Below are 57,671 nucleotides of genomic sequence, written 5' to 3'. Positions count from 1 at the left end.
GCACCTCGGTAACGCTCGCGCCGTTGGATGCGCAAAACGGCGGCACGGTGTCGGTGGAGTACACGCCGATGTACACCACAGACAGCATTCAAGTCACGATGGTAGGGGCTGCCAATGCGGGGTCGCCCGCGATTCCGGCCAAGAATGGGGTAACGGCGGGCGAGATCACGTTCGATATTCCCAAGGCCTCGATTGCCGCCAACGTCGGTAATGCCAACAAGGCGTTCACCCTTAAGTACGACGTAACCCGTAGCGGCAAGGTTGTATCGTCCCAGGTGTTGACGGTGACAGTGACGCCGATTCCGACAACTGAGTTGGCAAAGACAGTGATCCGGATAAATGAAGCGGATGCTGTTAACAAAGTCCTGGATTTGAGTGGATCGGTTACTAATAAGACCCTGCGCGTTGGGTCATGGCCGTTTATCGCGAGCTTCCAACGGGTAGCCATGTTATTGAGTGGCTTCAAGGCCGATGGATCGGTACATGACCTGCAGGTATGGACTCTGATACAGAATGGCGTGACTAATGGGTGGTTCAGTAATGGTTTCTATGATCAAAGCGTCGCCGCCTCGTACTTCCGTGAGCTGGGTCATGATACGAAACTGAAACTCCAGTTCAGGGCGACGCTTTCAAAAACTAGTGCAGTCGAGGCTGACGCCATCATCTTCCCGATAGTGGAATACACCGTTAACACCCTGCCGGCAGAATTCCCTGTTCCCAAGTTGACCCAGGCCACGGGGACGGGTACCTCGGTAACGCTCGCGCCGTTGGATGCGCAAAACGGCGCCACGGTGTCCGTGGAGTACACACCGATGTACACCACAGACAGCATCAAGGTGACGATGGTGGGGACAGCCGGAGCGGGTTCTCCGGTGATCCCGGCCAAGAATGGGGTAGCGACGGGCAAAGCCACGTTCGATATTACCAAGGCCGCGATTGCCGCCAACGTCGGTAATGCCGACAAAACGTTCACGCTTAAGTACGACGTAACCCGTAGCGGCAAGGTGGTTGCGTCCAAGGTGTTGACGGTGACGGTGACGCCGATACCCCAGGCTGAGTTGGCCAAAACGGTGCTCAAGATCAATCAGGCTAACGAGGCGACTCAAGTACTGAACTTGACTACGTTTACCGGCGATGCCACAGGGCAAATTGGTGTCTGGCCGTTTATCACTGCGCCTAACCCCGTCTGGTTGAGGCTGCTGGGGAAAACGAACAAGGGCGTTGATCATTCGCTGACGGTGTACAACGGGGCGGGTAGCGCAGCTGTGAACCCGACCTGGATCGCTAACGGAAAAATCGAACCAGGGATCGCTCGTACTTATCTGGAGGGGTTGGGACATGGCACCAAGCTGCAGGTGGAGTTAAAAGCGGCGTTCAGTGTGAGCAAGGTTGAGGCCGAGGCCATCAGCTTTCCGGTGGTGGAATACACCATTTACAAACCCGCTTTAAGTGCGGGTGGGAATAAAACTCTTGCAGTCCCTGGCTACCATGTTATTCAAGGAGCCCCGCCCGCAAATCCACCTGCGGCTGCTGTCTATACTCAAAGTGCAACAGGTGGCGTTCGTCCTTATCGCTACAGTTCAGCTGATAAAAATGTAGCAACGGTTGATGAGTTGACAGGGCGAGTGGTAGCGGCGGGCAAAGGAACTACGAAAATCACAGTGACAGATAATGTTGGAACTACCGCCTCTTATACCTTGACGATAAGTGGTTTAACGATGTGGCGGAGAGTTCATACAGGCCAGCCGCCAATGCAAAATGCATGGCCCAGAGCTGTCAATGCTATCGCCAGTTCAGGTACACGTTTTCCAACGCAGGCTGAGTGCAGGGTACTTGCTGACTTATACAGAGTGGGTGGACTTCCTATCGTTGGATCGCTGTGGTTGGGTAATCAAACTACGCTTAGGTTTGGTAGGTATACGGAAACTGATCCTTATGAATTACTGATTTCTCCTGATGACGGGGGTTGGAATTCTGTTGCTATATGGGGGATTAGTTAAATCAACATAGGGCTAATCTGGGGCATATTTCCCTCAAGGAAGACTGCCCCGTGCGCCACTCCCGGCGAACGTGCGCACGGGCAAAAAACTCAGGCAGCTCGACATCGTCCTTTTGGGGCAGGGTTTCCACGCCTCCACAAGGACAGACCGTCAAGTGACTGCAATGCCCTCACACAACCTCCAGGTAAGAGCTCTGCACCGCCCCCGCCAACTCCCGCACGCCCTCAATAAACTCCGTCAACCGCCTATGCAACCCATCCTCCAGAATCTCATCAATCCCCGTATACCGCAGCCGCGCTTCAAATTCCGCCGCCAAGCGCTGCGCCGTGCGTCCATAGCTGCCAGGAAGGTCCGCGAGGATATGGCTCAACTCCCCGATACACGCATGCAGCGAGCGCGGCACGTCGCTGCGCAACAGCAGCAGTTCCGACACCGAGCGGGCATTCAAGGCATTGGGATACAGCTCGGTGTACGCCTCGAATGATGACAAATCGTGGAGCACGGACTGATTCAAAAGCGGGTCTGCCTCATACTTGATGCTAGATAACAAGACCCGGCACTGAACTGGAATTGAGCGACGGTCAAATGTGGGAGCTGGCTTGCCTGCGATGGCATCAACTCGGTGTTTCAGTTGCACCGAGTCGTCAGTATCGCAGGCAAGCCAGCTCCCACACTTGAGTGTATCGGCCTCAGGGCTTTGCCATCACGGCGGTAAACAGTGGGGACTCAAGGAACCGCTGTAACCAAATCTGCAAACGCTGATACGGCGTCCCCGCAAACCACTCCCGATCCACATGAGCAAACTGCCGCACAAACGGCGCCAGTGCCGCATCCGCCAGGCTCAGGTGTTCGGCGAGCAAGTACTCACGCTCCGCCAGCAATCCTTCCAGCTTTTGCAAGAACACCTCACCCTCGGCCCGATAATGTTCCATCGGCTGTTCCGGGTAGCGCTCGGCATACTTGTATCGATTCAAATGATGCTTGAACACTTGATCATTCTCGGCAATCAACGCCAACACCGCAGGGTCACCTTGTAGCAGCCAATCATCCGGATCGTGCTGCGCCAGCGCCCATTGCATGATCTCCAGGCTCTCCTCGATCACTCGACCTTCGACACTCAACACCGGCACCGTACCCTTGGGCGACAGCGCCAGCATCTCGGCCGGCTTGGCCTTGAGGCTCACCTCGACAATTCGCACAGGAACGCCTGAGTAACGCAAGGCCAGCCGCGCCCGCATCGCATACGGGCAGCGTCGGAACGAGTACAGCAGCGCTTCGTTCACTTGACCTCCAGGGTACTCAGGCCGTTGCCCTGGCGCTGGACCTGGATCTGTACCGGGATGCGCTCGTGCATTTCCTGTACGTGGGAGATCACCGCCACCTTGCGGCCCTGGGCCTGCAGGCCGTCCAGGGCGTCCATCGCCAATTGCAACGACTCCGGATCAAGGCTGCCAAAGCCTTCGTCGATAAACAGCGACTCGATCTTCAAGGTGCTCGACGCCATCGAGGCCAGCCCCAACGCCAGTGCCAACGACACCAGGAAGGTTTCGCCACCGGACAATGAATGCACCGAACGCAGTTCATCGCCCATCTCTGTGTCCATCACCAGCAGCCCGAGCATGCTGCCGCCGCGTTTGAGCCGGTAGCGGCGCACCAGTTGGCGCAGTTGCACGTTGGCATGGTGCACCAGCAAGTCGAGGTTGTAGGCCTGGGCGATCTTGCGGAAGGTGTCGCCGGTGGCCGAGCCGATCAGCGCATTCAGGCGTGCCCAGCGCTGCCACTGCTCGTAAGCCTTGGCAATCTGTTCGGCCAGGGCCAGGTTGGCATTCTGGCGGCGCTGGTCTTCGGACTGGCGTGCGCGCAGTTCGGCGCAGTGTTTCTCACCCTCGAGCAGTTGCTGCTCAAGCGTTGCCAGGGTGGCGTCCAACTGCTCGGCCTCCAGGTTGCCGTTGTGCAGGGCCTGGTGTTCGGCCAGGCGCTGTTCGCGCTCGTGCAGCAGAACCTTGGCTTGCTCGACGGCCTTTTCGCTGCTGTGCAGGTGCTGACGCAACTGCGCGACCTGGGCTTCATCAAGGGCCAACAGGCGCGCCAGGCCCTGATCATCCAGTTCTGGGTGCAAGGCGCGCCATTCGCCGATGCGTGTCGCAAGGGCGTGCTGCTCCGCCTCCAATGCCTGCTGGCGTTGCTGCTGGGCCTTGAGGTCGGCGGCCAGCTGTACTTGCGCCGTGTGCACGGCGTGCAGTTCCTGGTTGGCGTCGGTCTCGCTTTGGCGCGACTGCGTGACGGCTTGCTCCAGCTGCTGTTGCCAGTGTTCGGCGCTGGGGTAATCCCCTAGCAAGGCGCGGAGTTTTTCCTGGACGGCGTGTTGCTGGTCGGCCAGCTCGGCGACTTGCAGATTCACAGTTTCAAGTTGCTGCTGACGATGCTGTTGGTGGGTGTGTTGTTTCTCGATGGCCTGTTGGCGCTCTTGCTGCTCGGCCTGCTCGTCGCGTTGATGGCCCAACTGCTCAAGGCGCTGGCTGACCTGTTGGTCGAGCTGCATGAAGGTCGCCGCAGGCGTGCTGCGCAAGCCTTCCAGCGTCTGGGCGGGCAACAGGCTGGCGAAGGCGCTGAGTTCAGCCTCCAGGCGTTCGCGGTCGCCGGCCAGTTGCCGCTGTTGGTCCACCAGCAATTGCCGGGCTTGCTGGCTGGCATCCTGGGCCGCTTGTAATTGTTGCTGCAAGCGCCCGGCGTTCTGTTGCAGGTTGAGCAGGGCGCTTTGGCGTTGTTCGTCCTGGCTGATGCTTTGGGTCAATTGGGCCAGTTGCTGGGCCAGCCAAGGGCTGCGCTTGGCGGCGTCCTGATTGAACAGCGAGGCAGACAGTGGGTGGGCTTGCAGGCTCGGTGCCAAACCCTGCTGCTGCGTGGCCAACTGTTCCTGCTGTTGCAGGAACTCTTTTTGCTGAGCGATCAGGCCGCCCACTTCACCGCGCAATTCAGTGAGTTTTTCCTTGAGGCTGTCGACGGCTTTCTGCGCAGCCGCCTCTTCACTTTCATCATGGCGGCCCAGGCTTTGCAGCAGGGCTTCAGGCTGGTGATAGGGGTGTTCGTGGCTGCCGCACACCGGGCAGGGTTGGTCATCCTGCAACTGCTCGCGTAATTCCTCGACGCTGGCACTGCGGGCCAGGCGTTGGCGCTCAAGCAGTTGCTTGGTCACCGCCAGGGTTTGTTCGGCAACGGTGAGTTCGGCCTTGGTTTGCAGGCCGGTCTGGTTCAGTTGTTCGCGTTTGTGCGCGGCCTCGGCGAGCCTTTGCGTGAGCGCAGCGGCCTGTTGATCCAACTGTTGCTGGCTGTCCCACAAACGGGCCAGGTCTTCGAAGGCGCGCTGCTGCTTGCGATTGTCTTGCAGCAGGCTGGCCAGCAATTGGATTTGTTCGGCCACCGCGTGCGGTTCGGCACCGGCCTCGTGGTAGAGCAAATCCAGGGCTTCGCGCTGTTGGGTGAACTGTTCGGCGGCGGCGCTGGCGCGCTGTTCGAGTTGCCCCAGCTCGGCCTGGCCTTGGTTGAGGCGATTGCCGATCAACACCAACTGTTGCAGGCGGTCACGGTAGGCGTTCCAGGCATCGCTCAGCGGCGCGAGGGCGGCGCTGTGCTCAAGCTCGGTGGCCAGGCGTTGCAGGCGCTCGGTGCCTTGGGCTTGCGTGTGTTGCAAACCGTCGAGCAGGGCCTGGCCTTCGGTGCAGGCGCTTTCGTGCTGGTGTTTTTCCTCGTTGCGCTTTGCCAGTTCGCGGCTCACATGGGCGAGGGTGTTTTGCTCTTCGATGGCCTGGCGCAGCAGGGGCGCGGCGTCGGCCTGGTGTTTCAGGGCCTCGGCCAGTGCAGCCTGGGCGGCCACTTGCTGGTGTTGCGCCTGTTCCTGGCGGGCGTGCAGGGTGGCTTGTTGCTCGAGGTGCTGCGCAATCTGTGCCGCCAGGGGCGTCAGCAGGGTGCCGAGTTCTGCCTGGCGCAGGAAGTGATGGCGTTGCGGTGCCAACTGCTCCAGCAGGCTCAGGTCCTGGCGTTGCTGACCTTGGCTGGCCCAGGTTGCTTCGTCGCGTTGCAGTTGCTCCACTGCGTGTTGATGGCGCTCCTGCCATTCACGCAGTTCCTTGAGCCAGGTGTGTTGCAACTCCAGCTGCTTGAGCTGGGCTTGTTGGGTCTTGAGCTGCTGCTGGGCGTGGGCCAACTGTTGATCCAGCTCGGCGCGGGCTTCGGGTGCCAGGGGTACCACGCCGGTGGCTTGGTCCTGCAGCTGTTTGTGGGCGTCCTTGGCCTCTTTGGCCTTATCGAACGCACGGCGGCCGAGCTGGGTGTAGAGCGCGGTATCGGTGAGCTTTTCCAGCAGTTCGCTGCGCTCATTGTCATTGGCCTTGAGGAAGGCGCTGAACTCGCTTTGCGCCAGCAGCACCGCGCGGGTGAACTGTTCGAAGTTCAGGCCCAGGGCCAATTCGAGCTGGGTCTTGTATTCGGTTTTCTGGCTGGCCAACAGTTGGTCGCTGTCCAGGTCGATCAGGCTTTGCCGGCTGTTCTGCAACTTGCCGCTGGCCTTGTCACGGGCGCGGTTGGCTTCCCAGCGCGCACGGTAGCGACGGCCACTGACACCGACAAAATCCACCTCGGCATAGCCGCCACCGGTGCCGCGTCGAATCAGGGTGCGCGGGTCGCCGATGGAAATATCCGTGTCGGCGTCCGGCATCTTGGCCTGGCCGGTGTCACCCAGGCGCGGCACCGCGCCAAACAGCGCCAGGCACAGCGCATCGAGCAGGGTACTTTTACCCGCGCCGGTCGGCCCGGTGATGGCGAACAGACCCGCACTGGCCAGGGGCTCGGCGGTAAAGTCGATTTCGAACGGGCCCGCCAGGGAGGCGAGGTTTTTCAGGCGGATGGCGAGGATCTTCATGGCTGTTCGCCCTCCTGTTGCACTTCCTGGAGCAGCACGGCGAAGTCCTTCAAGGTCTGTTCATCCACTTCACTGCCGTAGCTGTCCTGCCAGGCGCGGCTGAACAGTTCCTGGGGCGTGAGCTGGTCGAGTTCGATCAGTTGCGCATCGTCTACCTCTGCGCTGCCGCGTGTGCCGGCATACTCGGCGGCGATACGCACCAGGCGCACGGCCTTGCCTTGCAGTGCAGTTTCGATCTGTTGGCGCAGGTCCGGTTGCGGCTCGTCGAGGCGTACGCGCACTTCCAGCCAGGGGTGGCGCTGGGTTTCGGCGAGCAGGTCGATGTCGGGCAGCTCACCGAGTTGCTTGAGGATATCGGCCAGGGGCGCGGCATCCAGGCGTTGCAGGTTGACGGAGCGGGGAATCAGGATCGGTTCGCAGCCCACCAGCCTTTCGCCCTGGAACGTCACGTCGAGAATCTGGTGCTTGTAGCCGATTTCGGAGAACGACAGGGGGATTGGCGAGCCGCTGTAGCGAATGCGCTCCTCGCCATTGACCTTTTGCGGTTTGTGCAAATGGCCGAGGGCCACATACGCCACGCTTCGGTCGAACAGTGTGGCAGGCAGCGCCTCGGCATTGCCGATGATCAGGCTGCGTTCGGAGTCTTCGGATACCGACCCACCGGCCATATGCGCATGGCTGATGGCTATCAGCGCCTGGCCTTTGTTGCGCTTGGCATTGGCGGCCGCGATCAGCCATTCATGCACTTGGCCGATGCCGCGCAGGTAATCATCGCCCAGCTGTGCGCCGGTGACTTCCGCCGGGCGCAGGAAGGGCAGCGCCAGGCACCAGGCGGCGATCTTGCCTTTGGCATTGGGCAGCGGGATCAGCAGCCGGTCGGCATCCAGTTGCCCGTCATCCAGCCACAGCACCCGGCCCAGGGCATGGGTGCGCAGGCGGCGCATCAGAGGCGCAGGCAGCTCAATGCGCGAACCGGAGTCATGGTTGCCGGCAATCATCACAATGGTCAGCGTCGGCTGTTGTTCGTGGGCGCTGATGATGAAGTCATACAAGCGCTCCTGGGCCTTGAGCGGCGGGTTGACCGTGTCGAAGATATCGCCGGCGATCAACAGCACGTCCGGGCGCTGGGCCTTGAGTTGGCCCAGCAGCCACTCAAGGAAACAAGCGTGTTCGAAGTCGCGTTCCTGGCCGTGGAGGTTTTGGCCCAAGTGCCAGTCGGAGGTATGAAACAGACGCAAGGCGAACTCCGTGGAGAAGATGAAAAGGAGGGGAGTTTACCTGTAAAAGTGCACGCGGACTCATGGCCGACGCGATCAACGGAGTGTGGGCCAGCCCTGATGGCTGATTGTAGGAGCGAGCTTGCTCGCGAAAAACGTCAACGATGACGCGTGTTTCCTGGATAAACGCGGCGCCTGTGAGTTCTTCGCGAGCAAGCTCGCTCCTAGGGGGTTATGGCGTGTTAGTGGGGTTGGGTTGCAGGCAATCGAGCGCACGGTCGGCGAGGGTGCGGGCCATGTCGATCAGGCGACGCAGATCCACTGTGGGAGCTGGCTTGCCTGCGATGGATGAGTATCAGCCAGCACGTCTGCCGACTGTTACACCGCCATCGCGGGCAAGCCCGCTCCCACAGGGTTTTGTGGTGTTGGTCGAGGCTGGGTTACTTGGGGTAGAGCGGCGGCAAACTGGTGGTGTCGGTGGCCGGGTCTTGTTCGCGTTCGGCCACGGGGATCGCCTTGATGGCACGCCATTGATTGTTCCCACGCTCTGCGTGGTAATGCATCCCGTGACGCTCTGCGTCACCGTTGCACAGGGGGTGAAACCTGGACGCGGAGCGTCCGGGGCGGCATTCCCACGCAGAGCGTGGGAACGAGCAGGCTCGAGGGGTACTTGGGGTAGAGCGGCGGCAAACTGGTGGTGTTGGTGGCCGGGTCTTGTTCGCGTTCGGCCACGGGGATCGCCTTGATGGCACGCCATTGATCGTTCCCACGCTCTGCGTGGTAATGCATCCCGTGACGCTCTGCGTCACCGTTGCACAGGGCGTGAAGCCTGGACGCGGAGCGTCCGGGGCGGCATTCCCACGCAGAGCGTGGGAACGAGCAGGCTCGGGGGTTACTTGGGGTAGCGCGGCGGCAAGCTGGTGGTGTCGGTGGCCGGGTCTTGCTCGCGTTCGGCCACGGGGATCGCCTTGATGGCACGCCATTGATCGTTCCCACGCTCTGCGTGGTAATGCATCCCGTGACGCTCTGCGTCACCATTGCACAGGGCGTGAAGCCTGGACGCGGAGCGTCCGGGGCGGCATTCCCACGCAGAGCGTGGGAACGATCAGGCTCGGGGGTTACTTGGGGTAGAGCGGCGGCAAGCTGGTGGTGTCGGTGACCGGGTCTTGCTCGCGTTCGGCCACGGGGATCGCCTTGATCGCGCGCCACAGGTTGATCGTTCCCACGCTCTGCGTGGTAATGCATCCCGTGACGCTCTGCGTCACCATTGCACAGGGCGTGAAACCTGGACGCGGAGCGTCCGGGGCGGCATTCCCACGCAGAGCGTGGGAACGAGCAGGCTCGGGGGTTACTTGGGGTAGAGCGGCGGCAAGCTGGTGGTGTCGGTGGCCGGGTCTTGCTCGCGTTCGGCCACGGGGATCGCTTTGATGGCACGCCACAGGTCGTCACCCAACCAGTATTGGCCGCTTTCGCTATACAACGCGCCATTCAACCCATCCAGGGCATCGGACAGCGGCACAAACCGCGCGGCCATGTCGGCCAGCGTTTCCGGCTGTTGCCGTGCCCAGGCGTCGAGGGCCTGGCGGGTAGCATGAGGGTCGTTGGCCTGGGTGGCGCGCTTGAGGTCGTCGAGCAGCGTGCGTGGGCTGGGACCGGTTTGCGCGGCGCGTTGTACCGCCGGTTGCCGGCGTGCGCGCCACCACAGGCCAAAGCCCAGCAGGGTGGTGCAGGCCAGTATCAGTGTGCTCAGTTGCCACAGCCACAGGCGGTCATCATCGGGGGCGGTGATGATGGTCGGTGTCGCCGGAGTGTCCACCACCAGGCTGGGGTTCACCGCCACGTGCACGGTGCGCGCCGGCAGGCTGGTGCGTTCCAGATGATCTTCGTGGGTGTTCCACCACACCACTTCCACGGCGGGCAGTTCCAGCTCGCCGGCGCGGGTCGGCACCAGGGCTTCGCGGTCTTCACGGCTGCCGGTCAGGCCGCGGTCGCTGGTACGGTTAGTCATCACTGGTTGGTCGGGGTAGCGGCGCAGGCCGTTGACCTCGGTGCCGGGCAGCGCCGGCAGCTGTGCGCTGGACAGGCCTTCGGCCTCCACGGTAAGGCTGCGGGTCAGGGAATCGCCGACTTGCACGTGGTCCGGCGTGGGGTTCCAGCCTTCGCTCAAGGTCAGGCTGCGCGCGGGCAGCCAGGGGGCGTCGGCGGGGTAGGCGTCCGGTTTGGGTTTGACCGTCAAGGGCAGGGGCGCAGAGCTGACATGAATCATCTTGCCCGGCTTGGTGCCCTGCAGGGTGTTTTCCTGGGGCGGTCGCGATTCCACCAGGGTAGCGCTGAAGGTCTGCGCCGGAATCACCACGGCGCCGCTGTGTTGCGGGTAGAGGGCGTAGCGGGTTTCGATCACGCCATGGCGGATGCTGTTGATGACCTTTTCATAGGTGCGTGATTCGCCCAGTTGTTCGACACGTGCATCCGGTATCTGCAAGGGCGTGAGGCTGCTGTCGTCATACAGCGATACCGAGTGGTACACGCGCACGGTCAACAGGGCCTGGGCCTGCACGTACACGCTGGTCTGGTCGAGGCTGGCTTCGATGAACACCGGGGCCAGTTCGGCGCTGGTGTTCTGGCTGGCACTTTCCACGACTTGCAGGGTGATCGGCTGGGTCTTGAGCGCGCCCACCTGCAGCGGCGGGATCACCACGTTGCCGTTCACCTTGGGCAGCAGGGTGATGATCCAACGGGTGGTGGCGTGGTTGTCGCCGTCCAGCGTGGTGAGTTGGTTGATCTGGCGGGTGCCGCTGACTTCGAACTGCGCGTCCAGGGGCGACAGGTCCGGTTTGCCAAACTGGGTCACATCACTGGATTGCACCGTCAGCTCCACCGTTTCCCCGGAGTTGAGGCGGCTGCGGTCTACGCTGGCGACCAGGTCCGCCGCCGGGGCGTGGCCTGCCGACAACGCGAGCAGGAGCAAAAGGGTGGTGCGGCGGCTCATCGAGTGGTGTCCTGATGTTGTTGCTGTTCGTACCAGAATTTGCGGCGCAACAGCTCGCCGGGGTTGTCCGGGATCTCCTGCAACCATTGCTCCAGTGCTTGGCGGCGCTCGCCTTCCAGGCGTGTGTCGGCGGGGCGCAGTGGCGGCGTGGTGGTCTGCTCGTCACCCAGTTCGCTGCCTGGCACTTCATTACCGCCTGGCTGTGGCGCGGCGCCTGTCTGAGTCTCAGCGGTACCGGCTTCGCCCTGGCCGTGGGACGATTGCTCGCCACCCTGGGCCGTTTGTGCGTTGGTGCCCGGTTGCGCAGTTTGGCCGGGTTGGGCGGTTTCGTCATCTGCGTTTTTTGCAGGCGGGTCCGGCTCGGGCTGCGTTTGCTCCTGCATCAGCGCTTCAACCAGGGCTTTGTTTTTCAGCGCCGGCTGCAAATCGGGCTGGGCTTCCAGGGCTTGTTCATACGCATCAATGGCCGCTTCAAGTTCACCGGCCTTGGCCAGGGCATTGCCGCGGTTGTAGTGGGAATAGGCGTCGCTGCCTTGGGCAAACCGCTTGATGGCCTCGGCGTAATTGCCGGCTTCATACAGCGCCACGCCTTGCCATTGCGGGTCCTGGAAGTGTTCTGCGGCTTCGGCCGGGCGTTTGTGCTTGAGCAGGTACTGGCCTTGTTGGTCGGGGCGCAGCCACAGGTCCTGCAGCCCAAAGGCATAGCTGGGTTGCGGCGCGCCCATCAACAGCAAGGGCAGGCAGAACAGCCAGCCGCGACGCCCGGCGCACGCGGCCAGCAGCAACAACGGCAAGAGCAGCCAGTAACCCTGATCGGCCCAGCTGTCCAGGCGCAGCCGTTGGCCGTCGTCGCGCAGGGCTTGGGCGCTGTCGAGCATGCCGAGTTGGCGCAGGTCCTTGTCATCCAGGCGCGCCGCACGGTAGCGGCCACCCATTTCGCTGGCGAACGCCTTGAGGGTCGGGCTGTCGAGGCGCGGCACCAGGATCGCGCCCTGGTCGTCCTTGAGGAACTCGCCGCTCTCCTGAGTCACCGGCGTACCTTCGCGACTGCCGATGCCGAGGATCGACAACGTTGGAGCCTGGGCACTTTGCAGTTGCAGGCGGATGCCTTGGCGCTCTTGTTTGGACAATGAGGAACCGATCAGCAGCAGGCGCCCCTGGCCGAGACCGCCTTGCTTGAGCAGGCCCAGGGCTTTTTCCACGGCAAGATCGGCACGATGGCCGGGCTCGGGCATGATCGACGGGCGCAGGGCTTCCAACAGGTTGCGGCTGGTGGCCAGGTCATCGGACAGCGGCACCAGGGTATGGGCGCTGCCGGCATACACGATGATGGCTGTTTGCGCATCGGTGCGCGCTTGCAGTAAGTCATACAGCTTGCGCCGTGCCTGTTCCAGGCGGTTGGGCGGGCTGTCGGTGGCGAGCATTTCCGGGGTCAGTTCCAGCAGCACCACCAAGGGGTCGGAAGGTTTCTGGCTGGCCTGTTCAACCCGTTGCCAACTGGGGCCCAATAACGCGAGCACGGCCAACAGCCAGGCGATGCCGAGCACCACCCACGGCGATTTACTCTCGCGGCCATTGCCACCGCTGAGCAACTCGGCATGGAACGCCGGCGGCAGGATCATCTGCCAGCGCCCGGCGCGCTTTTGCCGATGCCACAACTGCCACAGCAACCAGCCAAGCAGGGGCAGCAACAACAGCCACCAGGGGTGCAACCAGTGCGGCCACAGCGCGATCATCGACGCCTCCGCAAACGCAGGCGCTGCAGACGCTGGCGCCATTCAGGGTGTTGCTGCAAAAAAATGCTCCTGCTCGATAGCCTATTGAAGCCGCGTTGCAAAGCGTTGTTCGGCCAGCGTTCCTGGATCACCAGCAACAGGCTCAACACCAACGCCAAGGCCAATGGGCCGCTGTACAGCGCCTGGGCCGGGCGGGCCTGGGTGGGTTGTTGTTCCACGGGCTCGAGGGTGTCGAGGGTGTCCTTGATCTTCAGCAGTTCCTCGCCGTCTCGGGCGCGGAAATACTGGCCGCCGGTGGTCTCGGCCAGTGCCTTGAGCGCCGGTTCGTCGAGGTCCAGGCTCGGGTTTACGCCTAGGATGCCCAGGGAGCCGGTTTGCTCGGGGTCGGCGCCGATGCCGATGGGGTAGATTTTCACGCCTTCCTCGGCCGCCAGGCGCGCGGCGGTCAACGGGTCGATCTGCCCGGCGTTGTTGGCGCCGTCGGTGACCAGGATCAGCACACGGCTTTGCGCCGGGCGCTGGCGCAGGCGTTTTATGGCCAGGCCGATGGCGTCGCCGATGGCGGTGTTCTTGCCAGCAATGCCGATGCGCGCTTCATCCAGCCAGGTCCGCACGGTGCGGCGGTCAAAGGTCAGGGGCGCTTGCAGGTAGGCTTGGCTGCCGAACAGGATCAGGCCCACGCGGTCACCTTCACGCTCCTCCAGAAAGTCTCCCAGCAGGTGCTTGACCAAGGCCAGGCGGCTGACGTCCTCGTCCTGCCAATGCATATCGGGAAAATCCATGGAGCCGGACACATCCACCGCCACCAGCAAATCCCGACCGCTGGCAGCAATCGGCAAGGGTTCGCCCAGCCATTGCGGGCGGGCGGCGGCGGTCAACAGCAGCAACCACAGCACCACGAATGGGGCTTGCTGGCGCCAGCCGGGCAGGTTGACGCGGGCACGGCGGCGGGCCAGGCCTTCGAGGTCGCTGAGGTAGCTGACTTTCAGCGCCGGTTCGCCGCTGTCGGCCACGGGCAGCACCAAGCGCATGACCCAGGGCAGTGGCAACAGGGCGAAGATCCACGGCCAGGCGAACTCAAACATGTTTGCGAATCCAGGTGTCGACGGCTTGGGTGAGGCCGGCGATGGCTTTGTCGTCGAGCTTGCATTCGGGTTTGTAGGCGCCTTCCACCAACACCATCCAGCGCGTCAGGCCGGCGGCGGGGCAGCGGTTGTCCAGGAAGGCCAGCCATTTGCGCCCGTTGAGGGTATGGCTCTGGCTATAAGGGTAGTCGTTACGGCACAGGCGCTTGAGCAGGCCGTTGAGTTGCTGCAGCCAGGCGCCCGCAGGCGCACCGTCGTAGGGCTTGGGCATCAAAGCCAGCTCGGCCAGGGCGGCGATACGCAACGGGTCCAGCGGTTGTTCGGCGCGGGCCACAGGGCGGCGGGCCGGCAGGAAACGGCGCAGCCACCACAAGCCCCAACCGAGCAGTGGGATCACCAGCAGCAACAGCCACCAGCCCGGTGCCGGTGGCCAGAAGCCAATGGCGGGCGGGGCGATCAGCGGTTGCAGTTGGTCCAGGCTGCTCATGGTTTTTTAACCGGGCGTTGCGGGTTGAGATATTCGCGCAGTTGCTCGACCATTTCACTCTGGGTGCTCAAGGGCATCAACAACAGCCGCAGCTTCTGCGCGAGCAGTTCCCAGCGGGCGATACGCGCTTCGGCCTGAGCCTTGTAGGCCTGGCGCAGGTCGATGTTCAGTGTGTCCAGTTCCAGTTGCGCACCTCTTTGTGCGAAACGCAGCAGCCCGGCGGCGGGCAGGGCGTGGTCCAGCGGGTCGGAGATTGGTAATAACAGCAGGTCGCAATGGCGCGCCAATAGGCTCAGCTGTTGCTCGGCGCCTTCGGTGAGGGCGCGCTCATCACAGATCACCACCACCAGGCTGCCGGGGCGCAGCACCTCGCGGCCACGGCGCAAGGCCATGCCCAGGGCATCCGCTTCCGGTTGACGCTCGGTGTTCAGGCTCTGGTTGACCCGCACCAGCCGGTTGAGCAGTTGCAACAGGCTCTGCTTGCTGCGCCGTGGCTTGATCTCGTAGTGCTCGCTGTCGCCGAACACCAGCCCGCCCACTCGGTCGTTATGGCCCAGGGCGGCCCAACCGATCAGGCTGGCGGCCTGGGCGGCAAGCACCGACTTGAACATTTGCCCCGAGCCGAAAAACAGCCGGCAACTTTGCTCGACCATGATGAAAATCGGTCGCTCGCGCTCTTCGTGGAACAGCTTGGTGTGCGGCTCCTGGGTACGCGCCGTCACGCGCCAGTCGATGGTGCGCACATCGTCGCCGGCCTGGTACACGCGCACCTGGTCGAAATCGACGCCACGCCCGCGCAGCTTGGAGTGATGCAGGCCCACCAGCGGGCTACGCTGGCCAGGCGTGGAGAACAACTGCACCTCACGCACGCGGTGGCGCATCTCAATCAATTCACTGAGGGTTACGCGGATGCCATCGCTTGCGTTCATCGACTTCAAGCGACGGCAACGACGTCGAGAATGCGTTGCACCACGCGGTCCTGGTCGACACCGGCGGCCTCGGCCTCGAACGACAGGATGATGCGGTGACGCAGCACGTCGAACAAGACCGCCTGGATATCTTCCGGGCTGACAAAATCGCGACCGGCCAGCCAGGCATGGGCGCGGGCGCAGCGGTCCAGGGCGATGGAACCACGGGGGCTGGCGCCATAGGCGATCCACTCGGCCATTTCCGGGTCGAACTTCGCAGGGGTGCGCGTGGCCATCACCAGTTGCACCAGGTATTCCTCCACGGCATCGGCCATGTACAAGCCGAGGATTTCCTTGCGGGCGGCAAAGATCGCCTGTTGGCTGACGCGCCGCTCGGGCTTGGTTTCGCCATTCAATGCTTCGCCACGAGCTTGCTGCAGGATGCGGCGCTCGACGGCGGCGTCCGGGAAGCCGATCTTGACGTGCATCAGGAACCGGTCGAGCTGGGCTTCGGGCAGCGGGTAGGTGCCTTCCTGCTCGATGGGGTTTTGCGTGGCCATCACCAGGAACAGCGGCGACAGCTCGTAGGTGCTGCGGCCCACGCTGACCTGGCGCTCGGCCATGGCTTCGAGCAAGGCCGACTGCACCTTGGCCGGGGCACGGTTGATTTCGTCTGCGAGCACCAGGTTATGGAAGATCGGCCCCTGCTGGAATACGAAGCTGCCGGTTTCCGGACGATAGATCTCGGTGCCGGTGATATCGGCGGGCAACAGGTCGGGGGTGAACTGGATACGATGGAACTGCGCTTCGATCCCTTCGGCCAACTCCTTGATCGCCTTGGTCTTGGCCAGCCCCGGTGCGCCTTCGACCAGCATATGGCCGTCAGCGAGCAGGGCGATCAACAGGCGATCGATGAGTTTTTCCTGGCCGAGAATCTGCGTAGAAAGAAAGGTTCGCAGCGCAAGCAGCGCTTCACGATGTTCCATCGATGACGGTTCCTGGAAAGATGAGCCTGGGTGTCGTGACAGAACACCGGGCCTGGGGCGTTTACTTTAATGCATCGCGGGGTGCGGCGACTAACGGCTTGATGGGTATTTTTAGCAAAACCCATGGGATAGTAAGCGTCTGGGCAGGTAAAGCACGGTCACTGTGGGAGCTGGCTTGCCTGCGATGGCCTCAACTCGGTCTGGCTGAAAGACCCCACCGCCTGCATCGCAGGCAAGCCAGCTCCCACATGGGGTCTTCGGTGCATTCAAAAGACCGGTTTCAAGTCCGAATGAACGTGCCGGTGCCTGTGAGGATGTTCTGCAGGGTTTCCTGCACTTCGGCCATGTCTGACGCGGCGGTGCCGTGGGTGATCTCCAGCTGGTCCTTGCCGCCCAGGGCATCGGCATCGCCGGCCGCCAGTTCGATCAATAAGGTGGTCTCGCCCAACGTCACTTTCAGCCCATCCAGGGTCGAAGGTTCGTAGTCCCAGGTCAGCTCCACTTCGTCTTCATCCGGGTAACGGGTGAGCATGAACATTTCGCCGTTCTTGCCGTGACAGCAAAGCATGGCCATGTTGTCTTCTTCGTCGTCGCACGGGGTGGCCATCAGGGCGTCGGTTTTCAGCTGCAGCATGGGGCAATCCTGTGTAGGGGAGGGCAATTGTGCCACTGCGGCGAATTTTGTGCTTCATCCTGTGTCGGAAGTCAGGCATGACCTGACGGGCCGGATCGGTCATTTCTGGTACTGATGGTGTGCAAAGTAGCAAGATTTTCTATCGAAAATCCTGGGTTGCCCAAGTTGCAACCGACACCCTGCTTACCGATGACCGAATATGTCGCAGCGTTGCAAGCAGCGTTCTTCCTACACTCGTTAAGCTGCGCAACGGATGTGCCCTGTGCCAGGCGCCTGACCTGCCCGTCGTATCGTCATCTGGCCAACGGCATGCCGTATGGAAGTTGTATGTGACCTGACTGTCCTGTCCAGCTTCACCCACCTGTCACCCTGATTCGTTTATGGTGCTTGTCAGCACACCAGCGAACAGAGCTGACGGTCTCCCCGCAAGGGGATAACACGCGACGCTTTCATCAATAACAAGCCCAAGCGGAGTACCACAGATGGCGTTCTTCACCGCAGCCAGCAAGGCCGACTTCCAGCATCAACTGCAAGCGGCACTGGCGCAGCACCTCAGTGAACAGGCACTGCCACAAGTGGCGCTGTTCGCTGAACAATTCTTCGGCATCATTTCCCTGGACGAACTGACCCAGCGTCGCCTTTCCGACCTGGCCGGTTGCACCCTGTCTGCCTGGCGCCTGCTTGAGCGCTTTGATCACACCCAACCGCAAGTGCGGGTCTACAACCCCGATTACGAACGTCATGGCTGGCAATCGACCCACACTGCGGTCGAAGTGCTGCACCATGACCTGCCGTTTCTGGTCGACTCGGTACGCACCGAGCTGAATCGCCGCGGCTACAGCATCCATACCCTGCAAACCACCGTGCTCAGCGTGCGTCGTGGCAACAAGGGCGAGCTGCTGGAAATCCTGCCCAAGGGCACCCAGGGCGAAGGCATCCTGCAAGAATCGCTGATGTACCTGGAGATCGACCGCTGCGCCAACGCCGCCGAACTGAACGTGCTGAGCAAAGAGCTTGAGCAGGTGCTGGGTGAAGTACGCGTGGCTGTGGCCGATTTCGAACCGATGAAAGCCAAGGTCCAGGACCTGCTGGCCGGTATCGACGCCAGCGCGTTCGCCATCGACGGCGAAGAAAAAGCCGAAATCAAGAACTTCCTCGAATGGCTGGTGGGCAACCATTTCACCTTCCTGGGCTACGAAGAGTTCGTGGTACGTGACGAGGCGGACGGCGGTCATATCGAATATGACGCAAGCTCTTTCCTCGGTCTGACCAAGTTGCTGCGCGCCGGCCTCACCGCCGAAGACCTGCGCATCGAAGACTACGCCGTGGCCTACCTGCGCGAGCCGACCGTGCTGTCGTTCGCCAAGGCCGCCCACCCAAGCCGCGTGCACCGTCCGGCTTACCCGGACTACGTGTCGATCCGCGAGATCAGCGCCGACGGCAAGGTCATCAAGGAACACCGTTTCATGGGCCTGTACACCTCCTCGGTGTACGGCGAAAGCGTGCGGGTGATCCCTTACATCCGCCGCAAGGTCGCGGAAATCGAACGTCGTTCGGGTTTCCAGGCCAAGGCGCACCTGGGTAAAGAGCTTGCCCAGGTGGTGGAAGTACTGCCCCGTGACGACCTGTTCCAGACTCCGGTTGACGAGCTGTTCAGCACCGTGATGTCGATTGTGCAGATCCAGGAGCGCAACAAGATCCGCGTGTTCCTGCGCAAAGACCCCTATGGTCGTTTCTGCTACTGCCTGGCGTATGTACCTCGCGACATCTACTCCACCGAAGTGCGCCAGAAGATCCAGCAAGTGCTGATGGACCGTCTGAAGGCCTCGGACTGCGAGTTCTGGACCTTCTTCTCCGAGTCCGTCCTTGCCCGTGTACAACTGATTCTGCGGGTAGACCCGAAGAACCGCCTGGACATCGACCCGCTGCAACTGGAAAAAGAAGTGGTGCAGGCCTGCCGCAGCTGGCAGGACGACTACGCCAGCCTGGTAGTGGAAAGCTTCGGCGAAGCCCAGGGCACCAACGTGCTGGCGGATTTCCCCAAAGGCTTCCCGGCCGGCTATCGCGAGCGTTTCGCCGCGCATTCGGCTGTGGTCGACATGCAACACCTCAACAGCCTGACCGAAGCCAACCCGCTGGTAATGAGCTTCTATCAGCCGCTGGGCCAGGTCTCCGGCCAGCGCGAGCTGCATTGCAAGCTCTACCACGCTGATACACCGCTGGCGCTGTCCGACGTGCTGCCGATTCTGGAAAACCTCGGCCTGCGTGTGCTGGGCGAGTTCCCTTATCGCCTGCGCCATGCCAATGGCCGCGAGTTCTGGATCCATGACTTTGCGTTCATCGCCGCCGAAGGCGTGAACCTGGATATCCAGCAACTCAACGACACCCTGCAGGATGCATTTGTGCACATCGTGCATGGCGATGCCGAGAACGATGCGTTCAACCGCCTGGTCCTCACTGCCGGCCTGCCATGGCGCGACGTGGCGCTGCTGCGTGCCTATGCCCGTTACCTGAAGCAGATTCGCCTGGGCTTCGACCTGGGTTACATCGCCAGCACCCTGAACAACCACACCGACATCGCCCGCGAGTTGACCCGGTTGTTCAAGACCCGCTTCTACCTGGCGCGCAAGCTCACTGCCGACGACCTGGAAGACAAGCAGCAACGCCTGGAGCAAGCGATCCTCAGCGCCCTGGACGACGTTCAGGTGCTCAACGAAGACCGCATTCTGCGTCGCTACCTGGACCTGATCAAGGCCACCCTGCGTACCAACTTCTACCAGACCGATGCCAACGGCCAGAACAAGTCGTACTTCAGCTTCAAGTTCGACCCGCGTGCTATCCCCGAGCTGCCCAAGCCAGTGCCGAAGTTTGAAATCTTCGTGTACTCGCCACGGGTCGAAGGCGTGCACCTGCGCTTTGGCAACGTGGCTCGTGGCGGCCTGCGCTGGTCGGACCGTGAAGAAGACTTCCGCACCGAAGTGCTTGGCCTGGTAAAAGCCCAGCAAGTGAAGAACTCGGTGATCGTGCCGGTGGGCGCCAAGGGCGGCTTCCTGCCGCGTCGCCTGCCATTGGGCGGCAGCCGGGACGAGATCGCGGCCGAAGGCATCGCCTGCTACCGCATCTTCATTTCCGGCCTGTTGGACATCACCGACAACCTGAAAGACGGCGCGCTGGTGCCGCCGGCCAACGTCGTGCGTCATGACGACGATGACCCGTACCTGGTGGTGGCGGCGGACAAGGGCACTGCGACCTTCTCCGACATCGCCAATGGCATTGCCATCGACTACGGCTTCTGGCTGGGCGATGCGTTCGCTTCCGGTGGTTCGGCCGGTTACGACCACAAGAAAATGGGCATCACCGCCAAGGGCGCATGGGTCGGTGTACAGCGTCACTTCCGTGAGCGCGGCATCAACGTGCAGGAAGACAGCATCACTGTGGTAGGTGTCGGCGATATGGCCGGTGACGTGTTCGGTAACGGCTTGTTGATGTCGGACAAACTGCAACTGGTCGCAGCGTTCAACCACCTGCATATCTTCGTTGACCCGAACCCGAACCCGGCCACCAGCTTCGTCGAGCGCAAGCGTTTGTTCGAACTGCCGCGTTCGGCCTGGACCGACTACGACACCAGCATCATGTCTGAAGGTGGCGGTATCTTCTCGCGCAGCGCGAAAAGCATTGCCATCTCGCCACAGATGAAAGAACGCTTCGACATCCAGGCCGACAAGCTGACCCCGACCGAACTGCTCAACGCCTTGCTCAAGGCGCCGGTGGACCTGTTGTGGAACGGCGGTATCGGTACCTACGTCAAGGCCAGCACCGAGAGCCATGCCGATGTGGGCGACAAGGCCAACGACGCACTGCGCGTCAACGGCAACGAGCTGCGCTGCAAGGTAGTGGGCGAGGGCGGTAACCTCGGCATGACCCAGCTGGGCCGGGTGGAGTTCGGCCTCAATGGCGGCGGTTCCAACACCGACTTCATCGACAACGCCGGTGGCGTGGATTGCTCCGACCACGAAGTGAACATCAAGATCCTGCTCAACGAAGTGGTGCAGGCCGGTGACATGACCGACAAGCAGCGCAACCAGCTGCTGGCGAGCATGACCGACGAAGTCGGCAACCTGGTGTTGGGCAACAACTACAAGCAGACCCAGGCCCTGTCCCTGGCTGCGCGCAAGGCTTACGAGCGCGCTGCCGAGTACAAGCGCCTGATGAGCGACCTGGAAGGCCGTGGCAAGCTGGACCGCGCCATCGAGTACCTGCCGACCGAGGAGCAGCTCACCGAGCGCGCCTCCAGCGGCAAGGGCCTGACCCGTCCGGAGCTGTCGGTGCTGATCTCGTACAGCAAGATCGACCTCAAGGAAGCACTGCTCAAGTCGCTGGTACCGGATGACGAGTACCTGACCCGTGACATGGAGACCGCGTTCCCACCGAGCCTGGTGGCCAAGTTCGGCGAAGCCATGCGTCGCCATCGTCTGAAGCGCGAGATCGTCAGCACCCAGATCGCCAACGATCTGGTCAACCACATGGGCATCACCTTCGTGCAGCGACTCAAAGAGTCGACCGGCATGAGCCCGGCGAACGTGGCGGGCGCTTATGTGATCGTGCGGGACATCTTCCATCTCCCGCACTGGTTCCGTCAGATTGAAGCCCTGGACCACCAGGTTTCCGCTGACGTGCAACTGGAGCTGATGGACGAGTTGATGCGCCTGGGCCGTCGCGCTACGCGCTGGTTCCTGCGCAGCCGTCGCAACGAGCAAGACGCCGGGCGCGACACCGCGCACTTCGGTCCGCACCTGGCGGCGCTGGGCCTCAAGCTCGACGAACTGCTGGAAGGCCCGACCCGCGAAGGCTGGCAGAACCGCTACCAGGCCTACACCCAGGCCGGCGTACCGGAGTTGTTGGCGCGCATGGTTGCGGGTACTACCCACCTGTACACCTTGCTGCCGATCATCGAAGCCGCCGACGTGACCGGGCATGACGCCGCCGAAGTGGCCAAGGCCTACTTCGCCGTCGGCAGCGCCCTGGACCTGCCGTGGTACCTGCAGCAGATCAGTGATCTGCCAGTGGCCAACAACTGGCAGGCCCAGGCCCGCGAAGCCTTCCGCGATGACGTGGACTGGCAGCAACGGGCGATCACCATCTCGGTCCTGCAAATGGCCGATGCACCACAAGACATGGAAGCCCGCGTGGCCCTGTGGCTTGAGCAGCATCAGGACATGGCGGATCGCTGGCGCGCCATGATGGTGGAAATTCGTGCCGCAGTGGGCACGGACTACGCCATGTACGCGGTGGCCAACCGTGAGTTGCTGGACCTGGCGTTGAGTGGCCAGTCGGTGTTGCAACCGGCTTGATGCCTCGCTGAACAAAAAGCCCCCGCATCGTGAGATGCGGGGGCTTTTTGTTTGATCTGGAATGCGATCAATGTGGGAGCTGGCTTGCCACCTTACTGTAGGAGCGAGCTTGCTCGCGAAAAACGTCAACGATAACGCGTGCTTGCTGAATGAATGCGGCGCCTGTGAGTTTTTCGCGAGCAAGCTCGCTCCTACAATGGCATTAAGGCAAGCCAGCTCCCACAGGTTGATCTTCATTCACTGGGGATCAGTGATGTTTCAGTAGTCGGGTTTCCAGGTGATCCAGGTGCTGGGTCATCAGGGCGACAGCCGTGTGGGCGTCGCGCTGTTCCACGGCATCCACAATCGCCACATGCTCCTGCCATGCGCAATAGGTGCAGGCCTTTGTTTCAAATTGCGCAATGATCAGCGACGTCAACGGCACCAGGCTGTTGAGAAACTGTGCCAGCGGCGCATTGCCTGCCATGTGCGCCAGTTGCAGATGAAACTCTCCCGAAAACCGGATCGCCGGCCCCCGCTGGTCCCGCTCAATGGCGTTGCGCTCCTGTGCAATCAGCTCGCGCAGTTGGCGAATTTGCATCGCTGTGGCCTGGGCGCAGGCCAATTGCACCACGGTCATTTCGGTGAGGCGCCGTGCTTCCAGAATCTGCCGTGTGTGCTGGGCATCCGGCGCGGCGACCTGGGCGCGCTGGTTGGGGCGCAAGATGACCACTTGCTGATGGGACAGCTTGGCGAGCACCCGGCGAATCACGCTGCGGCTCACGCCAAAGAGTTCGCCCAGGCCTTCTTCGGTGAAGCGGCTGGCGGGCGCAATGCGTTGCTCAAGAATGGCGTCGAACAAGCGTGGGTAGATATCGTCCACCGAGGGCTTTTTTTCGGGCGTCCAGCGTAGGGACGTGAGGGTGGAGTCGCGTTGCAGGGCGTGAGCGTTCATGGCCGGTCTCCGAAAATCAACTGCCCAGATGGTCGTCCGGGATATTCAAGCGAATGCCCATGCGCAGGCCTTCCTGCAGGATGTGCCGGCGCATTTCGGCACTGGCCAGGGCGCTGTTCTTGTTGCGGATGGCGCGTACCACGGCTTCGTTCTCTTGCAAGCGTTCGGCCAGGTGTTCAGGGGAGTTGCGCAATACCTGGGCGCTTTGTTTGAGCGCGGTGCTGGTTTGCTGCACCACGTTCTGGAAGATCGGGTTGGAGGTCAGGGCGAAGAGTTCTTCATGGAAGTCGATATAGGCGTTCATGCCGGCTTCGGCATCGCCGGCATCCAGGGCTTCGCGCATGTCCATCAGGGTCAGGCGCAGTTGGCCGATTTCCTTGCTGCTGATCGACTGGGCCACCAGGCCGACGATGAAAGGTTCGAGGGTGTAGCGCAGTTGTAGGATGTCCTCGAGGCTGGCGTCGGCCACGGCGTCGCTCGATTGCGGCTCGCTGACGCTGGTTTCCAGCACGACCACGCCTTTGCCCGGCATGGAGCGCACCAGGCCGAGGGTCTCCAGCACGATCACAGCCTCACGCAGGCTCGGGCGGCTGATGCCCAGCTGTTCGGCCAGTTCGCGTTGACCGGGCAGCATTTCACCGCGGCGCCACTGGCCTCGCGCCAAGGCGGCGCGCAGTTTTTCTACCACTGAATTGACGACGGTTGAGGTGCTGATCACGTCGAAGGCTCCTTGATGTTGCTCATACAGTATTCAGTCTGGCGAAGGTCCAATGTGGGAGCTGGCTTGCCTGCGATAGCGGTGGGTCAGCACCCAATGTATCGCCTGACACTCAGTCATCGCAGGCAAGCCAGCTCCCACATTGGGTGGGTGTTGTCCTAGAACTCCTGATGTGCCGGTAATACCGGCTTCTTGGCCTGAAAGGCATAACCTTGCTGGCCGTCGAGCACTTTGTTGGCGCGCTGGATATCAATGTCTTTTTCCCAACGGGCAATCGCCACCGTGGCGACGCAGTTGCCGATCAGGTTGGTCAGCGCACGGCCGATGCCCATGAACCAGTCCACCGCCAGCACCAACACCAGGCCGACCACCGGAATCGCCGGAATCGCTGTGAGCGTTGCCGCCAGGATCACCAGCGCCGAGCCTGGAATGCCATGGGCGCCCTTGGAGGTGATCAACGATACCAAGAGGATGGTCAGCAAGTCGGTCATCGACAGCGGCGTGCCGGTGGCGTTGGCGATAAACACGATAGCCAGGGTCAGGTAGATCGAGAAACCGTCGAGGTTGAACGAGTATCCGGTGGGGATTACCAAACCCACGGTGGAGCTGCCAATGCCCAAATGTTCCAGCTTGCGCATGATCTGCGGCAGCACAGCGTCGGACGAAGCGGTGCCCATCACGATCAGCAGTTCTTCGCGCAGGTACTTGAGCAGCGGCAACATGCGCAGGCCCGACAGGCGCATCACCAGCCCGAGGATCACCGCCACGAAGGCAAAGCAGGTCAGGTAGAAAAGCCCCACCAGGCTGCCCAGGTGTTGCAGTGAGTCCAGGCCATAGGTGCTGGTGGTGAAGGCGATGGCACCGAATACGCCAATCGGCGCCAGGCGCACGATCATGCCCATGATGCGGAAGATCACATGGCTCAATTCGTTGATCAGTCGCGAAATCCCGCTGGCCGCTTCGCCCACCAGGTTCAGCGCGCTGCCGAACAGCACCGAAAACAACAGCACTTGCAGCACGTTATTATCGGCAAAGGCGCCGACTACCGAGTTGGGGATCAACTCCATCAGAAACTGGCTGGTGCCGCGGATGTGCTGGCCCTTGTCGGCCAGTTCATTCAAACCGGCGGAAGAGAGTTGCTCCAGATGAATATTGGCGCCGCTGCCGATGCCGGTGCTGAAGGCCATGATCAGGCCGAGCACCAGGGCGACGGTGGTCAGCATCTCAAAATAGATCACCGACTTGAGGCCGATGCGTCCGACCTTCTTCAAGTCGCCCGCGCCGGAAATACCGCTGACCACCACGCAGAACACGATCAGGCCGATCAGCATTTTGATCAGCTTGATAAAGCCGTCACCCAAGGGTTTGAGTTGCGAGGAGAATTCGGGAAGGGCCAGGCCGCAGGCGATGCCGAGCATCAGGCCAATCACGACTTGCAGGAAAATCGAACGCGAGCACCATCTGAGCATGGGAGGGATCTCTATTCGGTGCCCTGGTGGTTCCAGGGCTTAATTGTTGTGGTCTTACCGGTAAGTCCAGTGCGGGGCCAGTCTACGCTCGGTTTTTTTCAAATCACAAGTAAATATTTGGCGGTTGGCAGGTCCCGGTCTGACCAGTTGGTCGGTAAGTACGATGCTTGAGCGGTTGGCGGAGATTAATTTTTTTTGCGTATCATCGTCCTCGGCATACGAGGTGATGGATGGACCAATCAGGGCTGACAACCGACGAAGCAGGGCGCATGTACTGCGCCTGGCGCACTGCAGCGCCTGCTTACCTGCATTACCACGACCACGAATGGGGCGTGCCGGTGGCGGATGACATCGCGTTGTACGAGAAGATCTGCCTGGAGGGCTTTCAGGCGGGGATGGCGTGGATCACCATCCTGCGCAAGCGCGAAAACTTTCGGCAGGCGTTCGAGGGTTTTGATTTTCGCCGGGTGGCGCAGTACGGCGAGGCGGACATCGAGCGGTTGACGAGCGACCCGGGCATCGTGCGCAATCGCGCGAAGATCGTCTCGGCCATCAACAACGCGCGCCGGGCCTGTGAACTGGTGGCGGAGACCGGTTCGCTGGCGCGCTGGCTGTGGGCGTTCGAACCCGGCGCGCAAGAGCGGCCGGCAGTGGTGGACATGGCTTACTGGACGGCCAATCCGACCTCAGCGGCTTCGGTGCGCTTGTCCAAGGCCCTGAAGAAACGCGGCTGGACCTTTGTCGGCCCGACCACGATGTATGCGTTGATGCAGGCGATGGGGATGGTCAATGATCATCTGGAGGGTTGTGAGTGCCGCCCGCGCATTGAACACCAGCGCAACCTGTTCAAACGTCCCTGACCAGATACGGTTAAAACTGTGGGAGCTGGCTTGCCTGCGATAACGGTGGGCCAGTAAAAGATGAGCTGGCTGGTCCACCGCTATTGCAGGCAAGCCAGCTCCCACATGGGTTTTGTGGTGTTGCTGATTACTTGGGAAGTGGGGTAAGTACCTCAGCCTTGTCATCCAGCACCATCACCACCAGCAGCTTGGCCGGTTGGGTCTGGCTGGCATTGCTTGACTCAAAATGCCGCGAGCCGGCCGGTTCGTAGAACGATTGCCCGGCTTTGTAGGTGATCGCCTTTTCATCATTGACCCGCGAGGTGATCTCGCCTTCGAGCACATAAGCCACGGCGGTGCCGGTGTGGCTGTGGGGCACGGTGGCCTGGCCGGGGGCGTAGTCCACGGTGAGCATGATGGTTTTCTTGCCCGGCACGTTGGTCAAGGCGTGTTCTTGCAGCACCTTGAGCGTTTCCTTGTTGTAGACCGGGTCGTGGGCAAATGCACTGAGGGAGGCGAGCATCAGGGTAGCAGCGAACAAGCGTTTCATGATGAGGGTTCCATCGGGTGAAAGACCGCTTCACCCTACGCCGCTGAGGGCTTGCCACCAATGACCAATGCGGCGGAAAACCGCCTAGCCAATCTGCAGGAGGATATCCCGCACCTTGTCCAGCGCCGGGTCGATATCCAGAGTCTCGATGGCGCCGAACCCCAGAATCAGCCCCGAGCGCACCGGGCGGTCGTGAAAAAACACGTCCAAGGGATATAAACCCACCTCGACCTGACGCGCCCGTTCCATCAGCAATGGAATATTCACCGGCACCTTGCACAGGGCCGCCAGGTGAAAGCCCGCCACCGTCGGTACTGCCTCGAACCACGGCGACAGATCGCCCGCCAGACGCTGCAGGATGCGTTCGCGACGCCCCGCGTAGACGCCGTGACAGCGGCGAATATGTTTGAGCAGGTAGCCTTCGCTGATGAACTTGGCCAGTGCCCACTGCGGCAAGGTAGCGCTGTGCTGGTCGGTCAATTGCTTGGCCTTGAGCACCGCACCATAAATGGCCGGCGGCAGCACCGCATAGCCCAGGCGTAACTCCGGCGACAGGGTTTTGGAAAAGGTGCCGACGTAGGTGACCACGCCTCGGGTATCCATGCTTTGCAGGGAGTCGGTGGGGCGGCCTTCGTAGCGGAATTCGCTGTCGTAATCGTCTTCGATGATGATCGCGCCGAGCGCAATGGCGCGGTCCAGCAGGGCTTCGCGCCGCGCCTGGCTCATGGGCATGCCGAGGGGGAATTGGTGGGACGGCGTCACATAGATCAGGCGCGTGCCATCCGGGATCTGGTCGACCTGCAGGCCCTGTTCGTCGACGGCAACACTGGCGACGCGGGCGCCCATCGCGACGAACAATTGGCGTGCGGGGCTGTAGCCGGGGTCTTCCATCGCGACCAGGCTGCCGGGTTCAAGCACCACGCGGGCAAGCAGGTCCAGCGCCTGCTGTGCCCCGTTGGTGACTACGATATCGCGGGCGCCGCATTTGACCCCACGGGAAAACGAGATATGCCCGGCGATGGCTTCGCGCAGGGCGGGCACGCCTTCTGGCTGGCTGTAAAAGCCACTGTTCTGGGCGATGCGACGCAACGCATCCTGGGTGCAACGCCGCCATTCATCCTGGGGGAATTGGTGGCGTGTCGTCGCGCCGCCGATAAATTCGTAGCGCAGGATCTCCTCGCGGGCGGGGTGGCCCATGGGTGAGGGCAGTGCGGCCCATTTGCCCAGGTTGGCGGCACACGCCAGGTCGGTGGCGGTTTGCACGCGGTCGGGCTGTGGCGCCCACGCATTGACGAAAGTGCCGCGGCCGATCTTGCCAACCAGCAGGCCCTCGTAGGTCAAGGTGGCGTAGGTGTCCGACACCGTCTTGCGCGAGATGCCCAGTTGTTCGGCGAGCAGTCGGCTGGGGGGCAGTTGTGCGCCTGCCGACAGCCGCCCGGTGGCGATGGCTTCGCGCAACTGCTGGTAGAGCTGTTCGGCCAGGTCCTTGCGGCCATTGATTACCACGTGCAGTTCCATGTTTCATCCCAAGGCTTCACTCCGCGCCAAGATTACTCGCTTGCGGTGCGGGCTCAAAATATCTATGAGTCAGTCGCCCCTGCGTATAAGCATCTACCGTCGCCTGGCTATTACCGGCCGCCATGATTTCCCCTATTGCAGGCACCGATTGCCTGCCGCCCGCGTTATTCAACGTGATGGCATAGGGAGCCGGACTTATGACGACATCGAACACACATACTAAAAAGAGGCTTGAGACCTTGCTCGCCCTGGACCAGAGCCTGGGACCGCTGGTGGTTGGCGAGTTGACTGTCTCGCGTATAGACCTGGCCGCCATGGGTGCCCAGGTGGCGGGAAAACCGGTCAAGACCCATCGTCTGGCGGTACGCGAGGCAGATCAGACGCTGCTGGATTCAATCCGGTTCTCGGCATCCAGACTGCAGCGTTATCTTCGTGGGAGTAGTTCTGTCAGCGACAGCAGCGCCGCTGTGCTATTTGAGTTCGCGGCGTTGCGCTCTACACAAGCTGCGCCTTTACTGGTGGTCAAGCCGGGAGACGAAAATCCCGGTGCAGTGGGCAAGCTCGATAGGCTGTTACGTTCAGTGCAGAAAACCAATCTCAACCAAGCGGCGCAGTTGGAGGGAATGCCTGGTTGGGTCGAGCCGAAGAAAAGCCGAAGCTTGGCGGTAATGGGCGCGGGGCTGGAGGTTTACGGGTACTACAGTGCGATCAACGCGTTGGCCGAAGCGATCAAGACCGGCGATATCAATGAGGCGGTAGTCACAGGCGCAGAGTTGTTTGCCAACCTCACGGGCACGGCACTGGAGTTGGCGCTGGAGCACTTGGGCAGACGACTGCTGGAAAACGGGCATAAGGTGTTAGCAGGTTTCAGCGCCAGTTCTCTTGGCCAGGCCCTGCGACGGGGCGCCGGCCTGTTCGCTCTGGTGCTGACGTTGCCGTTTGACTATCACAATGCCAAGCAATCGCTGCATAAGGCGGCGAACAGCACTGGCAAGGAAGCGCTTGATCATTACGTCAACGCCGGCTTCAGTATCGTGAGCGCCAGCGTCAGTGTGGCCCTGGGGGTTGCAGCGTTGGCTGGATTCGGCGTGGCCGGCCCGCTGGGTATTGCCGCCGCCGCCGTATTGATGTTTGGCGCGCAACTCTATGCGGCGGTTCGTCAGGTGGATGAAATTGATGACTATATCGAGCTGAGTGTTTTCGAGCGGCTGCACACGGGCTGGTTGGCATTTCAGGGCAAGGAACCGGAGAAAGAAATACGTGAGCGGTTCGCCCTGGCCAGGATGGAAAATTGGTATGCGCAGCACCTGACCAATCAGGCCCAGACCTGGCTCAGGGGGGCGCTCAGAGGCACCGTACAGGCGGTAGTCAATGGTGGGTTTGAGGTGCGGCTGAGCCCGGTCCGGCATTGGAAGCATCGATGGAACGAAGCCGAGGGTGAGGATCCCTACATCGACACCACCGAGCCGATGCTCGTCGACCAGAATGATCAAATAGATGCTTCCAGCGCCTCGGTTGGCCGTCTGCCTGGTGTGGTGCTTGGTCAGGGTGATGCGAATTCCGCGGTGCTTTGGCGGCTGGGGGGCGGCAATGACGATGTCAAAGGCTTCGCTGAGATCCCCAATATTTTTCAGTTCGGTGAAGGCCAGAAGCAGCTGACCGGTGGCGCCAGGGACGACGTATTCAGCTATGACATGCCGACGGGCACACTGGACGAGGCCGACGCACATCGCCCGGCCAGTCAGCTGCGTGGCGAGGCAGGCAGCGATACGCTCTACCTGTCCAACTCGGCAATCTATGAGCACAACACGCAGGGCTATGCCATCGACCTGCAGGCGGGCACCGTCGTGCGGCGCAAAGATATCGACAAACCGTTGCCTCATCACTCGATCAGCCTCGACTCGATAGAAAATATCGCCACGCCAGCCGGGGTTGCCAGCCAAGTCAAGGGTTCGGAACAGGCCAATACGATAATCGCAAACGGCGATGGCGATCGGATCGAGGCCGCGCAGGGCAATGATACGGTGATCGTGCTGGGTTCCAACGCCTGGGTGGACGGCGGAGCGGGCAAGGACCGTTATGTTCTGGCCACCAACCGCGGCACGGTCTCGCTATACGAGCAGGACTGGGCCGAGGGTGCCGTGATCGAGATGCGCTGGCCTCTCTCGGCTATCGCCCATTGGGGCGTCCAGGGGGGTGCGTTGGTCATTGTGGTCTGGCGGGGCGTTAATGGCGAACTGCCGCAGCACGTGATCAAGCTTGAGCAGCTCTATACGCAAGGTGATGACCGGCGCTGGTTGAACAAGCACAGCCTGCTGTTTCTCACGGAGGACGGCTACATGCTTGAGCCGATTCTCGAACCGACATTGGTTGGCAACGAGGACGCCGACGTGACCGTCGCCGTGAGAGCAGGTGGCCAGGACGTCAGCCTGGACAGGGTGTTGAACGCCGGAACGTTCGTGGTGCCCCATGGGCGTTCGACCCGCTGTTTCATCGAACGTGGGCCACACAGAAAGGTGGTCGAAGTTCGTCTTAAAAGCGACGCGACTGCTTGCGTGTTGTACGTGGATTATTCGTCGCAGGAGATTCTCCAGGTATTGGCCGGTTACCGTGTGACCCTACGCAGGTTGGTTCACTTCGATTCGCTGACCTATAGCGACGTGAAATTAACCATCAGTTTCACCGACGGCAGTCAGTTGGTGCTCTGCGAATATGCCAGTGATCGATCCTCGATACGCACCAACGTGACGTCAAACATCATCGCGGTCAGCCTCAAACTGGACTGCCAGTTTGTACTGGTCATGAATGATGGCGTCTCATACCGGATACAGGCGGCCCAGCAAACCTATAGCCAGGACCGCGCCTCACCAGGTTTCAACACCTTCGATGGCAGCTCGGCATTGGTAAAAAGGCCAGGGATACACGGTTTTTTTCGACCGCACAGTGCCAAGGGGGTCTGGTTGCAATCGTCGCCGCAGAAAGTCGTTATTCCTGCCCCACCGCATTATCAAAAGTCTTACTCGTTGATGGGGCGGGCGTCGACCTATGAAGTGGTGCCCAGTACCGGCTCAACGATCTACCTGTCCACGCCGGGCGCGCTGGCCAAAAAGTCGGACGCATCGTTCTGGCGGATCAACACGGCCAAGCTTGGTGAGCTGATTGAGCGGGCGCACATCGTCTTGAACGAAAACACGCTGACCCTCGGCAGCGTGAAGGTGCTGCTGCCACCCGTGACAGACCCTTCGGTGCCGCTGGAACAAGTCAGCGTACTCACCAAGCAGGGCGAGCAATACGACATCCGCCAGGACCTGGGGGGCATCTATCTCGCGCAACTGGATGCCTCCCCTTATCAGACTGTAGCCGAGGTCTGGGAAGCGTTGCGGCGTTCTCGCCAGTGGTCAACCTTGATGGCGCGTCAGCTGCGCGTTATCGGCTTGGAGCTGAGCGACGGCACGGTGTCAGGCGTTCATTACGATTCAGGCCGCGATTGCTGGGGGGCGGATGTTGATCCGCTGCGTACCGTAACGTCTGCGGACTTGCGGTTCAGCGGTGTTGACTCAGTCTGATTGATCATTAAAAGGGATTTTTTATTTATGCAGCAAAAACCGCAATCGCCCAGAACTGCCGGCCGACCCTCTGGGCGTGCCGGTGACGGTGCCGACACTGTCATGGTCAGGGACTATGGCCGCCCGACCAGTACCACTCAACCGGCGTATCAAGGCGCGCAGCGCACGCGATACCGCAATGGTGGTTTGCTTGGGGTCCCGCAAATAAGTGCTTTGGATCTGCCTGGGCCGCCACCGCCAACGGCTGTATGGGTGACAGGCGATACGCTTGGAGCCGTCAATGCCGAGGGTATGCATGATGTGAACGGCCGCAGTTACGTCAATCTGGATACCGGGCAAACGGTGCAAGTGGTCCATCAGCCGGCCAGTGGTACTTATCACCCGCGCTTGGCGCATCAACTGGCTGCCGGCTCCGCTGTGGTACAGAGGGTTGGGAATACTTCAACCTGGACAAACGTGACGACCGCAGCGCATTCCAGTGCTCCGATAGCCACGCCAGTGACGATGCCAGCACCCGGGCCGCGAGATCCGCAGTGGGATCTGCAGCTCTACGATGCGCGAGGTGCTGGTGCAGCGACGGGGACTCCTATCCCGGGGAAAAAACAGTACGTCATTGGCGGGCAAAACTACTACGGTGATGAACTGTTTTCGTTGGACCACTACAAGGCAGGCGATAACAGGCTCTACATGCAGAATGCGAATGGTGTGTTGCAGCCTCGCGGCTCCATCACCGAAGACGGGATGATTCAGCTCTCTGGTGACACGGCCGTCGCCTATTTGGAGGTGGGGAGCGTGCTGGTTCGCGTCGAGCTTGATAGCACGAGAAATAAATACCAACTGATCCCGAATGGTTCCAACAGCGCGCCGGGTATTTACCTGGATACTGGCGGCAGCCGGGCATCGTGGGTGCCCGAAATGCGCTTGGACAGCATCGGCGCAATCATTAACGCCGCCCGCAAATCGCTGGGCTACACCGGTGTTACCAGTGATATGAGCCAGGGCTTGATGTCGACCGTGGACAAGCAGACGTACTGCTATATGCGCCAATATGCGCGGCAGATGATTGCATTCGATAACCCGCGTATCCGCAACGCGCCCGTGCAGCTGCGAGATCGCATGATTGATGCACACATCTGGACCCATGGCTACCCGTATGACCGCCTGTTGCTCGGGATGCACGCCAGGGCTGAGGGCGTCGCACTACCACCGGGTGTTGTGCAGTTTGATGCGTTTCAAGGCATGGCCACCGTGGCGGCCCGTCGTGAGGGAACGTTCAATCTAGAGGCCGTTGCCGTCAATGATCAGCTTCATTATCCCTATCGCGGCAGGCGCGGGGATGAACAGGATTTTTTTAATCAATGGAGGGCGTTGGACATTAAGCAGACCAGGCAGCGTGGGGCGGCCAATGAGCAAATGTACCGTGAGTTACTTAAAAATGATGGCTATCGAATCATTCCCGGTGGGACCTACGGCGGCAGCCAGAATGGCTTCGACCTGGTATTCATGGGGCCGGCGGGCGATGTCTATGTGCTTGAAGTCAAACATGCCAAATCCGGCCACGTCAGCATGGCTAGGGTCAATCAGCACTTCCAGATGGAGGATGGCTGGGTCACACGGGTCCTGAGCAAACTGGACAGTCACGATCCAGGTGCCGGGCAGCAGGTTGCGGATGCACTGGCACGTCAACGGCTTTTCAAGGTCATTGGTGCGACCCTGCCAGATGGCAAACTGGTGCTATTTAAGATCGACATGAGCGCTGTACGTGCGCGGTGACAAACAGGCGAGCCCGTTCGCCACCGACAGTGCCGGCGGCTTCAGGACAAGAAGCCACCGTCCACGTTGAGCGAAACGCCCGTGGTGTAGCTCGATGCGTCACTGGCCAGGTACAACACCGCGCCAGCCATTTCGCTGGGGTCGGCCACGCGCTTGAGCGGGATCTGCGCCAGGGCAACTTTCAGGATCGAATCGTTCTTGACCAGTGCCGAGGCGAACTTGGTATCGGTCAGGCCCGGCAGCAGCGCGTTGCAACGGATACCGAACGCCGCGCACTCCTTGGCGAATACCTTGGTCATGTTGATCACGGCGGCCTTGGTCACCGAGTAGATGCCCTGGAACACGCCCGGCGAGATGCCGTTGATCGAGGCTACGTTGATGATGCTGCCGCCGCCGTTCTCGCGCATCAGCTTGCCGGCTTCCACCGACATGAAGAAGTAACCACGGATATTCACGTCAACGGTCTTCTGGAATGCGCCCAGGTCGGTGTCCAGCACGTTGCAGAACTGCGGGTTGGTAGCGGCGTTGTTGACCAGGATATCCAGGCGGCCGAACTGTTCACGAATGCCGGCGAACACCTGGGTGATCTGCTCCATTTCACCAATATGGCAGGCAATGGCCGTGGCTTTGCCGCCCTCGGCGATGATCGCATCGGCCACGTGCTGACAACCCTCCAGCTTGCGGCTGGAGACAATCACATGGGCGCCTTGCTGGGCCAGCAACTTGGCGATGGCTTCACCGATGCCACGGCTGGCGCCGGAAACAAACGCAATCTTGCCATCGAGGTCGAACAGGTTGGTCTTGGACATGAGGGTTCCTTGTAGTTGCACTCAGAGCGCTGATTTGCCGATGACATTCAGGCTCATCTGCTCCAGCAGTTTGTTCATGTGGATGAACTGCGCGAAGCGTTTGTCCTGGGTCTGGCCATGGAAGAAGCGGTAGTAGATCTGCTGCACAATCCCGGCCAGGCGGAACAGGCCATAGGTGTAGTAGAAATCGAAATTGTCGATCTGGATGCCGGAGCGCTCGGCGTAGTAGTCGACAAACTGGCGGCGGGTGAGCATGCCGGGGGCGTTGCTCGGCTGGCGGCGCATCAATTGCACCGGCGCCGGGTCTGCGGCCTCGATCCAGTAGGCGAGGGTGTTGCCCAGGTCCATCAGCGGGTCGCCCAGGGTGGTCAGTTCCCAGTCCAGCACGCCGATGATCTGCATCGGGTTGTGCGGGTCGAGGATCACGTTGTCGAAGCGGTAGTCGTTGTGCACGATGCTGGAGGTGGGGTGGTCGGCAGGCATCTTGTCGTTGAGCCAGGCGCGTACCGCCTCCCATTTTGGCGCGTCGGGCGTCAGGGCTTTTTCATAGCGCTCGCCCCAGCCGCGAATCTGCCGCGCCACGTAGCCTTCAGGCTTGCCCAAGTCGGCCAGGCCGCAGGCGTGGTAGTCGACCTGGTGCAGTTCGACGAACTTGTCGATAAAGCTCTTGCACAAGGCTTCGGTGCGGGTGGCGTCCAGGCCCAGCTCAGCCGGCAGGTCGGAACGCAGGATGATGCCGTTGACGCGCTCCATCACATAGAACTCGGCGCCGATCACCGATTCATCGGTGCAGTGCACATAAGCCTTGGGGCAGTACGGGAAGCCATCTTTGAGCTGGTTGAGAATGCGGTATTCGCGGCCCATGTCGTGGGCAGACTTGGCCTTGTGCCCAAATGGCGGGCGACGCAGCACGAATTCCTGGTCGGGGTATTCCAGCAGGTAAGTCAGGTTCGACGCGCCACCAGGGAACTGGCTGATTTTGACGGTACCGCTCAGGCCCGGAATATGAGCTTTGAGGTAGGGATCGATCAGGCTGGCATCAAGTTCTTCGCCTGGGCGAATCTGGGTCGATTGGTCGTTCAGCGCCATGCTTATCCCTTCTGCTTATTCTAAAGGCCTTGGACTATTTCCTAATCTAATGCGCATAGCCGCCCAGCGACAAGGTCGGGGCGGTTTAATAGGTTAGCGTGTTGAAGGGTGATCAGCGTGCCTGATTGGTCATTTTGCGGGCGCTGGCAAGGCCACCGGTGTAAGCACGGGGCGGCCGGCAAAGTATTCCACCAGGTTATCAGCGACGCGCTGCACCGTGTCATGGGCCGCTTCCGGGGACAGGCCGGCCACGTGGGACGTCAGCACGGTATTGCTCAGGCGCTTGAGGGCATCGGGCACTGCAGGCTCATCGTCAAACACGTCCAGCGCGGCGCCGCCGATGCGGCGCTGCTCCAGCGCGGCGACCAGGTCGGCGGTCACCACTACGCTGCCGCGCCCGATGTTGACCAGAAAGCCGTGCGGCCCCAGAGCGTCCAGGGCGTGACGGTCGATCAGGTGACGGGTGCTGGCACCGCCGGGCGTAGCCAGCACCAGGAAATCCGAGGTACGCGCCAGCTCGACAGCCGTCGCACAGTAGGTGTAATCCACGTCATCGCGGGGTTGGCGGTTGTGATAACTCACCTCCATGCCGAACCCCAGGGCGGCGCGCCGGGCAATCTCCATCCCCACCGCACCCAGCCCGAGAATCCCCAGGTGTTTACCGCTCAGGGAAGGGCGCATCACTTTCGGCCATTCGCCACGCCGCACCGCTGCATCCGTCTGGGGAACGCCACGCACCAGCGACAGCAGCAGCGCCATGGCATGGTCGGCCACCGACGGCGCATTTACCCCTGCACCGTTGGTCACCACGATCCCACGATTGCTCGCGGCCTGCAGGTCCACGTGTTCGTAGCCGGCACCGATCACGCAGATGATTTCCAACAACGGCAGTGCCGCGATTTCATCGGCGTACAACCCCAGCGGGCCACGGGTCAGCACGGCCTTGATCTGCCCACCGTGCAACTTGATCGCCTGAGCGCGTTCGACGGGCGTCGGCGCCAGAATCACATGAAAGTCATTGCTCTCGATGATTTGCAGGTACTCGTTGATGGTTTCAACCAGGACCAGAACGGTGGTGGGCATGGGGCAGCTCTCCGGTGAGTTCGATGCTCGGAGTATGCTGCATTTTTGTTGCGCGAAATGCCGAGGGCCCGAGAAAGCGCGACTGATTTTGCGAAAGGTGCCAGCGTCTCGGCGAGCGGGAGACGCTGTTTGCACGCGGGCGAATTATTTAGCGGGTGCAGCCTTGCGCACCTTGCTCTGTTCGGCCGCTACGATGTCCATGTAATCGTAGGTAGGAAAGAACTCTGTCCTGAAGGGCCCCCATGCAGAGCGTTCGATGGCGAGATTGACCTCCCGCAGGCGCGAGGCGGGGAAGCGTAGAACGATGACGTGGCCGATCCCCATGGCGATGGTCCAACTGACGATCTCTACCCCTTCAGGAGGGAATACTTTAAAGAGTTCCTGTTCGGTGAGTTTTGTTCTTATTTCGTTCAAGTTGCGAGATTGGTCATGTTTGAGGAAAACGGTCAGCAGCACCGCATTGTCAGCGCTGATGGCGACAGGTTTTCCTGATGTGGAAGCCTGCGCATGAAGGCCGCCTGAAACAAGGGTAGAGAACAATAAAACAGACGCCAATAAAGGCTTTAATAGCGTTTTCATTGAGTGAGGCCTTTTATGAGTATTGTCGCTACTCGTGGGGTGAGTGTTGAGGGTTAGTGGGTGGGGGTGGTTTTTACTGATCCGGTATAGGGCGCATGAACCACATGTATTCGAACAAGAGGGTTGGCGTCGATCATGTCGCGCGGCACTTCACGAGAGTAAGTGAATTCCTGATTGTTCAACGTCTCAAGTTTTCTGACGATGGTTCTCGTTGCACCTTTATCGGGTATCAGGATATGGTTTTTCCTGTCCCCTGTTACCATGAAGTAACCGCCGCCGCCGTTGTCATATTTTGATAGCCCGGTATCGGTGTAGAAAAATTCGTAGCGATTACGCTCAGGGTCCCACGCTGATATTCCAACGACACCTGGGTACTTGTCCTTTACATCGATCTCTGGGGCGCCCTCTATATAAACTTTTGTCGTCAGCCAGCGGGGGGATGTGCCCAGGGCACTTGCGTCGGAGTTTTCTACTGCCGGTTGTGCTTGGCTTGCCAATGGGCTGAGCATTCCGGTGGCAAGTATCAGGGAGAAAATAAGGTTGTGTTTTTTCATCAAGTCGCTCCTGGCGAGTGAGGTTTTTAATTCTGCTGTCGTGGGTTTAGAGGACTTTGTTTTTTTGAGCTGAGCTGGAATATAGACGTGATGGGAGGGGCTCTCAATGCTTGGGAAAACCCTTGCAACAAAACCCGCAATAATTAGAGTTTCAGTCCAGATGCGCTGATTAACTGTCTGTAAGAACTTTCTTATATGTGAGGGTGCGTAACTTTAATTGATGTTGGGTTTCTGTCAGCGGCTTGCCACTGGAGAACTTTGAATGACTGGATTTGTTTAAACACAGCTTCGCCGGCCTTGCGTGATCGACCCTCCCAATGCCACGCCGGCAGGGGGGCTCGTGAGGTGGGTAAAGGCGGTGCGCATCTGGCGTTGACTCAACTGAGCTGCCCATGGACCGCCTTCCAGGCTTTGCACTGCAGTGCCGTTCCTCAGCTAAGTCTTTGCTTATTCACAAGAATCCCGGACAATCGCGCCCCTGTTAAGGTCAGGGCGCTGCCTGTCAGGTTTTTCTGACTCGTCCTGGCCGTGTGAATGCGGAGATCCGACCGGATGAATGATCAGGCCAATAGCGTCGACGAACGCTATGCAACGACACCTGCAACGCTCACAAGCTGGAGCCGCCAGGACACCACCTGGATGCTCGGGCTGTTCGGTACCGCTATTGGCGCCGGTACTTTGTTCTTGCCGATCAACGCGGGCCTGGGGGGCTTCTGGCCGCTGGTGATCCTGGCGTTGCTGGCCTTCCCGATGACGTTCTTTGCCCACCGTGGGCTGACCCGTTTCGTGCTGTCCGGCCGTGAAGGTTCCGACATCACCGACGTGGTGGAAGAGCATTTCGGTATCAAGGCCGGTGCACTGATCACCTTGCTGTACTTCTTCGCGATCTTCCCGATCCTGCTGATCTACAGCGTGGCGCTGACCAATACCGTCAGCAGCTTCATGGAGCACCAACTGCACATCCTGCCGCCGCCCCGGGCGATCCTGGCGTTTGTATTGATCCTCGGCCTGCTCGCCGTTGTGCGCTGCGGTGAACAGGTGATCGTCAAGGCCATGAGCCTGATGGTGTACCCGTTTATTGTGGCCTTGCTGTTCCTGGCGGTGTACCTGGTGCCGCACTGGACCGGCGGCATTCTCAGTACCGCCAGCGAAGTCCCCGCGCCTTCAGCCTTGCTCAACACGCTGTGGCTGGCGATTCCGGTGATGGTGTTTTCGTTCAACCATTCGCCGATCATCTCGGCTTTTGCGGTGGACCAGAAGCGCCAGTATGGCGCTCACGCCGAGGAGCGCAGTTCGCAGATCCTGTCCCGTGCGCACTTGCTGATGGTGGCGATGGTGCTGTTCTTCGTGTTCAGTTGCGTGCTGACCCTGTCGCCCGCGCAGTTGGCGGAAGCGAAAGCGCAAAACCTGTCGATCCTGTCGTACCTGGCCAACCACTTCGATAACCCGACGATTGCCTTTGCCGCACCGTTGATTGCGTTCGTGGCGATTGCCAAGTCGTTCCTGGGCCACTACATCGGCGCCAGCGAGGGCCTCAAGGGCCTGGTGGTCAAGACTGGCCGCCGTCCGGCACCCAAGACCCTGGACCGCATGACCGCCGCTTTCATGTTGGTGGTGTGCTGGATCGTCGCCACGCTTAACCCGAGCATCCTTGGCATGATCGAGACCCTGGGTGGGCCGGTGATTGCGTCGATTCTGTTCCTGATGCCGATGTACGCCATCCGCAAGGTGCCGGCCATGGCCAAGTACCGTGGGCAGGCGTCGAATGTGTTTGTGACTGCAGTCGGCTTGGTTGCCATTACGGCGTTGGTGTATTCGCTGGTTGCGTAGGAGCGAGCTTGCTCGCGAAGAACGTCAACGATAACGCGTGCTTCCTGGATGAACGCGGCGCCGGTGAGTTTTTCGCGAGCAAGCTCGCTCCTACACTGGATTAGGGCAGCCAGCTCCCACATTTGTTTTGTGTTGGCAGTAAAGGTTAATTCCAGGCATAAAAAAACGCCGCGTACCTTGCGATACGCGGCGTTCTTCACATCAACACACCGTTAAGCTTGAATCACGGGGATGTTGGCGCTTGCTGCGATCTTGCGGAACTCAGCGATCTGGTCGAAGTTCAGGTAGCGGTAGACGTCACTGGCCATGGTGTCCAGTTTTGCCGCGTAGCCCATGTACTCTTCGACGGTCGGCAGGCGACCCAGGGTCGAGGCCACGGCCGCCAGCTCGGCCGACGCCAGGTAGACGTTTGCACCATCACCCAGGCGGTTCGGGAAGTTACGGGTCGAGGTAGACACGACGGTGGAGTTCGGCTCAACGCGTGCCTGGTTACCCATGCACAGCGAGCAGCCTGGCATTTCCATGCGTGCGCCAGCCTTGCCGTAGATGCCGTAGTAGCCTTCTTCGGTCAGTTGGTGAGCGTCCATCTTGGTCGGCGGCGACAGCCACAGACGGGTTGGCAGCTGGCCCTTGACCTGCTCCAGCAGCTTGCCGGCAGCGCGGAAGTGACCGATGTTGGTCATGCACGAACCGATGAACACTTCGTCGATCTTCTCGCCAGCGACGCTGGACAGCAGACGGGCGTCGTCCGGGTCGTTTGGCGCGCAGAGGATCGGCTCGTTGATTTCCGACAGGTCGATCTCGATGATTTCGGCGTATTCGGCGTCGGCATCGGCTTCCATCAGCTCCGGGTTGGCAACCCAGGCTTCCATCGCTTGGGCGCGACGTTCCAGGGTGCGTGCATCGCCGTAGCCTTCGCCGATCATCCAGCGCAGCAGGGTGATGTTGGAGTTCAGGTACTCGGTGACGGACTCTTTGGACAGCTTGATGGTGCAACCGGCAGCCGAACGTTCAGCCGAGGCGTCGGACAGCTCGAAAGCCTGTTCCAGCGTCAGATCGTTCAGGCCTTCGATTTCCAGGATGCGGCCAGAGAAGGCGTTCTTCTTGCCTTTCTTTTCTACGGTCAGCAGGCCAGCCTGGATCGCGTAGTAAGGAATGGCATGAACCAGGTCACGCAGGGTGATGCCAGGCTTCATCTTGCCTTTGAAGCGCACCAGAATCGATTCCGGCATGTCCAGTGGCATTACGCCAGTGGCTGCGGCGAACGCGACCAGGCCAGAACCGGCCGGGAACGAGATGCCCATCGGGAAACGGGTGTGGGAGTCGCCACCGGTACCGACGGTGTCCGGCAGCAGCATGCGGTTCAGCCAGCTGTGGATGATGCCGTCGCCTGGACGCAGCGATACACCGCCACGGGTCATGATGAAGTCAGGCAGGGTGTGGTGGGTGGTCACGTCGATCGGCTTCGGGTAAGCCGCGGTGTGGCAGAAGGACTGCATCACCAGGTCGGTCGAGAAGCCCAGGCACGCCAGGTCTTTGAGTTCATCACGGGTCATTGGGCCGGTGGTGTCCTGGGACCCCACGGTGGTCATCTTCGGCTCGCAGTAGGTGCCTGGACGAACGCCTTTGCCTTCTGGCAGGCCACAGGCCTTGCCGACCATTTTCTGCGCCAGGGTGAAGCCTTTGCCGGTGTCGACAGGCGCTTCAGGCAGCTTGAACAGGTCGGTCGGGCCCAGGCCCAGCTCAGCGCGTGCCTTGTCGGTCAGGCCACGGCCGATGATCAGCGGGATACGGCCGCCAGCACGGACTTCGTCCAACAGCACTGGGGTCTTCATTTCGAAGGTGGTCAGGACTTCGTCGGTGCCGTGTTTGCAGACTTTGCCAGCATGCGGGTACAGGTCGATCACGTCGCCCATGTTCATGTTGGTGACGTCGAATTCGATTGGCAGTGCGCCAGCATCTTCCATGGTGTTGTAGAAGATCGGAGCGATCTTGCTGCCGAAGCAGAAACCGCCGGCACGCTTGTTCGGCACGTAAGGTACGTCGTCGCCGAAGAACCACAGTACCGAGTTGGTCGCCGACTTACGCGACGAACCGGTACCGACCACGTCACCCACGTAGGCGATCGGGAAGCCTTGGCCGCGCATTTCTTCGATCTGCTTCATCGGGCCGGTCTTGCCTTGCTCGTCCGGCACGATGCCTTCGCGAGCCATTTTCAGCATGGCCAGGGCGTGCAGCGGGATGTCAGGGCGGGACCAGGCGTCAGGCGCAGGCGACAGGTCGTCGGTGTTGGTTTCGCCGGTGACCTTGAAGACGCGCAGGCTGATTTTGTCGGCCAGGGTAGGGCGGTTGCGGAACCACTCGCCGTCAGCCCAGGACTGGATCACGCCTTTGGCGTGCTCGTTGCCGTTGCGGGCTTTTTCGGCGACGTCGTGGAACGCATCGAACATCAGCAGGGTGTGCTTGAGTTGGGCGGCCGCGACGGGCGCCAGTTCGGCGTCGTCCAGCAGCTCGACCAACGTCACGATGTTGTAGCCGCCCTGCATGGTGCCGAGCAGTTCAACAGCGCGTTTCTTGTCGATCAGGGGGGAAGTGGCTTCGCCCTTGGCCAGGGCAGACAGGAAACCGGCCTTGACGTAAGCGGCTTCGTCAACGCCTGGTGGAATACGGTTGGTGATCAGGTCAACGAGGAATTCTTCTTCGCCAGCCGGAGGATTTTTCAGCAGCTCGACCAGGCCTGCGGTTTGTTCGGCGTTAAGCGGCTGGGGAACGATACCCAGTGCTGCACGCTCTTCGATATGTTTGCGGTAGGCTTCAAGCACAGTTATTACCCTCATCAGTGGTCCCACGGGACGCTCATCCAGAAATGAACGGCACGCATGCGCTCGGGGGCTTTTTGGGCCGCAAAGCCAGCGCTGCCGGCATTCCTTACAGAAGCTGCTTTCAAAGTTTTACGCCTGCAGAACGGAGCTGATGAGGGTTGGCGCGGGCTCTGACCTACCGGGTCGAACCTGCGCCAACACCGTTCTGAAGGAACGACTGTGCTCGTGACGCTTTGAAAACAGCTTCCAGCGGATTATTGGCGCCTTACAAGGCCGGGTGATTCTACGGCAAAAAAAATCTAAAGGTAAGTTGCCTGCTCAAGTTTGCTGGGTGATCAACCTTAGACAAAGGGCTAACATGGCACACTGTTTCGCTGATTTGCGTGTTGCTGCTTATGCCCAACCAAACCATCAAGACCCCCTGCGTCGGCCTGTGCTCCACGGTCTACGGCGATCTCGTGTGCCGTGGATGCAAGCGCTTCCACCATGAAGTGATCCAGTGGAACGGCTATAACGAAGAAGAAAAACGCGCGGTCTGGCTCAGGCTTGAGCAGCTGTTGGTGCAGGTCATGGCCGGTAAAGTGGAGGTTTTCGACCCCAAGACCCTGCGCGGGCAGTTGGAGCAACGCAAGATTCGCTTTGTGCCACACCAGTCCGAGTATTGCTGGGCCTACCAGTTGATCGCCCGTGGGGCCCGGGTGATCAATAACCTGGAGGCCTATGGCATGGTGCTGTTGCCGGAGTTTCGCGACTGGGCGCTGCCTGAACTGCGCGATGCCATTGATCGCGAGTTCTTTATCTTGTCCGAGGCGCATTACCAGCGCTATATCGCGCCGGGCTTCTTGAAAGATGCGCTGGGTTAACTGACTGGCGAGGTCAATGTGGGAGCTGGCTTGCCTGCGATAGCGGTGTATCAGGAGCAAATGCGCCCGCTTACCCACCGCAATCGCAGGCAAGCCAGCTCCCACATTTGATCCACATTGCCTGAAGGTCGGTGTCAGGGCTTGGTCGCCAGCGCTTCCAGATGGTCCATGAGCGTCTGCGGCTTGAGCACCAGCACATCGCTCTGCACCGCATCCAGCACCACTTCTGCGGTATTGCCGATCAACGCGCCGGAAATCCCCGTGCGCGCCACCGTGCCGATAATGGTCACCGCCGCCTGCAAGCGATGGGCGATATGTGGGATCAGCACATCGGCCGGGCCTTCTTCGATATGCAGGTGCCTGTCGTCCACGTCGAACTCGGCCTGGAAGGCCTTGCATTGCTCGCGGTAACGCGCCTCGATGGTTTCCTTGAGCTGAAAGGTCGGGTCTGCCGCCGACAGCATGGGCGAGGGGTGAGCGCTGATCACATGCAACTGCGCTTTGGCGAGGCTGGCGATATCAAAGCCATGGTCGATGATCGAATTGTGCAGCGAGCGGTGTTCGCCGTCGGCGTTGCCCACGTCGATGGCCGCCAGGATCACGCCGCCTGCCCAGGGGGTGGCGGTCTTGACCAGCAACACCGGCGTCGGGCAATAGCGCAGCAACTTCCAGTCCGCCGGGGTCAGCAGGGCTTTTTTCAGAGGGTTGTCGGGGAAGTGCTGTTTGATCACCAGGCCACAGCCTTCGGCTTGCTGCACATCGATGATGGTTTCATGCAGGCTGTCGTTCCAGGCCTGCTCGGTGGTGACGCTGTAGCCGTCTTCTTTCAAGCCTTCCTTGAGCAGGCTCAGCAGCGCCGAATGCTCGTGCTTCTTGTCACAGACCAGCAAGTGCAGGTGCGCGTCGGTGACTTTGGCAATCAGCTTGGCACGCTTGAGGGCCAGGCTTTCCGAATGCTCGGGCTCGATGACCACCAGGATGCTGCGGATGGCTTGCATGGTCGGGATCTCCAAAAGGGCAGGCGTTGGATAACTATAGTTGCTGCTACGCAGCCGTCATGTTGATACACATCAAGGCCGGTGGCTGGTGGTCTGCGACGGGGTCGGTATAATCGGCGCCCTTTTGTGATCCTTTGCCCGTGAGCCCGATGAACCTGCCCGAAATCCATGAATTCCTCGGCTGCCGCACCCCCGATGCCTGGGTCCAGGCCGCGTTGGCCGATCAGGAAACCCTGCTGATCGACCACAAGAACTGCGAATTCAAAGCCGCCAGCACCGCCTTGAGCCTGATGGCCAAGTACTACGGCCACGTTGACCTGATCAACATGATGTCGCGCCTGGCCCGCGAAGAGTTGGTGCACCACGAGCAGGTCATGCGCCTGATGAAAAAGCGCAAGGTCGAACTGCGTCAACTGCACGCCGGCCGTTACGCCTCGGGTTTGCGCAAGGTGGTGCGCAGCCATGAGCCGGTCAAGCTGGTGGATACCCTGGTGGTGGGGGCCTTTATCGAAGCGCGCAGTTGCGAGCGGTTCGAAGCGCTGGTGCCGCATTTGGACGAAGAACTCGGCAAGTTCTATTTCGGCTTGCTCAAAAGCGAGGCGCGGCACTTCCAGGGCTACTTGAAGCTGGCATACCAGTACGGCGACGCCAAGGATATCGCCCAGGTGATCGAGCGGGTACGGGCCACCGAGCAGGACCTGATCGAATCACCCGACGTCGAGTTCCGCTTTCACAGTGGCGTGCCAGCCTGAGGCCACGGCCACACCGATCAAGGCGGTGATCCCGGTCAGCAGCAGGATCACCGTTGGCGTGCCCAAAGGCGCTGCCAACACGGCAATCATCAAGCCCGCCAAGGGCTGGGCCAGGTTGTTGAGCAAGGTCATCACGCCAACGGTCTTGCCGAAGTCCTGCACCGGAATCACCCGTTGGCGGGTGCTGCGCAGGTACACGTTGAACATCTTGTCGAAGCCGGTCAGCAGCAGGAACCCCACCGTGTAGGCCCACACGCCGGGGCTGAGCGCGGTGATCAGCGCGCCGACGGTGATCATCGAGTACGACAACCCGCCCAGTACCTTCAGCTTCAGTGATGAATGCGCCAGGTAGAACAGAATCGCGATTGTCACCAGCGCCCCGGCGGCTTGCAGCAGGGCATAGGCGTCTTTGCCCGCTGCGTAGTGGCCGGTGACCATGGCAGCCGAGGTAGCCAGCGTCACGCCGACCATCAGGTTCACACCGACCGCCAGGACGATGATGCGTTTCAACTCCACCCGGTTGAGGATGTGGCCAAAAGCGGTGCGCAGGGGTTGCAGCCAGTTACCCGGCTGTTGTTCATGGATGTGCAGGTCCACCGTGGTGTTGCGCTGCCAGATCAGCATCGCCAGGTCTGCCAGCACAAACAGCGCGGCGACGCCCAGCACTACCCATGGCCACGCCCAGACTTCCAGCATCAGCGCCGCCACCAATGGCCCTAGCACCAGTCCGCCCTGGTCGGCGATCTGCGAATAGGACAAGGTCTTGGCGTAGGTGTACTGCCCGAAGATATGCGGCATCACCACTTCCCGCGCCATGATGCCCTGGGTGGTCAGCACGCCGCACAACGCGGACAGCATCACCAGCCAATGGATACCGTCGAACAGCCCATACAGCGCCATCGCCACCACGCAGGCCAGGGCCCGATACACCTGGCTGATATGCAGGATACGCACCGGTGAAAACCTGTCGCACAACGCGCCGCACACCGGAAACGCCAGGTAGCGCGGCAGTGACTCGATAAAAAACGCCAACCCCGCCCACGACACGCTTTGCGTAGTCTGGAACACGATCAGTGGCACGATAAACAGCAGAACCTGGTCGGCCAGCCGTGAAAGGAACAGCGAAATGAAGAACGCCAGGTAATCCTTGCGCATGGAACTCCCTGTCAATGGCGTTAAAAACTGCAGGCTATTTGTTAAAAACTCTTAAAAGCATGAAGCTTCTTCGCTGGGGACTGGTCAGCCACCTCTGTCGGCCAGCTTGCCACCTATAATGGCCCCATTTCAATCCGCGCATTCACACTGAGAACTTATGGAAAACCTGGGTCTGGGCAATGTTCTGCTCGTTGAGGACGATGAAAAGCTGGCAGGGCTGGTCTCGCATTTTCTGTCGCAGCATGGTTTCGAGGTACGGGTGGTGTACCGGGGCGATGAAGCGCTAGTGGCGTTCCTGGATTTCAAGCCGAAGATCGTCGTGCTCGATCTGATGCTGCCGGGTCAGAGCGGGCTGCATGTCTGCCGCGAGATTCGCAACGTGTCGGATACGCCCATCGTGATCCTCACCGCCAAGGAAGATGACCTGGACCATATCCTTGGCCTTGAGTCCGGTGCTGACGACTACGTGATCAAGCCGATCAAACCGCCGGTGTTGTTGGCGCGCCTGCGTGCGCTGCAGCGCCGCCAGGTACCCGAGCCCACCGTGCGCGGTGCCCTGGAATTTGGCCGCTTGTCGATTGATCGCAGTTGCCGGGTGGTCCGCCTGGGCGGCGAGACCATTGACCTCACCACCATGGAATTCGAGTTGCTGTGGTTGCTGGCCAGCAGCGCGGGCAAGATTCTCTCTCGCGACGACATCCTGAACCGCATGCGCGGCATTGCCTTTGACGGGCTGAACCGCAGCGTAGACGTGTACATCAGCAAACTGCGCGGCAAGCTCAATGACAACCCCCGCGAGCCGGTGTGCATCAAGACCATCTGGGGCAAGGGCTACCTGTTCAATCCGTTCGCGTGGGAGGTGTAGATGCTGCGCTTGTATCTGCGCCTCTATTTGATTCTCGCGCTCGGTCTGGCCGGGTCGATCTGGTTGGTCAACTTCGGCCTGGACGCTTACATGCCCGAGTCCAACGAAACCTATAACCGTGAAGCCCTGCGCGGCCCGGCCTGGGCCCTGGTGGAACAGTTGCGCCCCGTGCAGGCAGAGGCGCGCCAGGCACGCCTGGACGAACTGCAGCCGCATTACGGCTTGCGGCTCGAACTGGTGCAGCGCGACACCCAGGATTTGAGCGAACGGGAACAGAAACTCCTGGCGGCTGGCCAGGTGGTGGTGCGCGAGGACTTCATGAAATTTCTTGCGCCTATCGACGACGGCCCGCAACTGCTCGAAATCAGATTGCCAGAGGAACCCAAGTGGTTGTATCTCTGGGCCTACGCTTTCCTGGGCGTGAGCCTGGCCATCGTCCTGTATTTCTGGGTGCGTCCACACTGGCGCGACCTGGAGCACATCCGCCTGGCAGCGCAACGTTTCGGTGACAATGACCTGGGCTCGCGCATCTTGCTGCCGACTCGCTCCACCGTGCGTTCACTGGCCGGGCACTTCAACCAGATGGCCGAGCGCATCGAAGGTTTGATCGCCAACCAGCGCGAACTCACCAACGCGGTCTCCCACGAATTGCGTACGCCGATTGCGCGGCTGTCATTCGAGCTGGACCAGCTCAGGCAGCAGAGCGACCCACGGCAAAGCCGAGCGTTGATCAACGACATGTACGCCGACCTCGGTGAGCTGGAAGAAATGGTCTCCGAGCTGTTGACCTATGCCAGTCTTGAGCCAGGCGCTACCCAGGTCACCCGCGAGCATATCGAGGCCCACAGTTGGCTCGACAGTGTGATCGGCAGCGTGGCCCTGGAGGCCGAAGCGGAAGGGGTGCAGTTGTCGTTGCGCACCTGCGAGGTGGACGTTATCCAGATCGAGCCACGCTTTATGGCGCGGGCCGTGATCAACCTGCTGCGCAACGCGATTCGTTATGCCGATCGTCGCGTGGAAGTTTCGCTGGTCAAGTTTGGCAGCGGTTACGAAGTGCGGGTCAACGACGATGGGCCGGGAGTACCGCTGGAGGGTCGCACCAAGATATTCGAACCCTTCCTGCGCCTTGACGCCAGCCGCGACCGCCGCACAGGCGGATTTGGTCTGGGCCTGGCGCTGGTCAAGCGTGTCAGCCAGTGGCATGGCGGGCAGGTGGAAGTGCAGGATTCGGAGTGGGGCGGGGCGTCGTTTCGAATGACGTGGGCCTATGCAGAGTAAGGGGGCTTGCCCCAATGCCATCCTGTAGGAGCGAGCTTGCTCGCGAAAAGCCTCAACGATAACGCGTGTTCTCTGGATAAACGCGGCGCCTGCGAGTTTTTCGCGAGCAAGCTCGCTCCTACAGAGGGCAAGTCAGATCAGAAGGTGTACTGCAGCTCCCCCAACACCGATGCCTGCAGCCGCTGCTCCACGATCGGGCTCTTGCCTGCTTCATCCGCCAGGTATTGCACATCCAGCAAGGTCGAGAACTGCGTGTGTTCGTTGATCGGCACGCTCCATGAGAGGTTCATGCCATTGCTGATATTGCCGGCACTTGCCTTGTATTCCTTGAAGCGGCTGCGGGTGGCCTGGTCGGCAGTCAAGCCGTACCAGGTTTGCAGGTAGTTGCGGTCACCGAAGTGGCTGTTGATGGCGGCATCGACGGAGCCGTAGCGGCCTTCATAGAGATTGGTACCCAGGCTCAACTCCAGGTGGGTAAAAGCCTTGCCGGTTTCCTTGTGTTTATCTTCTTCAAGCGCATGTTCCAGGGTGGCGCCGATGATCACACCGCCGAGGTTGTAGGCGGCACTCACCCCCAATTGCGGACGTGACTTGATCTCGCCCATGCCTTTGAGGCGTTTGGAGCCGGCATGCATGCTTTCATTTTTATCCTTGCGCGAATCGCTTGCGCCAACGTATGCGCTGAAGCTCAGGGCATTACCTTCGTAACCCCAGCCCAAGCCCGTATCAGTGTCGAGGAAGACGCCCCAGGGGCTGATGATTTTGCCACCGAGCACAGGCGCCGTCATACGTTCGTCGCTGCCACTGTAGCGGGGTGCGTTGGCCATGCCGGCCTCGAGACTGTATTGCCAGTCTTCGGCAAGCGCCGTATCGGCGGCGGCGAGCAGGCACAGTGAGGTCAATGACAGGCACAGGTTTTTTGAGTGCATCAGGGTGTTTTCCTGGTTAGAGGTTCAAGGGTGTGTGGGGTGAATGGGTGCGTTTGAACGAGTAGCCCGAAGCACTCAGGCCGTTGACCTGGCGGCTGACGGTATCGCCCAGGCCGTAGCCGTTGCCGGCCAGCACCGCATGGGCGTTGTCGATGGGCAGCAGGATGTAGTCGGTCAGCGGCTCGCCGTGCAATTGGCCGCGAATCACCAGGAAACCGTCCTCCTGGCGCACGCTGATGCCACTCAATGGTGCGTCGGGTTCATGGCTGCTGAGCACCTGGTAGGTGCCGACCGTGTTGGCCCATGCGGCGGACAGGGGCGGCGGCTCGATGCGCTCGCCGATGGCAATGCGTTGGCCGTGGCTGCGGGCGGTGAGCATTTGGCGGCCTTGTACCGTGAGCACATCCAACTGCACGCGGCCCAACTCGCCGAGGTCCTTGCGCCAGAAACCCAGTATCTTTTTCTGCGCCCGCAGCCAGCCTTGCTCATCACGCAATAGCTGGAAATCGTAGCCGGCCAGTTCACCGCTCAAGCGCGCATGCTCATCCCTGATGCGGAACACGCCCCAGGCGGTCGCGTAGAAGCCTGCCAGGCGCTTGCGATCCACCGCCGCCGGTACATGGCGCAGCTTGAGGCCGTGGCTGGGGGCCTGGCAGTCATCGGCGCATACGGGCTTGCCGGTCTGAGCCTGGAGCATCAGGCGCAGACTGTCGGTGGTCAGCGACACCACCATGTCTTCGGCGTTGCTGTCGTTGGCCATGATGACCACGGCCAGTTGCTGATCCGGCAGCAGGGTCAACTGGGCCACGAAGTCGTCGCCGCCACCGCTGTGCTGGTAGGTGCGCACACCGGGGCCGATGGGCTCGTCACCACAGGGCGCCAAGAACCAGCCCAAGCCCATCTGGCAGTCGAAATCCAAGGCATTGCCGGTGTTTTGCTGGGTAAACATGGCGTCGATAGACGTGCTGCCGAGGATCTGGCTGCCCTTGTAGGTGCCCTTGGCAAACAGCATGCGTACGTAGCGGCTGAGGTCTTTGGGGCTGGTCCACAGGCCGCCGGCGGCGAGGTCACGCACCTGTGGGTCGGTGCTGGCCTTGCCATCCTCGTAGCCGTGGGCGCGATAGCTCATTTGCGCACCGGTGCCCAGGAAACTGGACTGGTTCATTCTCAAGGGTGTGAGCAGGCTGCTTTGTAACTGGGCTTCGAAGCTTTTGCCGCTGCTGCGCTCAATGGCGGCGCCCACCAAGGCATAGCCAAGGTTGGAATACGCCACCTGGGAACCCGGCAGGCTGCTCAGCCACACACCCGACACACGCATCGGCATCTGCCCCATGGCATAGGTGCTGCGCAGGTCGCGCAGGTGCTCGCTGGGCAAGCCGGATTGATGGCTGAGCAAGCGCCGCAAGGTGATCGCTCGATCCGCCTCGGCCTGGTCGCTGTGAAAGCGGGAGCGTACGTAGAACTCACGCAGGGTCTTCTGGATCGGCGCATCCAGCGCCAGGTGTTGCTGCTCCACCAGTTGCAGCGCTGCCGTGGCGCTCAGCAGCTTGGAGATGCCACCTGCGCGAAACGCGGTATTGGGCGTGACCGGCACCCCCAGGTCTTTGTCAGCCAGGCCAAAGCCGCGGGCCCAGATCAGCTCCTGGCCATTGACCAGGGCAATCGACAATCCCGCCACATTGTCCCGTGCCATCTCCTGGGGAATGTGGGTTTGCAGGTAGCGGATGATTGCGCCGTAATCGCCTTTTTGAATCGGCGGCGGGACAGGCGGTTGCGAGTGGCAACCGATACTGCCCAACAGGCAACCCAAGAGCGGAATACCGCGCAATCTGCGAAACATCAAGAGCACCCGAATGATGATTTGGATGCTGGAATGCTAGGGCGGCGGGGGCCGAGAATCTTTGAGTGCTTTGTCGGGAAACTGTCAAAGACTGTTAACGGCCGCTTATAAAAACATCAGGATTTGCCCAGGGGGGCAGGCATCAACGTGGCGATCAGGGCGCGAATGGTCCCCGGCAGCGCTTCCAGCTCGCGTACCAGGATGCTGCGCTCGCGGATCGCCCAGGGCTCGTCCAGTTTCACCGTCACCAGCTGCATGGTGCGGCTGTGACGCAGGGCGGCGGACTCTGGAATGATGCCAATGCCCACGCCGGCCTCGACCATCCGGCAGATCGCCTCGAAGCTCGAGACCTGGATACGCAGCGACAATTGCTTGCCCAGACGCTCGACGTGTTCGCGCAGGAAACTCAACAGCGTGCTGCCTTCATGCAGGCCGATATGCTGATACGCCAGGGTCTGCTCAAGGGTCACCGAAGGCTGGTCGGCCAACGGATGCCCGACGGGTACCATCAGCACCAGTTCGTCGGTGCTGAAATGCAACACTTGCAGGCCGGAGGCTTCCACGGGGCCGGCGATGATGCCCATGTCACTGGTGCCATCGAGCACCCCACGCACGATGTCCCGCGACAGGCGCTCCTGCAGGTCGACGGTGACGCCCGGACGCTGTGACAGAAAGCCTGCCAAGACCTCCGGCAAAAACTCGGTGACCGCCGTGGTGTTGGCGAAGATACGGATATGCCCGGCCGAATCCACGCCGTATTGGGTGAACTCGCTTTTGAGGTAATCCACCTGGCGCATGATCAACCGCGCATGGTGTAACAGGCGCTCGCCTGCCGGGGTGATCTCCACGCCTCGGCTGTCGCGGTACAACAGGCGCGTGTCGAGCTGACCTTCCAGGGCCTTGATCCGCGCACTGGCGGCAGCCGGCGACAGGAAGGCGCGCTTGGCACCCTGGGTGAGGCTGGGGGATTCGGCGATATGGATAAACAGGCGCAGGTCAGCAAGATCAAAGTGCATGCAAAACTCCAGGCTTGTGATCACCCGTGGCGAGGGAGCTTGCTCCCGCTGGACTGCGAAGCAGGCCTGTTTTTTGGGGCCGCTTCGCGCCCCCACGGGAGCAAGCTCCCTCGCCACAAGAGGTACGCATAGGAATGGTGCGTTCAGCTTAACCGAACGCTGGTTTATTGAAATGCAAATTCTCAGAACGGGCAGGCCCTTGCATGATCCACGGCAGACACCCACTGCCCGAGGAATTGCACCCGATGAGCGCCACCGATTGGATCGGCCGAAGCGAGACCGCCCACGACCACCTCAGCCATAACCTGCTCAAACGCATCGCCGCCACGTTCGGTGAAGCAGTGCCCGCCGACGGTGAAGCCGTACCTGCGCTGTGGCAATGGTGTTTTTTCCAGGACCCGTTGCCGGAGTCGGCCCTGGGCGGCGATGGTCATCCGGCCCGCGGCGGGTTCTTGCCACCCGCCGATAACCGCAATCGCATGTGGGCCGGTGGGCGTATCGAGTTTCTGCACCCGCTGCGTGCCGGTGAATCGGCCACCCGTGTGTCGACCATCACTCAGGTTGAAGAAAAGACCGGTCGCACCGGTTCGCTGCTGTTTGTCACGGTGCGCCACGACTATTCCCAGGCCGGGCGTCTGGCGATTCGCGAGGAACAGGACATCGTCTACCGCGAACCCACGCCACCCAAGCCTGGCAGCGGCGACGCGCTGGCCCGGGGCGAATGGACAGAGGCCGTCGAGCCGACGCCGACCCTGTTGTTCCGCTACAGCGCCGTCACGTTCAACGGCCACCGCATCCACTACGACTACCCCTATGTCACCGGCACCGAAGGCTATGCCGGCCTGGTGGTGCATGGCCCGCTGATCGCCACTTTGAACCTGCGTGCGTTCTGCCGGGCGCACCCTGAGGCGACCCTGCGCCGCTTTGCCTATCGCGGCGTGCGCCCACTGATTGCGCCACAGCCTTTTGAGGTGGGCGGGCGTATCACCGCAACCGGCGTCGCAGAACTCTGGGCGGGCAATACTGAAGGCCTGGCACAGACCGCCCAAGTGCATTTCGAATAACCCGATAACAACAGGCGGAGAGCCGTTAATGAATGCCCATGACAACGAAGAACTCAAGGCCATCCGCGACGGCGTGCGCGCCTTGTGCGCCGAGTTCGATGCCGCTTACTGGCGCAAGATCGATGAAGAAAAAGGCTTCCCTGAAGCCTTCGTCAAGGCCCTGACCGACGCCGGTTGGCTGTCGGCCATGATCCCCGAGGAATACGGCGGTTCCGGCCTGGGCCTGGCCGAAGCCTCGGTGATCCTTGAGGAAGTCAACCGCTGCGGCGGCAACTCGGGCACCGTACACGGCCAGATGTACAACATGTTCACCCTGCTGCGTCACGGCAGCGAGGCGCAAAAACGCTACTACCTGCCCAAGCTGGCCAGCGGTGAATTGCGCCTGCAGTCGATGGCCGTCACCGAACCCACTACCGGCACCGACACCACCAAGATCAAGACCACGGCGATCAAGCGCGGCGACAAGTACGTGATCAACGGCCAGAAAGTCTGGATCTCTCGGGTACAGCATTCCGACCTGATGATCCTGCTGGCACGCACCACGCCCTTGGCCGACGTAAAGAAAAAATCCGAAGGCATGTCGATCTTCCTGGTAGACCTGCGCCAGGCCATCGGCAACGGCCTGACCGTGCAGCCCATCGCCAATATGGTCAACCACGAGACCAACGAGCTGTTCTTCGACAACCTGGAGCTGCCCCTGGACAGCCTGATTGGCGAGGAGGGCAAGGGCTTCAAATACATCCTCGATGGTCTGAATGCCGAGCGCACGCTGATTGCCGCCGAGTGCATCGGTGACGGCCGCTGGTTCATCGAAAAGGCCAGCGCCTATGCCCGAGACCGTGTGGTGTTTGGCCGGCCAATCGGGCAGAACCAGGGCGTGCAGTTCCCGATTGCCGAGGCGCATATCGAGATCGAAGCGGCCGACCTGATGCGCTGGCGTGCCTGTGAGGAATACGACAGCGGCAAGAACGCCGGGGCCAGTGCCAACATGGCCAAGTATTTGGCGGCCAAGGCGTCCTGGGAAGCGGCCAACGCCTGCCTGCAAACCCACGGCGGCTTCGGCTTTGCCTGCGAGTACGACGTGGAGCGCAAATTCCGCGAGACCCGCCTGTACCAGGTAGCGCCGATCTCCACCAACCTGATCCTGTCCTACGTGGCCGAGCATTTGCTCGAATTGCCACGCAGCTTCTGAGGGCCTTGAGCATGCATCATACCCAAGCCCTGTGCCGGTTCCTGGCCGAGCTGACGTACTCACAATTGCCCGAGCCCGTGCTGGCGCGCACCGAAGAGCTGTACCTGGATTGGCTCGCGTGCGCCTTGGCCAGCCAAGGCGCGCACCCGATCCCCTTGTTTGAACGCTACGCGCAGAAGATGGGCCCGAGCAGCGGTCCGGCCCAGGTGATCGTCAACGGCACCGGCACCAGCGCGTATTTCGCCGCACTGGTCAACGCCGCCTCCTCACACCTGGTGGAGCAGGATGACCTGCACAACAGTTCCGTGCTGCACCCGGCCACCGTGGTGTTTCCCGCCGCGTTGGCGGCTGCCCAGGACCTCGGCAAGGCTGGCCGTGAACTCTTGCTGGCCTCGGTGGCCGGCTACGAGGCGGGGATTCGCATCGGTGAGTTCATGGGCCGCTCGCACTACCGCATCTTCCACACCACGGCCACGGTCGGCACCCTGGCGGCGGCGGTCGCGGTGGGCAAGTTGCTCGATTTCAACGAAGAACAATTCATCAACCTGCTCGGCAGCGCCGGCACCCAGGCTGCCGGGCTGTGGGAGTTTCTGCGCGATGCCGCCGACTCCAAACAACTGCACACGGCCAAGGCGGCGGCGGACGGCTTGCTGGCGGCTTACCTTACGGCCGATGGGCTGACCGGCGCGCGCAATATCCTTGAAGGTGAGCAAGGTTTGGCGGCAGGTATGTCCAGTGATGCCCAGCCGGGCAAATTGTCTGCCGAGCTGGGCAGCCGTTGGGCGCTGGTGGAAACCTCGTTCAAGTTCCACGCCTCCTGTCGCCACACCCATCCTGCTGCCGACGCGCTGCTGGCCGTGATGCAGCGTGAAGGCTTGAGCGCTGCGCAGATCTCCCAGGTGCGAACCCACGTGCACCAAGGCGCCATTGACGTACTCGGCCGAGTGACGGTACCGGCCACCGTGCACCAGGCGAAGTTTTCCATGGGCACCGTGCTTGGGCTGATCGCTGTGCATGGCAAGGCCGGGTTGCCTGAATTCCATGAGCTGGCGTTGACCGATCCTGCGGTCGCGGCGTTTCGCGACAAGGTCAGCATGACCCTGGACGCGGAAGTCGACAGCGCCTACCCGCAACGTTGGCTGGGCCGCGTCACGGTCACCACCACCGATGGCCGCACGCTGCGCGGTGCCATTGATGAACCCAAGGGCGACCCGGGCAACACCCTGAGTCGGGCCGAACTGGCGGATAAGTTCCAGCGCCTGGCCCACTTCAGCGGCGCCCGCACCCCGACCCAGGCCAGAGGCCTGATCGAGCAGGTGTGGAACCTGCGTACTACCGCGTCCATGGCCCATTGGCTTTGAGGGATTTGTCATGACTGAACAACGACCGCTGGACGGCATCACCGTCGTCAGCCTGGAACACGCGATTGCCGCGCCATTTTGCACGCGCCAGCTGGCCGACCTCGGTGCCCGGGTCATCAAGGTAGAGCGACCCGGCACCGGCGACTTCGCCCGTGGCTATGACGAGCGGGTGCGTGGCCTGGCGTCGCATTTCGTCTGGACCAACCGCTCCAAGGAAAGCCTGACCCTGGACCTCAAGCAGGACGAGGCGGGCGCTATTCTGGATGCGCTTTTGGCCGATGCCGATGTGTTGGTGCAGAACCTTGCCCCCGGCGCGGCAGCGCGCATGGGCTTATCGTTCGAGGCGCTGCACGTGCGCTTTCCACGCCTGATCGTCTGCGATATTTCCGGCTACGGCGAAGGCGGGCCCTACGAGAAAAAGAAAGCCTACGACCTGCTGATTCAGAGCGAGGGCGGCTTTCTCTCGGTGACCGGTGGCCCAGGTGAAGAGCAGATGGCCAAGGCCGGTTGCTCCATCGCGGATATCTCCGCCGGGATGTACGCCTATAGCGGCATTCTGTCGGCGCTGCTGCTGCGCGGCAAAACCGGCCAGGGCAGTCGCATCGATGTGAGCATGCTCGAAAGCCTGGTGGAGTGGATGGGCTACCCGATGTATTACGCCTTCGACGGCGCGCCGCCGCCACCGCGTGCGGGTGCCGCGCATTCGACGATTTACCCCTACGGGCCGTTTCCCACCGGGGGCGGCGGCACGGTGATGCTTGGCTTGCAGAACGAGCGCGAATGGGCGGCGTTCTGCGACAAAGTGCTGCTCACCCCGGCATTGGCGACGGACGAGCGCTTCAGCGCCAATTTCAAGCGCTCGGCCAACCGCGAGGTGCTGCGCCAGATCATTGTGGAGCGCTTTGCCCAACTGGACGTCGAGGCGGTGATCCAGCGCCTGGAGCACGCGCAAATTGCCAGTGCCCGGGTCAACGACATGCAAGGCGTGTGGGACCACCCGCAACTCAAGGCCCGCGACAGCTGGCGTGACGTCGACAGCCCGGCGGGGCCGTTGCCCTCGCTGCTGCCACCGGCCCGTAACGCCGCGTTTACCCCGCGCATGGACGGCGTTCCAGCGCTGGGGCAACACAGCCAAGGCATCCTCGACCAGTTGGGTTACTCCGTTGAGGCCATTAACAGTCTGCGTGAGCGCGGCGTTATCTAATCAGGAATCACGTGATGCCAAAGCCTTTAGTACGTTCTGCGCTGTTTGTGCCGGGCAGCCGCCCGGAGCGGTTTGCCAAGGCCCTGGCCAGCGGCGCCGACGCAGTGATTGTGGATTTTGAAGACGCGGTGGAAGAGCCGCTCAAACGTCAGGCCCGGGATAATCTGGGCGCGTTCCTGCACGCCCATCCTGAGGCCCAGGTGTGGGTGCGCATCAACGCGCCGCAACATGCCGAGCATTTTGAGGACGTGGCGTTCTGCAAGGCCCATGCAAATGTCGCCGGGGTATTGCTGCCCAAGGTCGAAAGCGCGGCCCAGGTGGCTGTGGTGGCCGCGACCGGCAAGGCTATCTGGCCGATTATCGAAAGCGCACGCGGTTTGCTGGCACTGGCGCAGATTGCCCAGGCGCCCCAGGTGGAGCGCCTGTCGTTCGGTGGCTTGGACCTGGCGCTGGACCTGAACCTGAGCAGTCACTCCCGTGCCGCCGAATTGGCCCTCGACCAGGCGCGCCTGGCGTTGATCGTGCATTCGCGCGCCGCGGGCCTGGCGGCGCCGCTGGACGGCGTGCACCCGGCCATCGACGACCCCGAAGGCCTGCACCGTTCGATCCGGCACGCTTATGAAATGGGTTTTGCCGGGGCGTTGTGCATTCATCCCAAGCAAGTGGCGGTGATCCATGCCGCGCTAGCGCCGAGCGCCCAAGAGCTGGCC

General features: G+C 61.3%; 44 protein-coding genes (1 of these 44 running past the window's edge). 15 read left to right on the top strand and 29 right to left on the bottom strand.

What is annotated here, in order from left to right; genetic code table 11:
* A protein-coding gene (locus tag GIV26_RS27250; protein ID WP_236282351.1) for an Ig-like domain-containing protein crosses the window boundary here: on the top strand, positions 1-2,000 show its 3' portion. The gene continues 1,783 nt to the left of window position 1, outside the view; only the last 2,000 of its 3,783 coding nucleotides appear in the window; the start codon falls outside the window, past its left edge; its stop codon occupies positions 1,998-2,000.
* Between the two features lie 169 nt (positions 2,001-2,169).
* On the opposite strand, the gene GIV26_RS23050 is transcribed toward GIV26_RS27250, so the two are convergent.
* The 13 genes from GIV26_RS23050 to GIV26_RS23000 all read right to left on the bottom strand — a co-directional run bounded on the left by GIV26_RS23050 (position 2,170) and on the right by GIV26_RS23000 (position 16,960).
* Positions 2,170-2,550, bottom strand: a complete 381-nt coding sequence (locus tag GIV26_RS23050) for an alpha-E domain-containing protein (RefSeq protein ID WP_268943441.1) — start codon at positions 2,548-2,550, stop codon at positions 2,170-2,172.
* 139 nt (positions 2,551-2,689) lie between these two features.
* Positions 2,690-3,283, bottom strand: coding sequence for a glutathione S-transferase (locus tag GIV26_RS23045; RefSeq protein ID WP_236282349.1), 594 nt, complete (start codon positions 3,281-3,283; stop codon positions 2,690-2,692).
* The gene (locus GIV26_RS23040) at positions 3,280-6,918 is read right to left on the bottom strand and encodes an AAA family ATPase (RefSeq protein WP_236282347.1); all 3,639 of its coding nucleotides are present in this window, start codon (positions 6,916-6,918) and stop codon (positions 3,280-3,282) included. Before GIV26_RS23040 ends, GIV26_RS23045 begins: the two co-directional genes overlap by 4 nt.
* The gene (locus GIV26_RS23035; protein WP_054897971.1) at positions 6,915-8,156 is read right to left on the bottom strand and encodes an exonuclease SbcCD subunit D C-terminal domain-containing protein; all 1,242 of its coding nucleotides are present in this window, start codon (positions 8,154-8,156) and stop codon (positions 6,915-6,917) included. The genes GIV26_RS23040 and GIV26_RS23035 overlap by 4 nt, the downstream gene beginning before the upstream one ends.
* 419 nt (positions 8,157-8,575) lie before the next feature.
* Positions 8,576-8,698, bottom strand: coding sequence for a hypothetical protein (locus GIV26_RS27170; RefSeq protein ID WP_267910821.1), 123 nt, complete (start codon positions 8,696-8,698; stop codon positions 8,576-8,578).
* A 329-nt stretch (positions 8,699-9,027) separates the two neighbouring features.
* Positions 9,028-9,150, bottom strand: a complete 123-nt coding sequence (locus GIV26_RS27165; RefSeq protein WP_254914303.1) for a hypothetical protein — start codon at positions 9,148-9,150, stop codon at positions 9,028-9,030.
* A gap of 333 nt (positions 9,151-9,483) precedes the next feature.
* Positions 9,484-11,124, bottom strand: a complete 1,641-nt coding sequence (locus GIV26_RS23030) for a BatD family protein (protein ID WP_236282345.1) — start codon at positions 11,122-11,124, stop codon at positions 9,484-9,486.
* The gene (locus tag GIV26_RS23025; RefSeq protein WP_236282343.1) at positions 11,121-12,860 is read right to left on the bottom strand and encodes a tetratricopeptide repeat protein; all 1,740 of its coding nucleotides are present in this window, start codon (positions 12,858-12,860) and stop codon (positions 11,121-11,123) included. The genes GIV26_RS23030 and GIV26_RS23025 overlap by 4 nt, the downstream gene beginning before the upstream one ends.
* Positions 12,857-13,945, bottom strand: coding sequence for a vWA domain-containing protein (locus GIV26_RS23020; RefSeq protein WP_236282341.1), 1,089 nt, complete (start codon positions 13,943-13,945; stop codon positions 12,857-12,859). Before GIV26_RS23020 ends, GIV26_RS23025 begins: the two co-directional genes overlap by 4 nt.
* Complete coding sequence (locus GIV26_RS23015; RefSeq protein ID WP_003190798.1) at positions 13,938-14,432, bottom strand: DUF4381 domain-containing protein; 495 nt, start codon at positions 14,430-14,432, stop codon at positions 13,938-13,940. Before GIV26_RS23015 ends, GIV26_RS23020 begins: the two co-directional genes overlap by 8 nt.
* Positions 14,429-15,361, bottom strand: a complete 933-nt coding sequence (locus GIV26_RS23010) for a DUF58 domain-containing protein (protein WP_044273431.1) — start codon at positions 15,359-15,361, stop codon at positions 14,429-14,431. Before GIV26_RS23010 ends, GIV26_RS23015 begins: the two co-directional genes overlap by 4 nt.
* 5 nt (positions 15,362-15,366) lie before the next feature.
* The gene (locus GIV26_RS23005) at positions 15,367-16,326 is read right to left on the bottom strand and encodes an AAA family ATPase (protein ID WP_020301524.1); all 960 of its coding nucleotides are present in this window, start codon (positions 16,324-16,326) and stop codon (positions 15,367-15,369) included.
* 280 nt (positions 16,327-16,606) lie between these two features.
* Positions 16,607-16,960, bottom strand: a complete 354-nt coding sequence (locus tag GIV26_RS23000) for a hypothetical protein (RefSeq protein ID WP_054897966.1) — start codon at positions 16,958-16,960, stop codon at positions 16,607-16,609.
* A 482-nt stretch (positions 16,961-17,442) separates the two neighbouring features.
* On the opposite strand from GIV26_RS23000, the gene GIV26_RS22995 reads away from it, so the two are divergent.
* The gene (locus tag GIV26_RS22995; RefSeq protein WP_072446314.1) at positions 17,443-22,311 is read left to right on the top strand and encodes an NAD-glutamate dehydrogenase; all 4,869 of its coding nucleotides are present in this window, start codon (positions 17,443-17,445) and stop codon (positions 22,309-22,311) included.
* Between the two features lie 247 nt (positions 22,312-22,558).
* Here GIV26_RS22995 and GIV26_RS22990 read toward each other — a convergent pair whose 3' ends face one another.
* The 3 genes from GIV26_RS22990 to GIV26_RS22980 all read right to left on the bottom strand — a co-directional run bounded on the left by GIV26_RS22990 (position 22,559) and on the right by GIV26_RS22980 (position 25,447).
* Positions 22,559-23,245, bottom strand: coding sequence for a GntR family transcriptional regulator (locus tag GIV26_RS22990; RefSeq protein WP_034126017.1), 687 nt, complete (start codon positions 23,243-23,245; stop codon positions 22,559-22,561).
* Positions 23,246-23,261: 16 nt separating this feature from the next.
* A complete protein-coding gene (locus tag GIV26_RS22985; protein WP_014718317.1) occupies positions 23,262-23,963 on the bottom strand; it encodes a FadR/GntR family transcriptional regulator in 702 nt (233 codons plus the stop codon).
* Positions 23,964-24,121: 158 nt separating this feature from the next.
* Positions 24,122-25,447 (bottom strand): C4-dicarboxylate transporter DctA, encoded by a 1,326-nt coding sequence (locus GIV26_RS22980; RefSeq protein WP_169855370.1) that lies wholly within the window; start codon positions 25,445-25,447, stop codon positions 24,122-24,124.
* Between the two features lie 215 nt (positions 25,448-25,662).
* Here GIV26_RS22980 and GIV26_RS22975 point away from each other — a divergent pair, with 215 nt between their 5' ends.
* Entirely contained in the window at positions 25,663-26,292 is a 630-nt protein-coding gene (locus GIV26_RS22975; protein WP_236282340.1) for a DNA-3-methyladenine glycosylase I, read from the top strand.
* 127 nt (positions 26,293-26,419) lie between these two features.
* Here the strand turns inward: GIV26_RS22975 and GIV26_RS22970 are convergent, their stop codons facing one another.
* Positions 26,420-26,821, bottom strand: coding sequence for a cupin domain-containing protein (locus tag GIV26_RS22970; RefSeq protein ID WP_019820196.1), 402 nt, complete (start codon positions 26,819-26,821; stop codon positions 26,420-26,422).
* An 84-nt stretch (positions 26,822-26,905) separates the two neighbouring features.
* A complete protein-coding gene (gene pdxR / locus GIV26_RS22965; protein ID WP_236282338.1) occupies positions 26,906-28,339 on the bottom strand; it encodes a MocR-like pyridoxine biosynthesis transcription factor PdxR in 1,434 nt (477 codons plus the stop codon).
* Positions 28,340-28,536: 197 nt separating this feature from the next.
* Between pdxR and GIV26_RS22960 the strand changes: the two genes are divergently transcribed.
* Positions 28,537-31,905 carry a calcium-binding protein gene (locus GIV26_RS22960; protein ID WP_236282337.1) on the top strand — a complete coding sequence of 1,123 codons (3,369 nt, stop codon included), beginning with the start codon at positions 28,537-28,539 and terminating at the stop codon, positions 31,903-31,905.
* A 27-nt stretch (positions 31,906-31,932) separates the two neighbouring features.
* Positions 31,933-33,678 (top strand): hypothetical protein, encoded by a 1,746-nt coding sequence (locus GIV26_RS22955; RefSeq protein WP_236282335.1) that lies wholly within the window; start codon positions 31,933-31,935, stop codon positions 33,676-33,678.
* A gap of 41 nt (positions 33,679-33,719) precedes the next feature.
* Here the strand turns inward: GIV26_RS22955 and GIV26_RS22950 are convergent, their stop codons facing one another.
* The 5 genes from GIV26_RS22950 to GIV26_RS22930 form a co-directional block, all read right to left on the bottom strand.
* Entirely contained in the window at positions 33,720-34,487 is a 768-nt protein-coding gene (locus tag GIV26_RS22950) for an SDR family oxidoreductase (RefSeq protein WP_034126013.1), read from the bottom strand.
* A 21-nt stretch (positions 34,488-34,508) separates the two neighbouring features.
* Positions 34,509-35,576: a phosphotransferase family protein gene (locus GIV26_RS22945; RefSeq protein WP_034126012.1), complete on the bottom strand. Its 1,068-nt coding sequence runs from the start codon at positions 35,574-35,576 to the stop codon at positions 34,509-34,511.
* Positions 35,577-35,705: 129 nt separating this feature from the next.
* Entirely contained in the window at positions 35,706-36,659 is a 954-nt protein-coding gene (locus GIV26_RS22940; protein ID WP_034126011.1) for a 2-hydroxyacid dehydrogenase, read from the bottom strand.
* 144 nt (positions 36,660-36,803) lie between these two features.
* A complete protein-coding gene (locus tag GIV26_RS22935; RefSeq protein WP_054897958.1) occupies positions 36,804-37,238 on the bottom strand; it encodes a hypothetical protein in 435 nt (144 codons plus the stop codon).
* Between the two features lie 53 nt (positions 37,239-37,291).
* The gene (locus GIV26_RS22930; protein WP_034126009.1) at positions 37,292-37,792 is read right to left on the bottom strand and encodes a DUF4822 domain-containing protein; all 501 of its coding nucleotides are present in this window, start codon (positions 37,790-37,792) and stop codon (positions 37,292-37,294) included.
* Positions 37,793-38,344: 552 nt separating this feature from the next.
* On the opposite strand from GIV26_RS22930, the gene GIV26_RS22925 reads away from it, so the two are divergent.
* Positions 38,345-39,622: a serine/threonine transporter gene (locus tag GIV26_RS22925; protein WP_127881911.1), complete on the top strand. Its 1,278-nt coding sequence runs from the start codon at positions 38,345-38,347 to the stop codon at positions 39,620-39,622.
* A gap of 212 nt (positions 39,623-39,834) precedes the next feature.
* Here GIV26_RS22925 and acnB read toward each other — a convergent pair whose 3' ends face one another.
* Positions 39,835-42,444, bottom strand: coding sequence for a bifunctional aconitate hydratase 2/2-methylisocitrate dehydratase (gene acnB, locus GIV26_RS22920; RefSeq protein WP_003190828.1), 2,610 nt, complete (start codon positions 42,442-42,444; stop codon positions 39,835-39,837).
* 395 nt (positions 42,445-42,839) lie between these two features.
* On the opposite strand from acnB, the gene GIV26_RS22915 reads away from it, so the two are divergent.
* Positions 42,840-43,307 (top strand): DUF1289 domain-containing protein, encoded by a 468-nt coding sequence (locus GIV26_RS22915; RefSeq protein WP_003190830.1) that lies wholly within the window; start codon positions 42,840-42,842, stop codon positions 43,305-43,307.
* A gap of 134 nt (positions 43,308-43,441) precedes the next feature.
* Here the strand turns inward: GIV26_RS22915 and GIV26_RS22910 are convergent, their stop codons facing one another.
* Positions 43,442-44,305 carry a universal stress protein gene (locus GIV26_RS22910; RefSeq protein WP_236282333.1) on the bottom strand — a complete coding sequence of 288 codons (864 nt, stop codon included), beginning with the start codon at positions 44,303-44,305 and terminating at the stop codon, positions 43,442-43,444.
* 149 nt (positions 44,306-44,454) lie between these two features.
* Between GIV26_RS22910 and GIV26_RS22905 the strand changes: the two genes are divergently transcribed.
* A complete protein-coding gene (locus tag GIV26_RS22905) occupies positions 44,455-45,057 on the top strand; it encodes a tRNA-(ms[2]io[6]A)-hydroxylase (RefSeq protein ID WP_032892116.1) in 603 nt (200 codons plus the stop codon).
* Here the strand turns inward: GIV26_RS22905 and GIV26_RS22900 are convergent.
* Positions 45,013-46,212: an MFS transporter gene (locus GIV26_RS22900; protein WP_034126006.1), complete on the bottom strand. Its 1,200-nt coding sequence runs from the start codon at positions 46,210-46,212 to the stop codon at positions 45,013-45,015. The two genes, GIV26_RS22905 and GIV26_RS22900, sit on opposite strands and share 45 nt — an antisense overlap.
* A 157-nt stretch (positions 46,213-46,369) precedes the next feature.
* Here GIV26_RS22900 and GIV26_RS22895 point away from each other — a divergent pair, with 157 nt between their 5' ends.
* Positions 46,370-47,077, top strand: a complete 708-nt coding sequence (locus tag GIV26_RS22895) for a winged helix-turn-helix domain-containing protein (protein ID WP_236282331.1) — start codon at positions 46,370-46,372, stop codon at positions 47,075-47,077.
* Entirely contained in the window at positions 47,078-48,355 is a 1,278-nt protein-coding gene (locus GIV26_RS22890; RefSeq protein ID WP_054897953.1) for an ATP-binding protein, read from the top strand.
* Positions 48,356-48,492: 137 nt separating this feature from the next.
* Here GIV26_RS22890 and GIV26_RS22885 read toward each other — a convergent pair whose 3' ends face one another.
* From GIV26_RS22885 to GIV26_RS22875, 3 genes are all read right to left on the bottom strand, one after another.
* Positions 48,493-49,284, bottom strand: a complete 792-nt coding sequence (locus GIV26_RS22885; protein ID WP_236282329.1) for a MipA/OmpV family protein — start codon at positions 49,282-49,284, stop codon at positions 48,493-48,495.
* A 16-nt stretch (positions 49,285-49,300) separates the two neighbouring features.
* Positions 49,301-51,124 carry a serine hydrolase domain-containing protein gene (locus GIV26_RS22880; RefSeq protein WP_236282328.1) on the bottom strand — a complete coding sequence of 608 codons (1,824 nt, stop codon included), beginning with the start codon at positions 51,122-51,124 and terminating at the stop codon, positions 49,301-49,303.
* Positions 51,125-51,240: 116 nt separating this feature from the next.
* Entirely contained in the window at positions 51,241-52,140 is a 900-nt protein-coding gene (locus GIV26_RS22875) for a LysR family transcriptional regulator (RefSeq protein ID WP_034126002.1), read from the bottom strand.
* Positions 52,141-52,385: 245 nt separating this feature from the next.
* Between GIV26_RS22875 and GIV26_RS22870 the strand changes: the two genes are divergently transcribed.
* The 5 genes from GIV26_RS22870 to GIV26_RS22850 all read left to right on the top strand — a co-directional run.
* Positions 52,386-53,204: an FAS1-like dehydratase domain-containing protein gene (locus tag GIV26_RS22870; protein ID WP_236282326.1), complete on the top strand. Its 819-nt coding sequence runs from the start codon at positions 52,386-52,388 to the stop codon at positions 53,202-53,204.
* 28 nt (positions 53,205-53,232) lie between these two features.
* A complete protein-coding gene (locus GIV26_RS22865) occupies positions 53,233-54,396 on the top strand; it encodes an acyl-CoA dehydrogenase family protein (protein ID WP_236282324.1) in 1,164 nt (387 codons plus the stop codon).
* Positions 54,397-54,407: 11 nt separating this feature from the next.
* Positions 54,408-55,757 (top strand): MmgE/PrpD family protein, encoded by a 1,350-nt coding sequence (locus GIV26_RS22860; RefSeq protein WP_089041812.1) that lies wholly within the window; start codon positions 54,408-54,410, stop codon positions 55,755-55,757.
* Between the two features lie 10 nt (positions 55,758-55,767).
* Complete coding sequence (locus tag GIV26_RS22855) at positions 55,768-56,961, top strand: CaiB/BaiF CoA transferase family protein (protein ID WP_034125999.1); 1,194 nt, start codon at positions 55,768-55,770, stop codon at positions 56,959-56,961.
* A gap of 14 nt (positions 56,962-56,975) precedes the next feature.
* Positions 56,976-57,671: HpcH/HpaI aldolase/citrate lyase family protein (locus tag GIV26_RS22850; protein ID WP_236282323.1), on the top strand; the 696-nt coding region annotated here is incomplete at its 3' end.

It is taken from the genome of Pseudomonas sp. PA-1-3F (assembly GCF_021609665.1).
In the GTDB taxonomy this organism is placed as follows: domain Bacteria; phylum Pseudomonadota; class Gammaproteobacteria; order Pseudomonadales; family Pseudomonadaceae; genus Aquipseudomonas; species Aquipseudomonas paracarnis.
Note: the sequence above shows the minus strand (reverse complement) of the source record. Positions and strands in the feature narration are given on the sequence as shown.

What these genes read in the sequence shown, in the direction of transcription:
- GIV26_RS22925 (WP_127881911.1), top strand. Translation starts at nt 38,345, where the DNA reads ATGAATGATCAGGCCAATAGCGTCGACGAACGCTATGCAACGACACCT.
- GIV26_RS22940 (WP_034126011.1), bottom strand. Translation starts at nt 36,659, where the DNA reads ATGCCCACCACCGTTCTGGTCCTGGTTGAAACCATCAACGAGTACCTG.
- GIV26_RS23015 (WP_003190798.1), bottom strand. Translation starts at nt 14,432, where the DNA reads ATGAGCAGCCTGGACCAACTGCAACCGCTGATCGCCCCGCCCGCCATT.
- GIV26_RS22930 (WP_034126009.1), bottom strand. Translation starts at nt 37,792, where the DNA reads ATGAAAAAACACAACCTTATTTTCTCCCTGATACTTGCCACCGGAATG.
- GIV26_RS22900 (WP_034126006.1), bottom strand. Translation starts at nt 46,212, where the DNA reads ATGCGCAAGGATTACCTGGCGTTCTTCATTTCGCTGTTCCTTTCACGG.
- GIV26_RS23000 (WP_054897966.1), bottom strand. Translation starts at nt 16,960, where the DNA reads ATGCTGCAGCTGAAAACCGACGCCCTGATGGCCACCCCGTGCGACGAC.
- GIV26_RS23040 (WP_236282347.1), bottom strand. Translation starts at nt 6,918, where the DNA reads ATGAAGATCCTCGCCATCCGCCTGAAAAACCTCGCCTCCCTGGCGGGC.
- GIV26_RS22890 (WP_054897953.1), top strand. Translation starts at nt 47,078, where the DNA reads ATGCTGCGCTTGTATCTGCGCCTCTATTTGATTCTCGCGCTCGGTCTG.
- GIV26_RS23010 (WP_044273431.1), bottom strand. Translation starts at nt 15,361, where the DNA reads ATGAACGCAAGCGATGGCATCCGCGTAACCCTCAGTGAATTGATTGAG.
- GIV26_RS22960 (WP_236282337.1), top strand. Translation starts at nt 28,537, where the DNA reads ATGACGACATCGAACACACATACTAAAAAGAGGCTTGAGACCTTGCTC.
- GIV26_RS22880 (WP_236282328.1), bottom strand. Translation starts at nt 51,124, where the DNA reads ATGTTTCGCAGATTGCGCGGTATTCCGCTCTTGGGTTGCCTGTTGGGC.
- GIV26_RS22995 (WP_072446314.1), top strand. Translation starts at nt 17,443, where the DNA reads ATGGCGTTCTTCACCGCAGCCAGCAAGGCCGACTTCCAGCATCAACTG.
- GIV26_RS22935 (WP_054897958.1), bottom strand. Translation starts at nt 37,238, where the DNA reads ATGAAAACGCTATTAAAGCCTTTATTGGCGTCTGTTTTATTGTTCTCT.
- GIV26_RS22860 (WP_089041812.1), top strand. Translation starts at nt 54,408, where the DNA reads ATGCATCATACCCAAGCCCTGTGCCGGTTCCTGGCCGAGCTGACGTAC.
- GIV26_RS22905 (WP_032892116.1), top strand. Translation starts at nt 44,455, where the DNA reads ATGAACCTGCCCGAAATCCATGAATTCCTCGGCTGCCGCACCCCCGAT.
- GIV26_RS23020 (WP_236282341.1), bottom strand. Translation starts at nt 13,945, where the DNA reads ATGTTTGAGTTCGCCTGGCCGTGGATCTTCGCCCTGTTGCCACTGCCC.
- GIV26_RS27170 (WP_267910821.1), bottom strand. Translation starts at nt 8,698, where the DNA reads ATGCATTACCACGCAGAGCGTGGGAACAATCAATGGCGTGCCATCAAG.
- GIV26_RS22915 (WP_003190830.1), top strand. Translation starts at nt 42,840, where the DNA reads ATGCCCAACCAAACCATCAAGACCCCCTGCGTCGGCCTGTGCTCCACG.
- GIV26_RS22855 (WP_034125999.1), top strand. Translation starts at nt 55,768, where the DNA reads ATGACTGAACAACGACCGCTGGACGGCATCACCGTCGTCAGCCTGGAA.
- GIV26_RS22875 (WP_034126002.1), bottom strand. Translation starts at nt 52,140, where the DNA reads ATGCACTTTGATCTTGCTGACCTGCGCCTGTTTATCCATATCGCCGAA.
- GIV26_RS22970 (WP_019820196.1), bottom strand. Translation starts at nt 26,821, where the DNA reads ATGAAACGCTTGTTCGCTGCTACCCTGATGCTCGCCTCCCTCAGTGCA.
- GIV26_RS22865 (WP_236282324.1), top strand. Translation starts at nt 53,233, where the DNA reads ATGAATGCCCATGACAACGAAGAACTCAAGGCCATCCGCGACGGCGTG.
- GIV26_RS22870 (WP_236282326.1), top strand. Translation starts at nt 52,386, where the DNA reads ATGAGCGCCACCGATTGGATCGGCCGAAGCGAGACCGCCCACGACCAC.
- GIV26_RS22950 (WP_034126013.1), bottom strand. Translation starts at nt 34,487, where the DNA reads ATGTCCAAGACCAACCTGTTCGACCTCGATGGCAAGATTGCGTTTGTT.
- GIV26_RS22885 (WP_236282329.1), bottom strand. Translation starts at nt 49,284, where the DNA reads ATGCACTCAAAAAACCTGTGCCTGTCATTGACCTCACTGTGCCTGCTC.
- GIV26_RS27165 (WP_254914303.1), bottom strand. Translation starts at nt 9,150, where the DNA reads ATGCATTACCACGCAGAGCGTGGGAACGATCAATGGCGTGCCATCAAG.
- GIV26_RS22895 (WP_236282331.1), top strand. Translation starts at nt 46,370, where the DNA reads ATGGAAAACCTGGGTCTGGGCAATGTTCTGCTCGTTGAGGACGATGAA.
- GIV26_RS23005 (WP_020301524.1), bottom strand. Translation starts at nt 16,326, where the DNA reads ATGGAACATCGTGAAGCGCTGCTTGCGCTGCGAACCTTTCTTTCTACG.
- GIV26_RS22945 (WP_034126012.1), bottom strand. Translation starts at nt 35,576, where the DNA reads ATGGCGCTGAACGACCAATCGACCCAGATTCGCCCAGGCGAAGAACTT.
- pdxR (WP_236282338.1), bottom strand. Translation starts at nt 28,339, where the DNA reads ATGGAACTGCACGTGGTAATCAATGGCCGCAAGGACCTGGCCGAACAG.
- GIV26_RS22975 (WP_236282340.1), top strand. Translation starts at nt 25,663, where the DNA reads ATGGACCAATCAGGGCTGACAACCGACGAAGCAGGGCGCATGTACTGC.
- GIV26_RS22955 (WP_236282335.1), top strand. Translation starts at nt 31,933, where the DNA reads ATGCAGCAAAAACCGCAATCGCCCAGAACTGCCGGCCGACCCTCTGGG.
- GIV26_RS22910 (WP_236282333.1), bottom strand. Translation starts at nt 44,305, where the DNA reads ATGCAAGCCATCCGCAGCATCCTGGTGGTCATCGAGCCCGAGCATTCG.
- GIV26_RS23030 (WP_236282345.1), bottom strand. Translation starts at nt 11,124, where the DNA reads ATGAGCCGCCGCACCACCCTTTTGCTCCTGCTCGCGTTGTCGGCAGGC.
- GIV26_RS22990 (WP_034126017.1), bottom strand. Translation starts at nt 23,245, where the DNA reads ATGAACGCTCACGCCCTGCAACGCGACTCCACCCTCACGTCCCTACGC.
- GIV26_RS23025 (WP_236282343.1), bottom strand. Translation starts at nt 12,860, where the DNA reads ATGATCGCGCTGTGGCCGCACTGGTTGCACCCCTGGTGGCTGTTGTTG.